Source organism: Terribacillus saccharophilus (genome assembly GCF_000725365.1).
GTDB classification, from domain to species: domain Bacteria; phylum Bacillota; class Bacilli; order Bacillales; family Amphibacillaceae; genus Terribacillus; species Terribacillus saccharophilus.
The window spans coordinates 474,594-530,806 of the sequence record NZ_CP008876.1 but is presented as its reverse complement, the minus strand read 5'-3'; the positions used below and the strand labels follow the sequence as shown (position 1 = coordinate 530,806).

Sequence of the window (56,213 nt, the reverse complement as noted above, 5' to 3'; positions counted from 1 at the left end):
AAATCAGCTGCCTGCGTTCCCCGGTCAATCGATCCAAGCTGAGAAGAAAGATTCTCTTGTACTGTCGAAGCGAGCTGGACACTTGTATCGCCATCCGGATAATAATAAACTTCCGTACCGCTGACGTATTCCTCTGAAGTAGCATTCAAGTGAATACTTACGAACATGGATGCATTCGCAGCATTTGACATGGCTGCCCTTGCTTCTAGTGCTACAAATGTATCATCATCCCTTGTCATGATTACATTAGCTCCTAAATTCTCAAGCTGTGCTTGTGTTTTTAAGGCTATGGACAGGACAACGGACTTCTCATAAAAGTAATCCCCGATTGCGCCGCTATCTTTTCCGCCATGACCTGCATCAATTACAATAGTTTTTCCTTTTAACGGAGACAAGCTGTAAGATGCTTCATTTTCACTTGTCGTGATGAAATCCATGCTCACATAACCTGTTGTCCCATTATGGTCAATTTTTGCCCAGTTATTATCAATTGAAAGAATAGAGACTGCATCTCCATTGTACAGACTATCTACCACAGAAGCTGACATATCCGGAGTTGATCGGACATTCAACGAAGTGGCAACTTGGACATAGCCTTCTGTTGCGTCAACAGACTGTGATGTCTGCTGCACAGCTGCTTGTGCAGATCCCGAGTCTTGGGCTCCGCTGACAAACACCATACTTATGTATCCTTCTTGCCCATAATAATCTATCTTGCCCCAGTCATGATTGACTTCCTTAATTTCAATTGCTTGTCCGCCTTGCAGTTTACCAATTACTTCTGCATCATTAGAAGGCTCTGCTCTTACATTCAGAGACGTCGACACGTCGATAGTTCCGCTATTCGCATAACTCGTTGCCGGCATAAAAGCAACAACTGCTATAAGAGCGATAATAAAGACCAGCAGCGAGCGGTGCGTCAGATGTTTTCCTAGCATACGATTCCCCTTCCGTTTTTGTAGAATTTTGTAGATTCGCATCCATTATAGATGAATATGTTGCCAATTAATAGTCTAATAGTCTTGCCAAATATTTTACAATTCCTTTCCTTTAGAGGAAATCCAAGCTTTTATGCGCTACTTGACCAAGTCATGGAAAGTAAAAGGCAGCAAATACTAGATTTGCTGCCTTACACTGGAATAAATAAATAGATTATTCTGTGTATTCTTTTACTCCTTGCACAAGTCCAGTAGCTGCTTTGTCCTGATATGCACTCGATGCCAGCTTCTTCGCTTCTGCAGCATTTGTAACGAATCCGATCTCTGCTAGTACAGCAGGCATGCTTGTGTTTCGAAGAACATTGAAATCAGCACTCTTTATGCCTCGATTACGTGATCCAAGCTGATTCACGAGACCGTTTTGCACACTGTTCGCTAGGGACTGACCGCTTGATGACCCAGGATAATAATAGACTTCCGTACCGCTTGCAGATGTTGCTGAGGAAGCATTTGCATGAATACTTACAAATGCATCTGCTCCTGCTGCATTTGCCTTAGCAGCTCGATCTTCCAGCTCAATGAATGTATCCCCTGATCTAGTCATGATCACATCAGCGCCTTGTGCTTTGAGCTTCGCTTCTGTTTTCTGTGCAATCGGCAGAACAACATTCTTTTCAAGCACACCGTTTGCGACAGCACCGCTGTCTTTGCCGCCATGCCCAGCATCAATAGCAATTGTCTTTCCTTCTAATGCGCCTGAATTCGTCTGTATGTAAGTCATGCTTACATAACCTGTCTTACCTTTGTATGTAATCTTGCCCCAGCTGTTTTTCACTTCTAACAAATCAACCGTATCTCCCGGTTTCAGGCTTCCAATAATGGCAGAAGAAGTGGCCGGTTTTGCCCTGACATTTAAAGTCGTATCAACATCAACCGTTCCGCTTTGGGCAAAACCCGTAGATGGATAGAGCAGAATAAATGCACCAAAAAGAACTAAAATCCCTATCAATAACTGTCGTTTCATATACATGCATGTCCTCCTTTGCTGATACTAATCAGATGTTGTCACAATTATAGAGGACATGTTGTATAGCAGATAGACCCAAACCGGTAAAGAGTGCAGACGTTCTAGATGACATACTTGTTTTTCCAGACATGGGCGTACCTTCATAACCTTTTTCCCATTACTAAACTGCCACGATTCGTTTAACGATTAGCATAAATCTGTTCTGTACTATGTGAATAAACTTCGATGATATTTCCGAATGGATCCTGACAGTAAACGAGATAATACGCTTTTTCTTCATCCAGCGGCCATATTTTGCTGATGATTTTTCCGCCTGTCTTCTCGATTTTTTTTGCCATGCCGTGCACATCTCCACCGTCAGCCACTACACAGAGATGGAATATTCCCGGTTCCCAAGGTTTTCTATCGGTCTCCCCTTTTGTTTCCGGAACCACAAACTCAAATAATTCGATGCCAACCTGATTTGATGCACTCATATGGACATTCCGGATATGCTTCACTTTGTCCCCTTGAAGATCACGGGTCATGTCCCCTTCTTCTGTTTTCATGTCGAATGGTCCAGCAATAATCCGGAAGCCTAATGCCTCCTTATACCAATTGATTGCAGCATCGAGATTGGAAACCGTCATGCCAATGTGAGTTATTGCCGTCATTTCGCATCTTCCTTTCCAATTTTTAGATGATTTTTACAAAAAAATTATATCTCTCTCCTTTTTCACTTCACAAACGTTTTCAAACACCGATTATATAGGTGAACGGATCTATGTTCAGAGGGGGATTACCATGAAAAAGAGACATGGCTTAGCAACAAGGTTAATGATTGTCGTTGCAGTAATCACAATTATCTGTGGTGCGGCTGTCGGTACTATCAGTTATATGACAGCAAAGAATGAACTGATTGATGCCGGAAAGCTGGACCTTCAGCACATGGCAAACAGTGCAACAAGCGTTATTGCACTACTGAATGAACGTGTTGAGAATGGTGAAATGACCTTAGAAGAAGCACAAGAAGAAGCCCGCATTATATTGAACGGTCCTATAGAGGATGGCGCTCATGATTTATCGCAATCAAACTTTAATTATAAAAATGGCGCTGGCTATATTATCGCTTACGATAATCAAGCAAATATGGTGCTTCATCCTAGGGAAGAAATCGGTTCACCGCCGGGAGATGACAGTACAAAGAAAAACCGAGAAGACATGATTGTATTAGCGCAATCGGTGGATGATAATGAGAGTTTCCTGAGCTACGATGATACTGACGAGAAAACAGGAGAAGTCAGAGAAAAGATGGCTTATGTTAACTATTTTCAGCCTTGGAACTGGACGGTTGGCATTACAGTCTATACAGACATGTTCTATAAAGATCTAGAGACAGTCAAATGGATCATCATCGGAGTTACGGCCGGTATCACAATACTCAGCCTAATTCTATTCTACTTCCTGATCCGTCCGAAACTGACACAATTAAAATCGGTGACAGACGCAGCTACACAGCTTGCTGCCGGTGATTTCAGAGAACAAGAGCTAAAAGAAACCAAGGATGAAATTGGGGTTCTGAGTAATGCTTTCACTAAAATGTCTGGCGAACTGCGTTCATTAGTACAAAGCATTATCCAATCCAGTGATAAAGTATCAGATGCAGCTTCCGAGCTCTCAGCAGTAAGTGAGGAAACATCCGCTAGCAGCGAACAAGTCGGCGTGGCAGTAGATGATATAGCCAATGGAGCTAGCTCTCAAGCATCTGATTTGGAAACGACAACATATCATCTAAGTGGATTCAACGACTCTATCTCCATGATGACCGCACAAAGTGATGCAATCGCCCAAGCTGCACTTCAAACAAGTGAAGCAACAACAAAAGGCAGCAATATGATGCACGATTTGACGTCGGCCAATAATGCTTCGATGCAGTCAGTAGAAGCAATCTCAGCTGGAATGCAGGAACTTGATAAGAACTTGCAGCAGATTGTTCGAATTACAGATGTAATCGAAAATATAACAGAAGAAACGAATCTCCTTGCTCTTAATGCAAGTATCGAAGCAGCACGGGCAGGAGAACATGGCAAAGGCTTTGCTGTGGTTGCTAGCGAAGTTCGAAAGCTTGCTGATCAATCTAATGCTGCCACAAAGGAAATCCAGCAAATGATTAGCTCCATAACAAAAGAAGCAGCAGAAAATGTAGCTAGAATTGAATCAAATAAACAGCAGGCAGAACAGCTGAATCACTCTGTCGTTGCTACAGCAGCTGAGTTCACTGCCATCGAGGCTGCAGCAGAAGCAACAAAGAATGCCGGCAACAAATTACTTGAAGAAATCAAGCAAGTCACGTCACAAACGAATGACATTACGGACAGCATCCAGAATGCATCCAGTGTATCTGAAGAAACGGCTGCCAGCGTAGAAGAAATCGCAGCCTCGATCGCTGATCAAATCCAGGCTGTCGCAAATATCGCGACATCTGCGGAAGAACTGACGCATATAAGCCGTCAGCTGAATGAATCAATTGCTGTATTCAAGCTATAAAAAAGCACCCTAAGAACTATTAGGCGTACAGCTAAAAGAAAGTCGATTAGCAAAAAGACCGAAAGATTTGTTATAGAGAATAAGCAAACCCCTCGATTATTAATCGAGGGGTTTTATCTATCTTTAAAAGGAGTTGCTATAAAGTTAGTCTCATTCTGTTCCACTTTTGTTACCGTTAGAAAATCACATATGAGCAATACCTAAACCTAAGGCGAATATTATAAAAATCAATATTATTAATCCGTACACAGTAAGTAAGACTATTCTCCATATCTTAGTGCTAAATATGGCTGTTATTATGGTACCTGATACACTAAGAAGGAAAAAAATCATTGGGAAATATGCTGGCGTGTCACCTGTGTCAATTAGAAATATAGCAGCAGATAATATAAACAAAGCTACGGAGATAACACCCAAATACTTTTGCAATTTAAATCCTCCTTGATTAAATCCTGAAACGCCTATTTAAGTCACTTTAATAATAGGAATGATAATGATAAATTGGAAGAATATGATAATGAAAGTTTATCATAAGTGACAATCCTAGGATAGATGCTATAAAGGCATATGTAAAATCGCCTGTACAGTATTCAAGCTATAAAAAAACGACCACGAGCATTAGCTCATGGTCGCTGTTTTAATCAGGTGCATCCTTCACATTCGTAATATTGTTTGCTTGCATCCAATGTACGCAGCAAGGTGCCGATTTCGACTTCTTCTGGTTCTACGAATTCCAAATCTGCCACACGTTCCTTAATGGACTGGCGCGCTTCTTCTTCAGAAGCTGCAACGTGACTGAATTCACTTGTTTCGCCAGTTGGCAGGATTTTGTACTCGAATAGGTATCTTTGCATATTCATGGCCTCCGTTACACTATATCTTGTGTACATTCACTATACACCATCCCATATATATAGGTCAATTGAAAAAATGCACTTCTAATATATTGCTAGTTTTCTTAATAATCTGTTTCCCAACCCTGCCCCCTGCTAAACGGTTTTTCAGCTCATAAAGGAAATTTAACTCCATCCTTAATAAGTTGGGACAGCCCCGCATACGTTATACAAAGGAGGTAGGGACGTTGGAATTTCCTATGATCATGACGAACTTCTGGGATGCCGTGCTTGGTGTGCCCATCGTTCTTATTTTTACGCAAATCGTAAAGCACCTGCTGCCACTTCCCGGTAAGTATACGCCTACGATTGCCTTACTGAGCGGTTTGATTTTATCTATCTTTTTCAGCCATCCCCACAATCTGATTGCAGCAATTTTCATGGGCTATTTTTATGGCTATGCTGCTATTGGAAGCTATGCAGCCTTACGATCGACTCTTCGCGCCTATCGGAAAGACAAGCATGATTATCGATAACGAGACGAACGCCGGATAGGCGTTCTTTTATATTCCGTAAACGTTCTGAAGAATTGTATCTTTGACTCGTCCAAATGCTTCAATATCATAAGCATGCGGGTAGCTCATAAGCTTTAACGGAAGAGGTGCTTCTCCCTGTCGCAAAGGCGGCTGTTCATAAGGCCAGTCATGCAGCTGAAACCCTAGCTTTTCATAAAATCGCACACGACGGGCCGCATTCTCTTCACCGTCTGGCGGCTCCACCTCTAGAATGATTGGTTTATCTGAGCTGGTTATAACTTCTTTCATAATCTTACTGCCCATCCCTTGACCTCTAAAATCCTCATTGACTGCAATATGTTCGATAAAAGCTAATTCCGGCAAGTTATAAATCGCACAAAATGCCGCAATTTTGCCCTGGTTTTCATATACGTGGATGTGGTAATCTTCCCTCTCAAGCAGCGCTTTTTGCTCCGTATAGCTGCGATATTCCTCAAGAGGAAAAGCATTTTCCATCAGTTCATAGATTGTATTAAAATCCTGCATGTTAAAACGTCCTTTTTTCTATTAGTATACATGAAAAAAAGCGTCAGCTGCAGCCGACGCTTTTTTTCAACCTTTAGGAGACCACTTCAGAAATACCTTTCACTACTGCAAAGAACGTAACCCAAAGCGGAATACTCAAGCCTGTACCATATAATAATCCTACGAAAAAATTATTCTCATTTTTCTTCATTACTGTCCACTCCTTCTTTTTTGAGGATGCAGAACTTGCTTATATACATTCTACAATGAAAGCGTTTACATAGTAAAGGATTTTCTTATGCCAAATTTCTGCACTAAACGCTTTCTTACTTCAAGCTTTCCCATAATACCCCCGTGATAAACGTTCCGGTAAATGAACAGGATAAAAGCAGGATATGGGACAGAATATTATTCATTCAAAATACCAAACATATTTCCCCTCTGATTCGGGAAACTAATGAATATATGGAAGGAGGAATACAAATTGGATAATTCAAAACAAGAAGCTGCTAATGAAGTGGCTGAAAAAATGTACAAACCTCAAGAAAATGATTCATCAAATTCAGTGGATAAGGGTATCTCAGATACTCATGAGCAAGTAAAGGATACGTATACAGAGGGAACTGTTGATGAAAAGATAGACAACGCAAAAGAAGATGAGGAAAAAGACAAATAAACACCTTGCAAAGTGTAATGATTGAAAAGGACAGCTCCCTCAGAGCTGTCCTTTTCTCTATTGCTTCCGGACATCATTTGTCCGTTGTCGGTACCAGACATAAAATCGATCTGCTTCACTTGCCGGGAGATCTTTGAGTTTATTGTGCAGAACCGGCTTGGCGCGATTGATCGACTCGATTGTTGCCAATTTAAGCCAACGCTGCAGCGGATTCTGATTTCTGGCTATCTCAATCATTTTGTTTCTTTTAGTCACAAACAGTGTTGTAGTTAATGCGCCGGTCTTTATCTGGAAGAATTTATCGCTAATCAGATAGCTCGTATGTTTAAAGTCCAGATAGCGATACCCTTCTATCAGGATAAGCAGAACAATAGAGACAATCCACCACATAATTTCATACCCTAACAATTCCGGTCGCCAGAAATATAAGGTTATGGTCACTCCGAGCCAAATAATACTCGGCTGCAGCAGGCGGTAAAGCAATACTTTTTGTTCCAGTCTTTCCATTGAATGCTGGATCTCATACTCCGGTAATATCTCAGCAATCATAGTTTGTGCCTGTTTCAGTGAAAAATAAGGATATAGTGAGTTGATTGTTTCCGTCTCCTCACTAATATCGAGTGAACCTGTACTAATGAGCTTCACCTTCGCTAACCCTAACAGACGATGCAAAATAGGCTGGGTGATTTCAATGCCTTGTACCCTATCTTTTCGAATGGAAAAGGCTGATTCGCTTAAAAGCCCTGTCTGGATATAAATATATGTATCATCTGACTTCAACTCATAGTTGCCATACTTCTGTACAACACGCCACATCCCGACAAGCAGAGACACCACAATAATCCCGATAAGCCCAATTGCCGTAATCCACCAGACTTTCAATAGCGGTAAATACTGACGCAATTCGCTCCAATCAAAGAATATATCGAATTTCAGCAAGAAGGATATCAACAGCGGCGGAACCAGTAAAAAGCTCAACGAAGTGAATGATGCTCTGATTAATTCCTTTTTTGTAGGCTTGAAATGGATAATTTTTGTCTCAGCGGGAGGAACTGTCTGTTCAGATACTGCATCTTCCTCTTCCAGTTCGTCTCCTTTTATCTCTGTATCCTGTACAGCAGCTTGCTCCTGTACATCTTCTTTCGTCAGCTGTTCTAATCGGGAAGCTTCTTCTTTGGTCAGAACTTGGAAGTCTACAGCTTTCTCCTTTGATCCTGTTTCGAATTTAATTGCTGTTAATCGAAGCAAGCGATGCAGGATGTTTGTGTGCTTCGTTACATTTTGGATTTTTTCGTATGGAACAGTTCGACTTGATTTTGAAAAGATACCGCTGTACAAGTGAAACGCTCGCTCATCGGCTGTATATTGATCTGTAAACCATTTTAAAATACTACCGATAATAGAAAGTAGTATTATTCCTAGAATGCCGTACTTTGCATATGATCCCCAACCATCTGTATTGTTGAAAAAGAAAACAATTATAAGCGGTATAATCCAGCCCCTGATTGTCTTCATAATAGCAAACAACATATTAGCCGGATGATAACGTCTCTTCTCCATCAGTCATCCTCTTCCTTTGCCTTGGCATACGCTGCGATCTGATCCCTTAGTGCATATGCTTCTTTTTCCGGCAACCCTGGAATGCTGTATTCGCCTGCCATTGTTTCAATCTCAACTTCCCGAAGCTTGTATCTTCTTAGAAGTGGTCCTTGCTTCGTTTCAACAGACTGGATTTTCGTGACCGGAATAAGCTGGTCCTTCTGGAACCAAGCTCCTTGTCTCAGTTGGACGTATTCCTCATCTATATCATAGCGCCAGTTACGATGATTGATGACAGTTCCTAAGTAGCCAATGATTAAAAGCGGTACAGAGATAATTAACAGAATGATAAGTACTGTACCAATCCAAGCCGGCCATTCAAAAATGAAATCTAGTCCAAACAGAACGGCAAAAATCAGCAGTACGACCACATCAAAAATGACATCTCCTATCAATCCGACGCGCAATGACTCTTTCGACAATTTATGTTGGGGTTCTTTTACTTCTGTATGCATCGGTTTCCTCCCTTTTTTCTCTCCAATAATTTTTACGTCTCAAAAATAGATTAAGTTCCAAAACTGTACTAAGGAAATAGTACACCACTACCAAAAGGCAAGCAATATATTTTTTGGTAAAAAATTCATATTAGAAAAAATAGGGGGAAATGAAATCTCATACATATCAGAGGAACATACCTCTAAAAAAAGAATGGATCCGGTTATACCGGATCCATTCTTTTTATTTTGCGGGCTCAGGGGTTACCTGACCGCCCCTATCTTGTTTTTCAATTTTTCGTACAGCATCACTGCTAGTGTCGACACGTTTTACAAACAATGCCAGCACCAATGCTACAATATTAATTGCTAGTGCTACATAGAAGGAAGCATGGATACCCGCTAACAGTGCTTTCTGCGTCATTAGCGCAGTAGTTGCTTCTGTTAAAGTCGCTGGGTCCACTCCAGCCATCAAGCTTTCGCCTTCACTTTTTGTTACAGAGTTCATAATTGTTACTAAGATAGCTGTACCGATTGAACCGGATACTTGTTGAGCCGTGTTGTTCACTGCTGTACCATGCGGGTTCAGAACCGTTGGCAACTGGTTTAGACCGTTTGTCATGATCGGCATCATAACCATCGACATACCAAACATCCGCAATGAGTAGATGAAGATGATATACGCATAGCTGGAATCCAGCTGTAAGTGTGCAAGCATATAAGTGGAAACGGCTGTTATAGCCAACCCGACCACTGCCAAGATGCGCGGCCCGAATTTATCGAATAGACGACCGGTAATCGGTGACATCACACCCATGATAATGGCTCCTGGAAGCATCATCAATCCGGAATCCAATGGTGAGATTCCGCGTACATTCTGAACATATGCTGGTGTCAAAATCATACCAGAGAACATTGCCACAGCATTTACGACGGAAATAACCGAAGAAAGTGCAAACATCGGATGCTTATAAACACGCAAATCCAATAATGGTTTCTCCATACGCAATTGTCGAGTAACAAAGACAACTAATGCAATCGCACCGACAATCAATGTCGCTAGAACGATTGGATCTGTCCAGCCGTCAGAGCTTGCGGAACTGAATCCATAAAGCAAACCACCGAAACCGATGGAAGATAGCACAATAGATAGATAATCAAGTGTTGCTTTCGTATTTTGCTGCATGACGTTCTTAAGCTTCCAGACAGCAAGTAACAAGCTAATTACCGCCAATGGAAGAATCATTTCAAACAATACACGCCAGTCATAGTACTCTACGATATATCCTGACAAAGTAGGTCCGATAGCTGGCGCTGTAATCATAACAAGCCCGAAGATACCCATAGCTGTACCACGTTTTTCACGTGGGAAACTAACGAGCATAATGTTCATCAGCAAAGGTCCCATTACAGAAGAACCCGCCGCTTGGATCATACGCCCAGTCAGCAATAGGCCGAAGTTCGGTGCGAATGCTGCCAAGGCAGTACCTAATGTAAAGATAATCATCGCTGTAATAAACAACATACGGTTAGAGAATCGAGTAACTAAAAATGCGGAGGCTGGAATCAGCACACCGCTGACCAGCATATAACCGGTCGCAAGCCATTGTACAGTTGAATAATCCTTAATATCTAAGTCAACCATGATAGATGGCAAGGCGACATTCAGTAAAGAGTTATTCAAGAAGGAGACAAATGCTCCTACAAATAAAATCGCCAGCATCAAATATGGTACTTTTCTAGGTTGTGTTGCATCGGTGTTCAAATTTCTATCTCCCTTTATTCAATTTTTAGTGCTGCAAAAATGGCCGTTTGCAGAGTGTTGCGTTGATTCCTTGCTTTTGCAGTGTCTCCACTAGCTTCTTCATCAAATCATCACTTTTTTTGATTACAGTGCTGTACATTAGTCGACCTCTTTCCTTTGCAGTCCTTTTTTTATCAAACTAATTTGTGCTTCATAATTGTAGATGGCATCTTCATCCGTAAGATCATGAACGAATACCTGCACAAGATTATGAAAAGTAATAGCTCCGACAATCCTAATGACATGCGATAGCTCCTGCTTATCTTCAATGTTCAGAAAAGAGGTATCCACCATCTCAAGTGTTTGAGAGCGCTCATTCTTCAAGCTTTCTTTATATATGTTATTTGCCATAGTATTTTCTTTCCTATGGTTCATATTCAGAAAAGCATACCGAAGAAAGTCATTATGGTCTTCATGATGACGTAAAGAAATCATATATCGGAACTGTTCCAACAAGGCTTCGAATAAGTTCCCTTTCTTTTCCTGAAGAATAGAATTCAGCTTTTTATTATTCTCCTGCGCTACCTGATTCAGCAGATAATAATACAGATCTTCTTTATCCTCGAAATACTGATAAAAGCTGCCTCTAGGTATTCCGGCATCTTTAATGATGTTCGCTATAGACGCTTCATGCAGGGGGACACGAGAGAATTCTTTTTTTGCTGATTGTATCAATGTATTTTGTTTATCTTCCGGTAAAGAAAGAAAGGTTTGCTTCGGCATTTCTTCCCTCCTGCCTAAACATATGACAACGTGTCACAATTGATGATAAATAGATTATATGTGACACCGTGTCACATGTCAAGACTATACTACTATTTATTACCATACAAAGAGAAACGGATTGCCCAATAGACAATCCGTTTCTCTTCATTCATATAATTAAGGTAGGTTATTACCTGCTGTTCGATACAATTTGTACCATTCTTCCCTAGTCAGCTGAACATCCTGTGCCTTACAAATAGACTGGATTCGTTCCGGATTCATAGAACCAATGACAGCTTGAATAGAAGCGGGATGGCGCAGTATCCAAGCAATTGCGATTGCTGATTTGCTTACAGCATACTTATCTGCCAGTTCCTGGAGTGCAGCATTTACTTCTGGGAAGTCTGGGTTGTCGACGAATACACCTTCAATCATACCGAATTGGAATGGTGACCACGCTTGTATAGTCATTTTGTTAAGCTGACTATACGGAAGTAAACCGCTGTCTCTCACGACTGACTCTCTGTTCTGCATGTTCACATTCAATCCAGCGTCAATTAGAGGCGTATGCATTAAACTGAGTTGAAGCTGATTGATAATCAGATCCTCTTTTACATATTGCTTCAGCAGCTCTATTTGATGAGGATGAAAATTGCTGACACCGAAGTATTTTACCTTTCCGCTTTCCTTCAGCTTCTGGAAAGCCTCCGCCACTTCCTCCGGCTCCATCAGCGCATCTGGGCGATGCAGCAATAAGATATCGAGATAATCTGTCTGCAGCCTATTGAGGATAGCATCCACACTGGACTGAATATGCTCCTTGGAAAAATCGAAATATCCCTGGCGAATACCGCATTTTGATTGCAGAATCAAATCGTCTCGCTTTATTGTGCTTTCTTTAAGTGCAGCAGTAAAGACTTTCTCTGACGCACCTGCTCCATAAATATCAGCGTGATCAAATAGGTTTATACCAGCTTCTACGCTTGCTTCAATAACGTTAACAGCTTCCTGCGTATTCAAGTCATTCATACGCATACAGCCTAGGGCGATTGGGGCGGTGTTCAATTCAGTTGTTCCAAGCTTCATCGTTATCTCTCCCTTTTATCTTTTACTGTAATACTTGCTTCAATCGTTCCAAAGCCCATTCCAGTTCATCTTCTGTGATAATTAACGGCGGAGCAATGCGAATTACTGTCTCATGTGTCTCTTTGCAAAGCACACCAAGCTCTTTCAATTTTTCACAGAAAGGTCTTGCCGGCTCTGTCAATTCGATACCGACAAACAATCCCCTGCCTCTGACTTCCTTGATCTTATCCGACGTTAGCTGCTGCAACTGTTCCTGAAGATAAGTTCCGAGTCGATGAGACCGAGCAGCAAGATTTTCTTCTTCAAGCACATCCAGTGCTGCAATTGAAACAGCACAAGCTAACGGATTTCCGCCGAATGTAGAACCGTGCGAGCCAGGATTGAAAACACCTAAAACATCTTTATTGCCTGCCACACAGGAAATCGGGAAAACTCCTCCGCCTAATGCCTTGCCAAGAATAAACAAATCAGGAGTTACATCTTCCCAGTCACAAGCAAATCGCTTACCTGTACGTCCCAATCCTACTTGGATCTCATCAGCAATGAATAAGACATTCTCTTGCTTACACAATTTCGAGGCTGCTTTCAGAAACCCTTCTGGCGGAATAATAATGCCGGCTTCACCTTGGATCGGTTCCAGTATGAGAGCAGCAGTATTTGGCGTGATGGCTGACTTCAAAGCATCCAAATCACCATACGCTATAACTTTAATTCCCGGAATCATCGGACCGAATCCGCGGCGATATTCCGCTTCTGAGGATAATGAGACTGCAGTCATCGTCCGTCCATGAAAGTTCCCGCTGCACACAATGACTTCTGCTTGATCATCTGCAATCCCCTTCACATCATATCCCCAGCGTCTTGCTGCTTTAAAGGCTGTCTCCACAGCTTCAGCACCCGTGTTCATGGGAAGGATCATGTCTTTTCCAGTTAAGGCAGCAACTCTTTCGTACCACACACCTAGCTGATCATTATGGAAAGCACGGGATGTGAGCGTAACCTTTTGCGCCTGTTCAATTAGTGCTTCAATGATTTTCGGATGTCGATGGCCCTGATTCACTGCCGAATATGCACTGAGCATATCCATATAACGCTTGCCATCGGTATCCTCCACCCATACTCCCTCCGCCTTCGAAATAACGATCGGAAGTGGATGGTAATTATTCGCTCCGTATTGCTCTGTTAATTGCATCAAATCCTGTGCATCTGTAGCCTTCATCCCAACTGCCCCTTTCCAGGTTCATTTGGCGCTCATGATACAGCGCAATCATTCTACTTTTATTCTAACAAAGTAATAACACTATGTAAGCGCTATATCAGAAATAAAAAAATGAATCGTCTTCCGTTAGGATTTAGACGATTCATAGGTTGCCATAATGCCGAGGCGCTGAAGAACAATAAATGCATATTGCAGCAAAAAGCCTCCTAATAAAACGGTCAGTACCGTACCCGGTCCAATTGGTCCTGCAAGCAAAAAGGCAGAAACAAGGCAGACAGCATACAGAAATGTTTTAGTAACAGCTACACTTGTATGTAATTTATCGATTAATACAAGCATAAGCCGATCAATCGGAATGGGTGCGAACTTTGTATGAAGATATAATGCTGTTCCTGCAGCAAGGAGCAGCTGAGCACAAAGGAATAAACCAGTCCGGCTTATTATCGACTCTAAATGCATTCCAGCCAGCAAAAATAGCCATCCATCGAGGAAAAGACCTGTTGCGAATGCAGTCAGCAAGCCTGCTATTTCAGGCGCTGTACGAGTTAGCAGGGAATTTATCATAATAAAAATGCCTGCAAGGATAATTTCCCATATCCCCACTGTCATTCCCGCACGTTCCGCTAATCCAACAAGTACCGCATCGAACGGCGAAGTTCCTAAATTAGCTTCAATAGTTAAAGCAATTCCAAGGGTCATGAAGAGAAGACCTAAGATAAAGAGTGTTCCTCTAGTCCACATTCTCTTGTTTTTCCATAATAAGATGAGGAATTCCATCCTCCTCAAATTCATCTGAAACGCCTTTATACCCGAGCTTCTCATAAAATCCTTTTGCTTGGACTTGAGCATGGAGTTTATATTTCTTTTTATCCTTTTGCTTCGCTATCTCTTCAAGACTTGAAATGATGACGCTACCTAATCCATATTTCCGATACTGCTTTAGCATACAAATACGTTCTAATTTAGCATAATCCTCAACATAACGAATACGACCAGTTCCCACCGCTTCTCCCTCATGAAAGACAAGTATATGCTGGCACCGCTCATCTAACACGTCATACTGATCAAATTCATCTTCTAACGCGACTCCTTGCTCTTCCACAAACACCGCTAACCGCATTGCCTTTGCTTTCTCTAGATCATTTTTATCTTGGATAATTTTATATGAAGCCATAATACACCCTGCTTTCACTATTAATATATCTATTTAAACAATATTATGTTGCAAATGCAACATAATAAAAAGTGAAAACAGGACTTAATAGTATTTTTCAGTTTCGCCTTCCCCTTTTCAGAGTGTAGAAAAAAGACCAAAAAAAGAAGCTGCAAGAAAATAATGCAGCTCTCTTTACCCTCGTAACTCTTTTCCTTCCAAAGGCTTATTTCGGAATAAAGCATAAATACCGATAATAACCCCACCAAGCAATCCAGCAATCAGATCTGTCATCGTATCCTTGTTTCCGCTCCGCTGCATCACACTCGTTACAGTCATATCTCCGATAAATTCAACGCTTTCCCAAATTGCACTGCCTAGAGCTGCAATAGAACAGACAAACAAGAAAATGATCCAGCGCGAAATATATATACCTGCCGGCCTCAGCACCTTATATCGGTAAACAGCTAGGGCAAGCCAAGCAACATACATGCTACCAACAACATGAAGCGTGACATCCCACCACTTGTACTTATCATAAAAATGAAAGATTGCACCCAAGATGAAAGTACAGACAAGCAAGCCATAATATCCAACAACATGCGGCACACGAAATGGTGTACGTCGGAAAAGTAATAACCCGAGCGGTAATGCACTCATAATCACCCTTCCTCCGCCTTTCATCCATGAATTTGTATCTCCGTTCTTCAGCTCTATTACAAAGGAGACTACCATGAAGCATATGAATAGAAAGCTTAAGACGATTATCGTTTTCTTCAAACCTCATCTCTCCTTAACTCTTTTTCCATAGTCTAACCAGTTGAAGAGGATTTTAGTGCAAAAACGTAAAAGACGATCCACCGCTTGGTGAATCGTCTTTTCTATTGAAGGAATTTCTCCATATCCTCATTTAAGTAGACCCAGCCTTTCCAGCCGATATGAATCGTGTCACGCATAAAATGCGGATCATATTCGTGGTCAGAATAGTCGGCATAGGTGAACCCATTATCATCAATTTGTTTTTTAATACGATTATAATAGTCTTCTCGTCCCTGTTTTGGGAACCCAGTATAATCGTAGTACTCTCCGTTGACCGGGATGATGACAAAGAGCGGTTTAGCATCTGCTTTTTTCAGAATATCGAGCATCAGCTGGAAATCTTCATATTCAGGTGATTCCGCATACGAATGCCCTTTGTTTTTGCCTTCCATCTTTTTGATGTGATTTTTCTTATGTTTGTAGACCTTATAGTCGATATTGAATTTTGAGTCCTTCGTGCGTTTTTCGCCGTAGGCATCCGCTTGAGCCTGCAGTTCCTCCCAAGTCTTGTTCTTCACTTTATCCGATAGATGCCGATTCGATGGATCATCCTTGATGAGTGTGTAATATAGATCCTTCTTCTTCAGCATCGATATGTAAGCTTTAGCTGGAGGAGCTAATAAATTGAACTTAACTTCCTCATCTTCCAAGTAAGCATCGTACAGCTGATAAAGCATTGTGTCATTCTTCACTGCATCATATGACATCAGCCTTTTCATCAAATCCTGCTTCACCTGCTCGTCTATTTCTTTATTGAATGGCAGCTGGTATGCCTGCAAAGAAGAATAGTTTGGTGCGAAATGCTGTTCATCGGTACCGTGTTTGACAAACCACTGCGGCGATACGATAATCACCATTTGCTTGTCTTTCAGCTCTTGGGCATGTGTTGCAAAGTTGAGATCGTTGATGATGGAGGTTGTACCGCCTTTTCCCACTAGGTAAGGAGTAAAATCAGCTCCAGTTGCTTCGAAGTAATTCGATGGGTGGAACGGGTCCCAGCGCGACAGCTCGGAGGATCCATAAATCGGAACATATCCTGGATCAGCAAGCATCTCACTTTGTAAATATGTCCCCTGAAACATATTCGGTTCCAGACTGGTAGCTGACTCTTCCAAACGATCTGACGGCACCAGTTTTGCCAGCCAGGAAGCCGGCACAAAGACGAGACCGGCGAACAGGACCAACGCTAAAATAATCGGTCCGAATAGATACTTCTTCTTCATTATTTCAGCTCATTCAGACGATCGATAATTGCATTTGGTGTATTCCAAGTATCACGGTCGAACTCTGTAATTGGTACATTGATGCCAAGCTGCTCTTCAAATTGAACGATCAGTTCCACTGTAGCAAAGGAATCCAGCAACCCTGCTTCGAAAATATCGAGATCCTGCTCCTCTTTTACAACATCATCTTCACAAACTTCTGCAATTACTTGTAATACTTTCTCTTTAAAATCCATTAGTATATTCCCCTTTTATTGAAATGGTCTTCCGGAAAATAGATAAAATCCGAAACAGACGACATGGAAAGTGATGACAATCGACACAATTGTCATAATCTTACCGGTCGGCCAGCGTTTATGTTTTTTGTTCCACGTCTCAAAATAATTGAAAGCTGTCATCATCAAGGCATGATAAGCACCATAGACGATGTACTGAATCGCTAATCCATGCCATACTCCCATCAATAAGAATAGGAGGATATAGCCTAGATTTGAAACTAGCATTTTGTTTTGTATCCATTTTTTCTTTTTCATCAGGAATACGAAACGCATGAACACATAATCTCGGAACCAGAACGATAGCGACATATGCCATCTATTCCAGAAATCTTTTATGTTCCGGCTGATGAACGGCATGTTAAAGTTCTCCGGCGAACGTATGCCCATAATATAGCTGACGCCGACAGCAAATAGTGTATACCCGGCAAAGTCGAAGAACAGATACAGACTGTAGCTGTACATATACAGCAGATGATAGCTGAACCTGCCATCTGCGATATGATCCAGGTCCATGATGAAATAGGTGTTGATTGCATACCCAATTATGAACTTGTACAAGAAGCCAAGAAAAATCTTATTGATCCCTTTATAAAGCAGCTCCTTGTATTCTTCTGGTGTCCATCGCTTCTCCTCGTCCTTTTGAAAACGTCGGAACCGATCAATTGGACCAGACGAAATCGTCGGGTAAAACAGCATGAAATTAACAAGCTGATAAATCGACAGCTGCTGTTTGATCAAACCATCTCTCGTTTCGATAATGATCTGCACAGCACGGAATGTCAGATACGAGATTCCGAGAAAGCTTGCCCAGTTATCCACTGCTAGGAACGGCAGTATTTTCGAAAGAATCAAAGGCAGGATGGATAAGAAACTCATCAAATAGAATACAAGACTGCTATTCTTTTTCTGTCGGTATGAGATATAGCCTTTGATCAGTACGAGCTGCAAGACAGTGAAGATGACGAGTGAATAAAATCCTTCATCTCCTCCTGAAAAAATCAAGGCAAGTACAGCAATTGAAACGAACACATTGTAGTAGCGCAATTGCTTGCCCATGATACCCAGAATCATCGTCGGCAGCAGCAGGATGCCTAGAATAATGAAGAAAAGGAACGAACTATACGGGGTCATGCGAATACCTCTTCCTTCATCCTCTTACGGTCAGCTTTCCCGTTCATTGTCATCGGGATAGTCAAATGATAGGTGAATTTACGCGGAATCATATAAGCAGGCAGACGCAATGCAAGATCCTTCCGAATAGCTGCTGTCAGTTGGTATTCCTTTTCAAAATCATGTTCCTCAGGAACGACTGCGGCAATCAAGTATTCGATTTCCTCTTCCGGCGCATAAGGAATGATGATGGCAGATTTAATATACTCTGATTGCTGCAAGTGGAATTCGATTTCCTCCAGCTCCATCCGGTAACCATGCAGCTTGATCTGATAATCCAGTCTGCCCTGGCAATATACTAAGCCATCTTTGATCAAACCAGCATCTCCAGTTTGATAAGCTTGCATATCATACACGATGCCGTAAGCATTTTCAGTTAGCAACGGCTCACCAAGATAGCCATTCGTCACGCTCGGCCCTACGAGAATAAGTTCTCCTTTTTCTCCATCCGGGAGCGGATTGCCTGTTTCATCTACGACAAGAATATGCATATCCGGTTTTGGGCGGCCGACCGGCAATGCTTCCTCTTTTGCCAGTAAATCCTCTGTAACTTCGATTGAAGTCACGGCAACTGTAGCTTCAGTTGGTCCATATGTATTAAAAATCCTTGCTTGAGGGAAACGTTCCTTCAATTCCTTTGCCACTGCCAACGGTAGTACTTCGCCACAGAAAAGGAAGGTATCAAGCTCTGGAAGCATCTCCGCATTGAAATCAGGATTAGGAAAGCACATTTGAACAAAGGATGGCGTGGAAGTCCAAATCTGCAAAGCAGAACTGCTAAGGTTCTCGAAAAGTAGTTTTGGCTTATTAATTACATCCTTAGTCAGCGCATGGATAGTACCACCGCTTTGTAATGCGGGATAAAAATCCATCACAGATAAATCGAATGAGAATGGTGCTTGATTCAAGAATACTTTTCCTTGTTCGAGCGGAAAATCGCTCGTCATCCAATCAGTAAAGGATTGCAGGTTCGCCGCTGTTACCTGTACGCCTTTTGGATTTCCGGTACTGCCGGATGTATAGATGATATAAAATACTTCATCTTCCTTCACCCACAAGTCCCGACCGATAATCTCTTTCTGTTCCAGCTGCAAAGCTGCTGTATATAAAACTGCTACATTATCGAGCTCGATATCAGAATCCGTTGTATTGATGACCAAGCCCGCACCGGATTTCTCCACGATAAGACGCACCCGCTCCATCGGAATGGATGTATCAATAGGTATGTATGGGTAGCCAGCCTTCACACAGGCCAGAAAGGATACCGGCATATCCGTTCCCATATGGCCGTACACAACAATTGGCGTCTGTCGTTCAAGCTGACAGCTATTACGGATAAGAGCAGCCAATCTGTCCGAACGATTCCAAAGCATACTGTAACTGATCGCATCCTCTCCATTACGGAATGCTGTCTGCTCTGGGCTAACTGCCACATGCTGTGCAATAGTTGTTAAAAGTTTCATTGTTATATCTTCTCCAATTAAAAATCGTTATATATGTAGTTACCTGTATTGGCTGTATGGAAGCCATACAGCATAAACAAGGTGACAAGGATTGCCAAGTAGAAACAAGTATGCACGACAAAGCGAACACCTGTATGTGCATACAGCTGCTTGATCTTATTCATTTTCTCCTCTGCCTTCTATTCAAATTTATACCCGGTACCGATAACGGTCCGAATATGATGGGATTCATCCCCAAGTTTGGCACGCAGCTTCTTAATATGCGTGTCCACTACACGGTTGTCTCCCTCAAAGTCTATTCCCCACACATGATTCAGAATTGTTTCACGTGAAAGGACGTTATTTTTATGCTGCAGCAGGAGCAGTAAAAGATCGTATTCCTTTGGTGTCAGCTCGACTTGCTGTTTATCCAATTCCAGCTGACGTGATTTTGTATTGACCACGGCATGGCCGAAGCTGAGCATATGTCCATTCGGCAAATAATGTTCTGTTGCCCGCTTCATTAAAGAGTTAGCCCGCGCAACAAGTACTTTCGGACTAAATGGCTTCGTTACATAATCATCGGCTCCTAGATCAAATCCATGAATTTTATCATCATCACTGGATTTAGCTGTCAGCAAGATGATTGGAACTCCTGATTTGGCCCGGACCTCTTTTGTAACAGCAAAGCCATCCATCTTCGGCATCATGATATCCAGAATAACCAGATCAGGATAAATGGCATCAAACCAATCAATAGCACTGCTGCCGTTATCTGTTTCATGTACTTCCCAGCCATCCATTTTGAAGTAGTCCGCCACTACTTCCCGGATACGTAATTCATCCTCGACAAGCAGCACTGTCTTTCTCATCGTGAATCCTTCCTTCCAACTGATATACATAAATTAACAAGCTCATATGTCCTTCATGTGTCCATATAAGTAATTTTTCCCATTACTTATAGAATTTCACTATAAAACGGACTCCTTCAGACGTATTCTCCACCCCATAGCTGAAATCGTGCAAGTCGAGTATTTGCTGCACGATAGCAAGTCCCAAACCTGTACCGCCTGTCATTCTGCTTCTCGAAGTTTCTGTACGGTAAAAACGATTCCAGATTTTATCCAGCTGCTCCTCCGGTATTTGATTTCCTTTGTTGTCAATCATGAATACGCTTCGAGCGGTGTCAAGATCTGTTTCGATTCGGATAGTAATGACAGAATCTGCTTCACTATGACGGACTGCATTAACAAGCAGATTTCGCATCACCCGCTCCATCCACTCATAATCCGCCGTAATCGGCATCTCATTCCTCGGCATTACTTCAATGGAAACTTGTTTTTCTTTTGCCATGCAATACATTTTATCGGAAAGATCCTCTATCATTTCACTCAGCATGAATGATGATTTTCTTAGTTTAATTGCTCCGTTCTCAAGCTTGGCCAAATCCAGCATATCTCCGATCAGTACTTGCATCTTGTCGGATTCTTCAATGATTACGTTAATATAGTGATCGTGTTTGTCCGGACTGATTCCATCTTGCAGCCCTTCTGCAAAGCTTTTGACAATACTGAGCGGTGTCTTCAGTTCATGAGAAGCATGCTCAAAAAATTCGCGCTGCGCTTTTTCCATCTGTTTGCGCTTCTCCATATCCTGCTTCAGCTTTTCATTGGCACGCTTCAAATCTTCCAGTGCTATATCTAAGTTCTGTGCCATAATCAGCATGTTATTGGAAAGGCTGCCAAGTTCATCTTTTTGCTTGATTGGCTTCACCGATGAAAAGTCCAGATGCACCATTTTTTTAGCCATTTCATTCAGCTTGATCAATGGACTGCTCACAAGTCGGGAGTAAAACAAAGAAAGCAACAGAATGAGGAAGATGCCAGCTATACCGATGTACAGATAAAATACCCGCAGTGCTTCATTCGTATCTTTGGTTTCTTGTAAGGAGGTGACGGAGAACATATATTGCATTTCTCCGTCTTTTTTAATCGGCTCTATCAGTACTAAATTATGCTTTCCAGTCCATGGTTCCACCCAGTTCAGCTGCAAACTTTCCCCATTGTTAAGCTGCTTCAGCAGATCTTCTTCAAGTGGGAACCATTCCAGCAAGGCATCATAAAGCAGGCCTAAGCCTCTATTGGACATACCAGCCTGAGGTAATGAAACACTTTTCACTTTTCCTTGAATTGTTATTTCATTTTCTTCTAAATGTTCACCGACACTTTCCTCATCCTTCGTGATAACAGATGGGTAAATGACAGAAGTGACCGACAAATCTGATTCCCCATTAATTTCTAGCGTATCTCCCTTTCGGATGTTCAACGCATTCAAGTAGTTGCCATAATCAGTGACGAACAAGGATAACGCCACTTCAAGAACGTCTCCATCTTCTGTTTCCAGCATAATATGGAACGGATCTTGTACAAGCTGATATCCCTCTGCATCGACAATTGTCAAAGGACTTTTCGTTTCCTGCATATATGACAATGTGTGCTTTGTCAGCTCCTCTGCATTCCAGGAATTCTCCTCATAACCTTGTGCCAATGAATTCAGATGCTCGGCCGCTTCTTTTGTTTTATATTGCTGGTAAAAGCTATCAAAAAATACAAGCTGGAAAATCATGATCATAGCGTAAAATGCCAAGAAGAATAAAGCTGTCACAGCGAACAGCTTGATAGTAATACCTCGTTTTCTCATGTGGTACTCCTTTATGTACTACGACAGTTAGTTATGTATACTTTAATTTACAGATATGTTTTCTGTGTGTCCGCACACAGCCTTCATCAGCGTACACGCATTTGCCCAAATACGGAACCCTTTTTTTGTAAAATCCAAAAGCCTGCCTCTTGCATAATCTAACTCCGAAGCATTTCAACAGAAAGAAGGGGAAGGCATGGGGAAAGAAAATGAGTACATGGACTACACAAAGGGCAATGTCCAGTATTTTAGCGATGTGAATAAAAACCGCCTATTTACCCGGAATAACCGGAACTATATCAATCGTCTCGGTCGCGATGTATTGAATACACTGGGAGATGTGTCACTTCTTGATATCTATTTGAGCAAAGGAAAAACAGTCGAACCTCATTACCATCAAAATGCTGCTGAGCTTGTCTACTGCATTAGCGGGTCAGCAGAAGTTTCCCTGATTAATCCGTTCACAAATAAAGTTGAAAATATCCGCATCACCCGCGGTCAAGTCGCGAATGTCCCTCAAGGCTGGTGGCACTGGGAAACAGCAGCAGAAGATCAGACACATCTGCTGGCCATTTTCGATGCACCATATCCAGAATATATTTTCGGCTCGGATATTCTAGCGAAAACACCGGCAGAAGTACTCGCTAAAACGTATTGTCTGGATAAAACGAAGCTTCAGGAAACTCTTCGCCCGCTCAACAACCAGACAATTATCATTGGTCCGCCAGACGAATGCAGCCAGCAGCGGTCTGAAGAACAAGCCTCTCATCAAGAATCAAATACTCCAAGTTCACCAGATGACTACACAGACGGATATCACTATTATCGTTTCAGATAAAAACAGCCTCTCCTTCAAAAGGAGAGGCTGTTTTTATCTAATAATGTATTAGTGCAATATTAATTTGTTCATCGAAGCAGCATTCGTAAATCTGCTTCATTCTCTAGTAGATCTTGTAGGGTATACGCATCCAGCACCTGCAAATATGCATGCAGTGCTTTACCTAATATTCCCCTCAGGCCGCATACTGAAGCAATCGGACATGTATTGTTTTCTCGATTGAAGCATTCCACCAGATGAAAATCATCTTCCATCCTGCGAACAACTGCTCCAATATTGATTTCTTTTGGATCACATGCCAGTCTAATACCGCCTGAACGCCCACGCACAGCTTCAATATAGCCAGCCTGGCGCATCTCATGTGCTACTTTCATCAAATGATTTTTAGATATATGATATGCTGTCGCGATCTCTTGAATTGTGGACAGCTTGTCTTTTTCTTTTGTTCCCAAATAAAGAAGGACCCTTAGGGAAAAGTCAGTATACATCGTCAATCGCATCTTGGTTACATCCTCCTCTTCTTGAGGATTATAGCATAACTGAATAACTGATTGGGCATAAAGAGAATGTGACACTTTTGTTAAAGTGGTATTTAAAATATATCTTTTAATGTCGATTCGTTCTATGATAAGGATATATCAAGGAAAGAAGGAATAAACAATGCTATCAAGAGAAACTATCGACATCATCAAAAGCACTGTACCTGTGTTAGAAGAACATGGTACTCAAATTACTACTGTCTTTTATGAAGAATTGTTTAAAGCTCATCCTGAACTATTGAATATCTTTAACCATGCGAACCAGGCAAGAGGCAAACAGCAAACTGCACTTGCAAATGCTGTCTATGCAGCTGCGGTACATATCGATAAGCTGGAGGCAATACTTCCGACGGTCGTACAGATTTCTCATAAGCATGTCAGCTTAGGCGTTAAAGCCGAACATTATCCAGTTGTAGGAGAATACTTGCTTAAAGCAATCAAAATGGTTCTAGGAGATGCTGCAACACCGCAGATCCTGAAAGCATGGGAAGAAGCCTACGGTGTCATCGCAGATGCTTTCATCGGTGTAGAAGCCAATATGTATGAAGAAAATGAAAAGAAAGAAGGCGGCTGGGCCTTCTTTAAAGACTTCGTTGTCGAGAAGAAAGTCCAAGAAAGTAATGTTATCACGTCCTTTTACTTGAAACCTGCTGACTCTGAACGCGTGCCTGATTTCGAACCTGGCCAGTATATTTCAGTTCGTGTATCAATCCCTGGAGAAAAATACACGATGATCCGTCAGTACAGTTTATCTAAGACACCTTCATCGGATACATTCCGTATTTCCGTGAAGAAAGAAGACGATAATAATCCAGATGGCAAGGTTTCCGTCTACTTACACGAACAAGTAAAAGAAGGAGACAAACTAGAAGTCAGTGCACCTGCTGGCGTCTTCACTCTTGAAAAAAATGCAGATAAACCGATAACCTTCATCGCAGGTGGTGTAGGTATCACGCCAATCATGAGTATGCTTGAGACTCTTGCAGCAGAAGATTTCAAGCGACAAGTCGTCTTCCTGCAAGCTGCCCGCACTCCAGAGTATGCTGCGTTTACTAAGCAGATTCAACGCATCCAAGAAAGAATGCCTAATCTAACGTATCAGACATATTATGAAGATAAGAGAATCGATGAAACTGTCCTTAAGGATATGGTGAAGACTGACAGCGATGTTTATGTTTGTGGTCCAGCTGGTTTCATGGAATTCGTCATTTCTACCTTATACCACTCAGGTGTAAGTAAAGAACAAGTACATTTTGAGTTCTTCGGTCCTGCCGCTGATCTTGAAAAAGCTCAATAAAACAAGTAAGCGCACTGCCTCGGCAGTGCGCTTTTTTATTCAATCTGCTTATCTTGTTCCTCGATGCTTTGTACAATATCCTCAATCGTCACATGTGCTAATGCTTTTTCCATGACCGCCTGTGCTCCAGCGAATATTGGTAGAACGGCTGCTTGGATATTCCTTCCGACCGTACATTGCGGATTAGGATTGCCATGAACACTGAAGAGTTCATTTTCTGGGACTGCTTCCACCGCTTTGTACACATCAAGCAGTGTGATTTCATCAAGCTTACGTGCTAGTTCCGCACCTGCTACCCCTGGTCGTACATAGACCAGCTCCGCTTTTTTAAGCATCCCCATAATCTTACGGATAACGACCGGGTTCGTATTGACACTGGCTGCAATGAACTCAGACGAATTAACCTCATCCTTATTCACTTCAAGAAGTGTCAGTATATGAATACCAACAGCAAAACGGCTGCTTATTGACATAATTTCCAGCTCACTTTCAAATGAATTCCTATCTCTATAGTATAACGCAAAATGAAACGGGTAAAAGGAATGTGTTGACAAGTTACAACCTGTAACTTATTATACTACATGTAACCAATTTTATTACAACTTAAACACGAGGAGGATTTCTCATGAAAATAGGGATTATCGGAGCCACAGGTAAAGCAGGCAGCTTAATTACAAACGAAGCATTGGATCGCGGTCATGATGTGACAGCCATTGTACGCAACGCTGCAAAAGTAAAACAGGACAACATCAGCGTACTAGAAAAAGGAATATTTGATATCAATACAGTAGATATTCAAGACTTTGACGTAATCGTTAACGCCTTCAACTCTGCTCCTGGACAAGAAAAACAACATATCGAAGCTGGCCGAATTCTTATTGAAGCATTGAAAGACGCTCCTTCCACTCGTCTTCTAGTTGTCGGTGGGGCTGGAAGCTTGTACGTAGATGAACAAAAAACAACTCGTGTATCTGAAACACCAAACTTCCCAGATGCTTATTTGCCAACAGCTACTAATATGGGTGAAAACCTAAAAGAGCTGGAAAGCAGTGAAGGGATCCAATGGACATACATCAGCCCTGGCGGATTCTTCGATGCAGAAGGCAAACGGACTGGCAGCTACCAAACTGGCGGCGATGTTATGATTTTGAATAAGAAAGGCGACAGTTATATCAGCTATGCTGACTATGCTATCGCTGTCTTGGATGAAACCGAAAAACCTGCACATCAGAATGAACGATTCTCTGTTGTTGGTGAAAAAGAATAAATAAAAGCGCTAGACCTAGTGGTCTAGCGCTTTTCTCTTATTTCAACAGATTCAATGATTCGCGGTTGAATGCTTCCAAATCATCAGGTGTTCTGCTTGTTACGATGTTATGGCTTACGACTACCTCTTCGTCCTTGTAGTTCGCACCAGCATTGATCAAGTCTTTACGAACACTGCGATAACCCGTAATATCCTTGCCTTTTAGCAAGTCTGTATCAATCAATACTTGCGGACCATGGCAGATAGCGAATACAGGTTTTTCATTTTCAACGAAAGCTTTCGCGAATTCACCAGGGCGATCATCTCCACGAAGCAAATCAGGAGAAAAGCCTCCAGGAATCAATAGTGCATCGAATTCACTTGCATCAACATCGGAAATCGCTTTGTCGATTTTCACTTTCTCACCGTGCTTACCGTTAACTTCTTTACCAGCTTCGAACTCAACGTTTACGACACTGTGCCCAGCTTCTTCGTATGCTTTTACCGGACTTGTATATTCGACGTCTTCAAATTCATCTGTAATTAAAACTGCGATTTTTTTGCTCATATATAGTCCCTCCTATTTTATCTTTAACTTAAGACTAACAGAGGGTTCTCACTCTATTCAACTATCGTGCTCATAGCTTATCACCCTATACTAATAACCCCGAATATCAACGCCGCAATCGTCATCACTATTGTCGAACCGAATGCCCAGAGCATAGCATAGCGCTGTAGCTCCCCAAATTGGATCCCTACCATACCGATTAAAAGATGAGCTGCAGCTACTAACGGACTCAATACGTGCACCGGCTGCCCAAGCAATGCTGCACGACCGATTTCGACTTTGCTGACTCCATACGCCTGGGCTGCTTCAGCCAGTATCGGCAATACGCCAAGATAGAATGCATTATTGGACATAAAGAAAGTAAATGGTGCACTGATAATGGCTATGATGACCGCGAGATAAGGAGACATGAACTCTGGGATGATGGATACAAGCGTATTCGCCATCGCGTCAATCATTTCCGTTCCGGACATGATGCCGGTGAAGATACCAGCAGCTATGACAATTGTTGTTACTGCCAATCCATTTTTCGCATGAGCTGCCATTCTTTCCTGCTGATCGCTCATGCGTGGATAGTTGATCATAAGAGCGACAGCGAAGGCAACCATGAATAGGATTGTCAAAGAGACGAAGTCCAGAATAAGACAAACGAGCAATATAATTGTAAGCAGCAAGTTCACCCAAACAAGCTTCGGACGACGATAAGCAGGTACCTCTTCTGCTGCGCTGATTTCCCGCTGCGTTTGATTATCCAGCTGCACAACACCTAGACGCTTTCTTTCTTTTCTTCCAAGGATGAAAGCCACTGTTATCGCATAAACAAGTCCTACTCCCATTACAGGAATAATCGGTATGAACAGCTCAGATGCTTCCAGATTCAAAGCAGCCATTGCCATTGCCGAAGCACCGCCCCAAGGTGTGATATTCATTACACCCATTGAAAGCATCGCTACTGTTGCGAGTATCAAACGATTCATTCCTAAGCGCTTATAAAGCGGTAATAATGCAGAAACAGTGATCATATACGTTGTTGTACCGTCTCCATCAAGTGCTACCATCATGGAAAGAATGGACGTACCAACAACAATTTTGAGTGGATCCCCTTTTACTACCTTCAGAATAAAATTGATTAAGGGATCGAACAGCCCTGCGTCAATCATGACTCCAAAGTACAGGATAGCAAACAAAATCATAATAGCTGTAGCGGCAATTCCTTCTACACCTTCCAGCATCATCGGTCCAAGCGAAGAAGTGAAGCCGCCTATAATACCAAATAGAATCGGAATAAGCGTCAACGCCACAAGTGGCGATAGCTTTTTGGACATAATCAAATACATAAATACAGCAACCATGGAGAAGCCCAATAAAGATAACAAAAGAAAGTCCTCCTTCAATCGCGCTATTTGTTAGCGCTTTCATTTGAAAGAAGTGTAACATTATGTTCACAAAATGCACAGTTTACTTACATTAAGTGCATTTTTTTCATTTTTCTCACGAATATTAGGATAAGTTCTCGGCTCTGTATTTATACTTGCGGACAGGCCTTCCGACTGTTCCATAGGTGACTTCCACCTCTGCTTCTTTTCTCGATACCATATATTCTAAGTAGCGGCGAACAGTGGAATGGCTTACTCCTACTTTCGCTGCTATTTCCTCAGCCTTTTCGCTGTTTTGCTGCTCCTTCATTGCCTTTCGTACGGATTCCAGGGTGTGACGGTCGACTCCTTTTGGGTAAATCTCCTGTTCCACTGCTTCTGCTGTATGTATATTGGGGTGAAAAAAAGCGTCAACTTGTTGCTGACCGATTTCATTTCTGGACTGAAGTTCCTTTTTATAGATGCTATATTCCTGGAGCACACGATGAAAGCGATCGCCATCTACTGGTTTAATCAGATAACTGTACACGCCTCCACGCATTGCCTCACCAACTGTCTCGGTATCATTTGCTGCTGTCAGCAGGATGACATCTGTTCTACGGTAATTCTGGCGGATGAACCAAAGGATTTCAGTACCATTCATGTCAGGCAGATAGACGTCGAGCAGCACTAAGTCTGGCTTCAATGCCTGAAGCAGACTTTTCGCCTGCTCTCCATTTTCAGCGACACCAATCAGTCGATAACCTTCCATCTCATTTAAGTAATTCTGAAATATCATTGATGCTTCCACATTATCTTCCACAATCAGCACGTTCATCCGATCCATTTTCCACGCTTCCTTTCGGGAGAACAACTGTTGCGAGTGTTCCTCCTGCTTCGCTGTCTCCATAATACAAAGCTCCATCCATTTTCTCCAGTGCTGCCTGTACAATAGTCAATCCAATTCCATGCCCGTCGCCAGCTTCTTTTTTGGTTGAATATCCATCCACCAATACTGCTTGTTTTTCCTTTTCGGAAAGCCGCTTGCCATTGTCCTCAATATCAAATATCAGTTCTTGTCCTAAATCTGTGAAAGATACATAAACCTTTCCTTCGGTACCCTGATGCTTCGAAGCAGACTCAAATGCATTTTCTAGTAAGTTTCCAATGATAGTCACAATTTTTTCCGTTGCTTCCGGTCGCATATCGACGTTCATACTACTACTTTCATCAATTGTTAATATCACTTTAAGTTCTTTGGCACGATTGAATTTGCCTAACAGGCAGGCTGCAATCATCGGTTCCTTTATGCTTGCCATCAGCACATTGACAACACTCTGCTGTTCCTCCACTTCCTCAGAGATAAGTCTGAGTGCTTTGTCGTATTGCTGCAAGCTGATTAAACCGTACAATGTATTCAACTTGTTCATGAATTCATGATTGGAAGCTCGCATCTGATCTGCTTGCTGTTTCATTTTTGCAATTGTCTCTGATACGTCGATCACTTCTGATTCGGGACGTAATGTAAATACGACTCCCCATGTTTCTTCCGCTTCTTTTATTGGAGAAGCATCTACTATATAAATATCGCCAGCAACAAAAGTATATTTGTTATACCTACCTTCGCCATCTGCCAAAACTGCTTGATACAGAGATTGCAGATTCTTCTGGTCGATTGCATCCTCCAACACGGATTTACGCTTGAATATCTCTTGGGCTCTGCGATTAATAGATGTAATATGGCCTTTACGATCAATGGCTATGGTAGCATCTTTAATTGATGCCAGCGTCGTCTCCTTCTCTTTGAATAAGAAGGAAATCTCCTCTGGCTCTAATCCATAAATCAGCTTCTTCACCCGTTTCGCCACCAGATAGGCACCAAGCAGTCCAATAGCGAAGATAAGCAAGAACCAAATCAATACCTCCTGTAAATAGGAAAGGATTTGATCATTTAGGTTATGTTTTAGAAAGCCGACCGACGCTACACCAATGATATCACCCGATTCATTTCTTATCGGTGTTTTTGCTTTCACTGCATATCCGGAAATGCCGTAACCTTCATATATAACTTCTTTTCCTTCTTCTAATACCTGGTCATTGCTCGTCTTGGTTGGTTTACCGATTCTCTCCGGTTCTGGATGCGAAATTCGGATTCCATTTGTGTCAGCAATGACAACATAGTCTGCTCCGCTATTTTGCTGAATATTTAGCGACTCCTGCTGTATGACATCGTCATTATCCCTATCCTCCAGATGCTGTAGAATTGTATCATCCTTGGCAGCAAGTTTAGCAACAGCCATCGCAGTATTACCTGCATCTTCCTCGACTATCTCATCAACCTTCCTTATGAATAGAGCGCTTACAAATAATAGACTAATCACAAGCAATATTGTAACCAATAAGACAATCTGACCTAGTAATCCAAGCCGAAGTCGCCTCCGCAGTTCCCCCATATAAGTCGTCCCCTTTGTTCTCCTCTACTATTATCATACTACTTCAAAGCAATAGGAAGAAATAAGGTTATGAATATAAAAAAAGCACCCACATAAATAGTGGATGCTTGTCTTGTTATCTGCTTGTATAACCTGCATCAGCATGAATTGTCGTACCTGTTACATAAGAAGATTGATCAGACGCTAACCATAGGCTCGCTTGAGCAATCTCTTCGGGCTGACCAAATCTGCCGAGAAGACTTAGCATTGGTGCGAATTCCTCTTCTGTCTGACCTGTTTCTTCCAAGGAGCCTCTCAGCATTGGTGTATCAATTGCTCCAGGAGCTACAGTGTTTACACGGATGTTCATTGGACCATTTTCAAGAGCTGCAACCTTTGTCATACCCACAACGCCATGCTTAGCTGCAACATATGCGATGTTATTAGGCTGCGGACGGAAGCCGCTGACAGAAGAAATATTAACGATACTGCCGCCTTCACCTTGCTTAATCATTTGCTGTAATTCATATTTCATACAAAGCGCTGTACCTGTTAGATCAACTGAAATCAAACGGTTCCAGTACGCTTCATCGAATTCTGCTGCTGGTGCATTATCCGGTGTAAGAGCTGCATTATTGATAGCAACATCCAGACGCCCGAACTTCGCTACTGTTTCTTCTACCATCTGTTTTACTTGTGCTGAATCAGATACATCTACTTTCACGAAGTAAGCTGTTCCGCCAGCTGCTTCAATTTCTTCAACTGCCGCTTTACCTTTTTCTTCATTGAAGTCTGCTACGACAACCTTCGCTTTTGCTTCAGCAAATAGTTTCGCAGTTGCCAGACCCATCCCCATAGCTGCGCCAGTTACGATTGCTACTTTACCTTCTAAAACTGGAAATGTCATGATTATTTCCCCCTTCATGTTCTACGCTTACATTTTTACTATAGAAGAATCCGCTTGCTGCGACAATATGAGATAATGGAGATAGAAATTTATTTTGAACAAGACAGACCAAACTGTTCAATAAAAGTGAGGAGAAACCTGTGAGCATCACCTATCCAGACAAGCGAGTAGAAAGAACACAGCACGCATTAAAAATAGCTTTAATGAAACTGTTGGCAAAGAAAGCACTTCATAAAATCCATATTTCTGAAATAACAGAAGAAGCTGGTGTCAGCAGAGGAACTTTCTATACACATTATGAAAAGAAAGAAGATCTACTGGATGAACTCTCTGAGGATATGCTTGAGGAAATGACCATCGCTTTCCGAAAACCATACGAACAATTAGGAATGGTAGATTTACGGAGTCTCCCGTCAGAATCTATTATTTTGTTCGATCATTTCCTGGAAAATAAAGCATTCTACCAGCTGATGCTTGGGGCCACTTCGGACAATTTCTTCAAAGAAAAAATGACAGATCAGCTTCATTATCTTTTTAGGACAGACTATGCTTTTTATTTCCGCCAAATTGATGCTGAAATAGATCTTGAGCTTTTCTGTACGTATCGCATCCATGGCATGATTGGAATGATCGTGGAGTGGATTCAAAAAGGTTTCGATAAACCAGCACCTTTCATGGCAGAACAGCTTTTGCATATTTTCAGATTTCATACCGAAAGTGTGATGATCAGGCATTGATTAATCGGTTTAAAAGCATAAATAAAAAAGCCCTCCAAAAGAGGGCTTTTTCTAATCAATTATTTGCTGCATTATTCTTCGCTTTTACCCGAACCTGATAAACAACCAACAAAATAATGAACCATACAGGTGTAACAAACAAGGCAATACGTGTATCTTCAGCTAATGCTAGAACAACGATGACAAATGCCAGGAATGCCAAAATCAGATAGTTCGATATCGGTGATAATGGCATTTTGAATTTACTTTTCTTTGCAAGCTCTGGTCGTGTCTTACGATATTTCAAGTGGGCTAGAACGGTAATGCCCCAGATGAAAATAAAGCAGACTGTCGAAATGCTAGTAATTAACGTAAATACACCTTCAGGTATTACATAGTTGAGAATAACCGCAATCAATATGACGATTATGGAGAAGAACAATGCGTTCTTCGGTACTTTACGGAAATTCAGCTTCTTGAACGGCTGCGGTGCGTGGTCTTCCTTAGCTAAACTATAAACCATACGGCTTGTACTAAAGACCGCACTATTACAAGCTGATGCTGCTGATGTCAAAACAACGAAATTGACGATACCTGCAGCTGCTACAATACCAACTGCTGTGAACACTTGGACGAATGGACTTTCGGAAGGATTGATTGCATCCCATGGATAGATACTCATGATAACAATGAGTGCACCGATGTAGAATACAAGGATCCGAATCGGAATATTATTGATCGCTCTCGGAATGACTTTTTCCGGGTCTTCTGTTTCCCCTGCTGTCAGACCTACAAGTTCAATTCCGACAAAGGCGAACACAACCATTTGGAACGATAGAATAAATCCATGAATGCCATTTGGGAAGAAACCGCCATGATCCCAAAGGTTCGCAAAGCTGGATGGTCCAGCATCTGTAGAGAAACCGCGCAGAATCATGAAGACACCAACAACAATCAATGCTAAGATTGCAACAATTTTTATTAAGGCAAACCAGAATTCCATCTCACCGAACAGCTTTACTGTGGCTAGGTTCATAATGAGTAAAATCACAAGTGCCACCAAACCTGGCATCCACTGCGGAACTCCTGGGAACCAGAACTGTGTGTAGATTCCAACTGCAGTCAAATCGGCCATTGCTATCGAAATCCAGCAGAACCAATAGGTCCAGCCTGTAACGAAGGCTGCCCGATCACCGAAGTAATCGCCGATAAAGTCCACAAAAGAACCATACCCAAGATTACTTAATAAGATCTCCCCTAGCGCCCGCATGATAAGAAAACAGAAAATACCGGTAATTAAATACGCAAATAGAATGGATGGTCCAGTCAGATGAATTGATTTTCCGGCACCAAGGAATAATCCTGTACCAATCGCTCCGCCAATCGCGATCAATTGGACGTGCCTGTTTTTCAATCCTCTGGCTAACTTTTCTTCAGCCATATATATGCTCCCCTCTTCCTTCATTTCGAGCATGGAATATGTGTTGTAAAGCCCTGACTCAAAATAAGTATACTAGTATATAGTATCCGAACAGAAAGAGGGGTGCAATAATCAAATTTTTCTAAAACTTAACTTTACAGGTAAGGATTATAGCCTATTTTTGCGCTTCTTAATAAAGAATGCCCCAATAATAACCAAATATATTGTTAAGGTCACTCCTGTAATAATAATAGATGTTGTCCAGATTACCCCTACAAGGATAAGCAGTAATGCAATGATTGCGAGCCATGTCGTCACAGGAAATGCTTTGACATGATATGTCGCTTTATCTGTTTGACCTTTTCGAGATTTTAAATGAGCAAAAGCAATGATCAGCCAAATGAACAGAACCGTGTAACCAAGCGAGCCCATCAAATAATCGAATGTCTTACTTCCTATGAATAGAGAAATAAGCACACCTACATATAAGAAGGAAGTACAAACAAGTATAGCAACTACCGGCACCTGCCGTTTTGACAGCCAGGCAAACCGTCTTGAAATTCTGCCGTCAAGTGCTTGTGTATAAAGCACACGAGAGGATCCATAAAGACCTGAATTCATGGAAGAGATAATTGCTAGTAAGATAACTGCGTTCATGACATGGTCTGCTCCCGGAATTCCGATAAGCTGGAAGACAAGTACAAATGGACTTACTGCTGAACCGTTCACTTCATTCCACGGAATCAGACTCACGATAATAAAGAACGGAAAAAGATAGAATGCGATGATACGTGTCAACGTACTGCGTACTGCCTTTGGTACGACCTTTTCCGGATTTTTCGTTTCAGCCAGCGTCACGCCAATAATTTCTGTTCCTCCATAGGAATAAATAACAACAAGCATTGCTGAAACTAGTCCGCCGGCACCATTCGGGAAGAATCCACCATGTGCTGTTAAATTGCTGAACCCAGGAGCTGTATGATCTCCGAATGAAACAAGCAACAGGACAACACCAGCAAGAATAAAAAGAATAATAACACTTATCTTGATTAATGCCAGCCAGTATTCTGTCTCAGCGAATGCTTTTACCGAGAAAAGATTCACAGCTGTCACAATCACTGCAACAATCAGCGTCAAAAGCCATACCGGATAATCAGGCAGCCAGTATTGCAGGAAGATTGCTGCTACAACAGCTTCAGCTGCTATGTTCAACACCCACATCTTCCAGTAAATCCAATCCAGGAAGAATGCCGGGAATTTGCCGATACTAGTTTGTACCAAATCACGGAAAGTTCTTGCTTCCTTATTTTGTACTGCCATTTCGGCAAGACCTTGCATGACGAATAAAAGAATAATGCCTCCAATTAAATATGCGATGATAACAGATGGACCAGCCATATCAACAGCTGAGCTTGAGCCTTTGAACAAGCCGGCACCGATTGCACCACCCAACGCCATCATCATAATATGGCGCGCTGTCATGGTTCGTTTTAATCCATGTTGATCTTTCTTCATAATCGTTACCCCCATCTTGATGTCCCAGCATTTTTCCAAAGAAAAAAGCCTTCCGTCTCGTCTCCATCTAGGATGGAAAAGAGACGGAAAGCTTCTTAATTTCCGCGGTACCACTCTTGTTGGTTTTTAAAAACCCACTCTTCACCTTGTAACGAAGGTCACTCGTCAAAACCTAAAGAATATAATCTTTCAGTTCTGCTGCTCCAGGGTGAGTTCGAAGGAAGACATAGTCTGCGTTTCACCAACCCGCAGCTCTCTAAAGCTATGCCTGTCCTTCTACTACTCCCATTCGTCGCTTTTGTTAAAATATTTCGATCAATTTCGAATTATTCATAACTATAATTGCAGCAGAATAGTTTGTCAACATTTCTTACAAATTAATTGACTTGAACCTTTACCTGGCCTAGTAAACTGAAGTCAGCTTCATACAGCCCCTTCCCTAATGGAATTGGTGATAAAAAGGTACCAGAGCTGATTACCATTCCTTTTTTCAGGAACAAGTTCTTTTGGGCCAATTTCTCTGTCAGCCAAGCTACCGAAGTGACCGGATTTCCCATTACTTCCGAGGCAAATCCCGTACCTACTTCTTTACCGTCATGTGTTAATGTAAGCTTGATACGGCCCACTTCTTCCAGTGACAAATCATCTCTGCCTTTATCAGAAACAACAACTTTTCCTGTCACGCCATTATCACAGATCAAGTCCATCAGCTGGAACTTCGGGAACCAATCAGCGAAACGGGAATCAGGTATCTCTATACCGGCTGAGAGAACACTTTTTGCCAAAATCTCATCTTCTTCTGCTCCAATACTTAAATCCTCTTTTAAAACAAAAACAATCTCCGGCTCAAGTAGTGGTGATAACATAGAATCCAGCCCTATTTCTGTATCACCAGTATGTATCGTATCTTTAAATAAGGTCCCATAAGCCGGCTCCTTCGCGCCGAATAATGCCTGCGTGGCGGGACTCGTCATACTTATTTTATGTCCATTACTCTGCTTGCCAGTTTTTTCGGCTCTTGCTTTGGCAAAAGTCTCCTGTACTTCATAAGCCTGTTCTACTGTAAGTTGATGTTGTTGGCTGATAAAGTTAATCGGCTGCTTTGATTCCTGGACTTCTAGCAGCTGAGCTGCTAATTCCTCTTTATTAACTTGTTTTGTTTGTTCTGGCATTTCCCTCTCCCTCTCTTTGTTTGAATTATCTGATTTATAAGATTATAGTACATACCTTTATTTTTTTCCAGAAAAATTCCGTTTTAAGCAATGTGCTTACCTTCTATCCAATTCACATTAAAGTACTGAAACCCAACAAAAAAACACCTATCCAATGATAGGTGCTCCTGTTATCCGCTTATTTTTCGATTACTTTTGCATTTGTCACATTCGCAAGATTAACAACTTCCCCTGCTACTCCGAACCAGCCATTTTCACTTGCCTTTATCTCGTTGACAACGTGAACATATGATCCAGATTGATAATCTGTGAATGTGTATTTTTCTCCACCAATGAACGTAAACTCTACATCAAACTTTTCTTGCACGAATAGTGCCTCCTTCAAATTTTATCTACATGTTCCTTTCCCTTCGCCAGCCCCTTTAAACACTTATTTGCTTATTATCAAACTATTTAGTAATCTTGACCCATAGCATCTTTGCTAGAGAGAGGGCGATCATGATGGGAAAATGCGTATTCTTGCACCTTGTTGGAATCTTCATCCTTATCGGCGGTATCTACTTATCTCTTACGGAAACAGGTATTGGAGTCAGTATGGCGATCTTTGGAGGACTTTTACTCGGTATCGGATCTTATTTAATACCTAATAAAAAAGCGAAGCGACCGAAGCATCAATAATCAAAACTTTTTTTGCGCTGTAAATAAGCGAGTATAAAAAGAATATTCGGAACCCATGAAAGCCAAGCAGTATAAGCATAATACACATCATAGTGCGTGGTCCCGAAGACAACCATAAATCCCCCTAACCAAACTCGTAGTGTCACAGCAGCAAATGTCACACTATAATTTACTATTGTCCAGCGCCGATGCTGGACAATTTTCTTTTGGATTGCTGCTTTAACAGCAAAGAAGACTGTTACGAGCCAGGTAATTGCCATTAAGTGGAACCCTGTTTGCGCAATTAATCCTCCAGTGGCATAGATCCTCTTGTCTACATATAAGATATTATTTTTGTTCGACACTTTCTTCCAAATAATCACAAAATAAGCCTCTATATACAAGATATCAAACCGCTTACAATATAGGTGAGACAGGTATATGACGGAAGGATGATGCAATATGGTGCTTAAAATGAAATGTATCTCCATCTTACATGCTTTTAAGAAAGGTGATCCAGGCGGTGCGTCTATTCTTTACTCACGTTATTTCCTTGTAATATCCTAGTAATTCACCCGAAACACTCTTAAACTTAACAATATTGGATGGTACTTCCATTTATGTTACAGTAAACTTAGACATTGTAAGTAATTAGGGGGTACTTTTTTGAAACGACAAAGCAATCTTATTATTACATCTCTTGTTTTTCTTTTGTTGCTCGCTGCGGGCTGCACTAATACAGAAAAGACAGTCCAAGCTACGACCCCAGAAGCAGAACTGCATACTAAGGAAAATCAAATGCAGCATAAAGAACAACCGGCGATAACAACTGAAGAAGAAGATGAGGAAGAAATAGCAGCTTCAAAAGATTTGGAAACTAACCAGGATAGTGAAGCTGAAACAAGTGCTGAAGGCACGAAAACTACCGAAGATGAAATGGCTCAGCAGATCCAGGATCTTAAAGCTGTTGGCAGTTCAGACGAAGCAGTGGAATTACTTTCAAATAATCTTGGTATTACAGAAAATGAAGATCTTGAGATAGATCTGACAGCCGGTGGAGAGGTTACAATGGATGGAACAGGCATCTACTATACTTTGGTGCTGAAGTCTAAATCCATGATAGAAAGTGGCGGCTCTGGAACTGCAGGCATTTATCGTGTGTATGAAGATGGTACAATTATCGATGAATACACAGAAGGCTCCCAATAAGGGAGCCTTTTTACTTAGAAATCGTATTCTGCTTCTCTTTTCATTCGTATGGAAGCCTGTGCTTCTGCCAAGTCGAATGCATCTTCAATAAGTCTCTGCAATCGGAAATGCACATCATCATTGATAATTTTTCCGTTCAGGAAATCCTTTTCTTCTGCAAATACAAAAGTCGACACAAGATGAGCTTTCATATACGAAAGAATTGGTTTGAGCTGCTGCTCGGCCACTAGGAAATGTTTTGCTGATCCAGCAGTGACAACGATAGCTGCGACTTTATCGCGTAATGCCTGTGTCGGCAGCAGATCGAATACATTTTTCAATGTACCTGGAATAGATGCTTGGAAGATTGGTGTTCCGATAAACAGGATATCTGCTTGCATAATCTGCTCGGTCACAAATGCCGTATCACCAGTGTAATCCAAGTAGTTTCTTCCATCGCTGAATTGCAGCTGATAGTCCGCCAAGTCTAATAGCACGTGTTCTGCATTAGGATAAGCTTTGACCATCTCTTCCCAAAGAAGTGACATTGCTGTCTTTGTTTTTGATCCGACAATCGAGCCGGATATACCAACCACTTTCATTATTCAGCGCCTCCCTGCTTCGTGTATTTCTTGATAGCTGGTAAAATTTCAGTACCGATGTACTCGATGTTCTGTGCCATTTTCTCAAAAGGTACACCACCGAAATCTAGCTGAGCTAAATAACGCTGATGACCAAATTGCTCATGCTGATAAAGGATTTTCTCAATGATTTGCTGCGGGCTGCCGACATTGATGATACTTCGGTGATCGGCACCTTGTGCAAATAGCTGTTTCGGGAACCCCTGACCATTCGTTTTTTTCATACCCTCGTTGATGTGTGGATAATAATCACGTAGCGCTTCCTGTGTTGTCTCTGCTGCATAGAAGAATCCTGTCGTTGCTACTGGCAGCTGAGTTGGATCGAATCCACGCGCTGCCAGCGCTTCCCGGTACGTATCAATTGTCTGTTTAAACACACTTGCCGGACCGCCAAGCATAGCCACTGTCATCGGTACACCAGCATAGCCTGCTTTAATGGCACTAGCAGGCGTACCTCCAACAGCTCTCCAAATCGGCAAGGACCCGGATAATGGTCGTGGCAGAACTTCTGCATTTCGCAAAGGTCTGCGGAATTCACCGCTCCAATTAACGACTTCTTCCTCGTTTAATTGAAGAAGTAAATCGAACTTCTCTTCGAAAAGCGCCTCATAGTTATGAAGATCGTATCCAAGCAATTCAAACAGTCCAACACGTGATGCACGGCCGGCGATGATTTCTGCGCGTCCATTGGATATCAAGTCGAGCGTCGCGAAATTCTCATATACTCGTACAGGATCTGATGTACTAAGAATTGTCGAGGAACTGCCGATTTTAATTTTTTCTGTAGCTTGCGCAATTGCTGCCAATATAACAGCATGAGCCTGCGATGCAAAGTAAGGTTGATGGCTTTCGCCAACACTGAAGAAATCGATGCCAGCCTGATCGGCAAGCTGAGCAAGCCGAACCATCTGCTGGATTCTTTCCTTGGCAGAGATACGTTCGCCTGTTCTCGGATCAGCCAAATGATCACCTAATGTATATATTCCAAATTCCATACCTTTACTTGGGTCAATGCGATATTTTTCCATAGTTCTGTCTCCCTAAGCTTTATTGTACAACCATTATCCTCCAAAGAACTCTTATTGGAAAGTACGCACTTCAAAGTGGTATAGTATAGAAAAGGATACTGTGAATGGGGGATATAAAATGAAAGACGTACCTGTAGAAATTCAGCCGGAAATGTGTAAAGTGACGGATGCGCTTGGTATTCTTGTAGGAAAGTGGAAACCGGTCATCCTTCTACATCTGCTTAATAGTGGTACACAGCGTTTTAATGAACTGAAACGCAGTTTACCCGGTATCACACAGAAAATGCTGACAAACCAGCTTCGTGAATTGGAAGAAGAAGATATTATCGAGCGTAAGGTATACGCACAAGTTCCTCCGAAAGTCGAATACAGTGTTACAGAATACGGTAGAAGCCTTGAACCAATTTTGCATGCGATGCATGAATGGGGCGCTAAGCATACGATTCACAAGCAATCGAAAAAACACAATCAAGCAGAAGCTAAATAAATATATAAAAAAAGATGAACTGTCGCCAGTTCATCTTTTCTTTGTATTATGCTTGGTTTTTCAAACGTGCTGCTGCTTCTTTCACTTGTGCAAGACCAGCATCAACGATAGAAGCTGCTTCGCTAGGAGAAGCATTATGTCCTTCGATGATTACTTCTTCAATGATTTCCATTCCGAAGATACCGCCGAATACATTACGCATGTAGTTAATAGACATATCCATTGTTGCAGCTTCTGGTGTAGAGTATACGCCACCGCGTGCATTTAGGAAGATTGCTTTTTTGTCAGTCATCAATTGGATCATGTTGCCTTCTGCATCATATTTGAATGCAAATCCTGCAGCATAGACGTAGTCGATGAATGTTTGCAATTTAGCAGGAATAGTCAAGTTCCATAGTGGGAACGCGAATACAACTACATCAGCTGCTGTAAGAAGATCCATCGCTTTTTGTTTTGCAGCCAATAGACGCTGCTCTGTATCGTTTAGTTCTGCTCCAGTTTGTACTTTACCGAAAGCATCGAACAACTCTTGGCCGAAATAAGGTGTATCCTCTGCGAATACATCATAAGTAGTAACAGAAAGATTTTCTGCACCTTCAATTTCCTGCATGAAAGACTCATACATTTTGCTAGAAATCGCCTCGGAAGCCGGGCGGTTATTTGCTTTGACAACTAATACGTTCATTCTGTAAAACCTCCATTATTCCTCATTCAGGATCGTATTCCCCTAAATCCCCTGTTACTATTATCATTTTTTTTAGACACTACAACAAGTACGCACTTAAAAGTGGCATAGTATCTTTTAGGATACTATTGGGAAGGTACAACAAAAAAGCAGCCTATCCAGGCTGCTTTTTCATCTTAATCTTCTTTATTCTGATGCAATGGCGGCGGAATCAGCCAGCCTTTTTCCTTCAATAGCTTCAGGAATTTCGCACCTAACATCGCTTTATTTGTATGGAACTGTCCGAACATCATACCAACATCTTCTCTGATAGACTGACTCATCATTGTACTGCAGCTCACAAGACCCGCAGCCACAGCTGCAGACGCCGTTGCTGCCACGTCCGGATCAATAAAGCGCGCTCCGACTGGGATAGATTCGAGATCCACTTTTGGTGGTTCCGGATCAGCAGGAGGCAATGCAATACCATTTGCCTTCAATATTTCCGATACTTGCTTAACTTCTGCCTGTGCCCCATCAATTGCTTCCCCGATCAATTTCTTCAAATCATCATCGCCAACATGATTCAACAGCATCTGGTGATTTGCGATCATTTTATTACCTGTTAATACGAACGTCCATAGACCATATACTTCGCCATAATGCAACGGCTCATCCTGCGGGTTTCCGCTCAAAATTCCCATCGTCATCCTCCTAAACAAGTTCATACTTGTGCCGCCTTTCCCTTGCACAGGTATTAGGATGAGCCAATTCAGGAAAAATTATGTACAAAAAAAGCCGGCACTGAGGCCAGCTTTTTTTACGCTTGTTGCTTTATCTGTTCAATTCCTTGTCGAAGTGGCGTCAATTGTCTGCCCAGTAATCTTTCGAAATCATCACTCGCTACTTCCAAAGCACCCTCTCGGATTCCTTTCTGAATATCAACGAGCATTGGAAGAATGAATTCTGGTACCCCTGCTTCTTTCATAATTCCTGCATAAGTTTGATCGTCTACTTGCTGAACTTGTACTTCTTTACCAAGGACTTCTCCTACTTCTTTAGCAAATTCTGCTTGAGAAAGGAGTGATCCAGACAGTTCATAAATTTTATTCTCATGCCCTTCTCCTGCCAGTACAGCTGCCGCTGCTTCTGCATAATCCTGCTGCAATGCCCAGCCTACTTTTCCATCTCCCGCAGATGTGACCCAAGGCGCACCTGCAAGCACTCCTTGAATACTTGAAGCTTCGTTTTCAAAGTACCAGTTATTGCGAAGGAATGCGTACGGAATTCCTGTATCCATGATTGCTTGCTCTGTAGCTTTGTGCGTAGGAGCCAGGAACAGCTCACTTTCCTGCGCATTTACAACGCTTGTATAAGCAATGAATTTCACATTAGCTTTCACAGCTGCTTTTACTGCTTGGGTATGTTGACGAATTCGAGTGTCATTGTCTCCATCAGCAGAAATAAGTAATAGACGATCTATTCCAGCAAATGCTTTATCCAATGATTCAGGCTGATCAAAATCACCCTGCCGCACCTCTACTCCTTGCACTCGCAAATCTTCAGCTTTTTCTGGATTACGAACACTTACCGCTATGTTATCAGCAGGAACTGTTTCCAGTAGTTTTTTTACAATTTTGCTTCCGAGATTTCCAGTAGCGCCTGTTACTAACATTTTCATATGTATAGCCCCCATCTTCATGTAATTGTTTATGTTACTTGTAATCAATATAGTTACTAGTTCGTGATTTGTCAAACAGAATTACTTTCTTACTATATGACTATGTATGAATACATATTTGCGATCAAGGCACCTACTCGTTTGTGTAAAATCCTTATTCGAGTTAAAAGTAAGTACTTCTTTCTAATAAAATCTATGTTAGAATAACCTACAAAAACGTAAAGGAGGATTTAGTTTGATATCACATATTCTTGCTTTTCTAGCAGTAGCCATAATCATTGCTGTTACACCAGGACCTGATTTTGTATTAATTACGAAGAATACGCTTAAATATAATAATCAAAGCGGAAGAGCAACTGCATATGGTGTAGCTACATCTCATGTTATTTTTGCAACTGCTTCTGTTTTAGGATTAACATCGATTATCGCTAAATCGATTGTGCTCTTTCAAGTTATCAAATATGCTGGTGCTGCTTATTTAATATACTTAGGTATTAAAGCTTTAATTGCTAAAAAGAAGCAACCACAAGACCAAGACACTGCTTCTATTTCGGCAAATATTCCAAAGAGTACTGGTAACCTGCAGAATAGTTACTTTCAAGGCATGGCTAGTACACTGCTAAACCCTAAAGCACTTATTTTTTACATTAGTCTTTTACCTCAATTTATTGATCTAAATGGGAATGTTGCACTACAATCCATTATTTTAGCTGGCTTGTTTACGTTGGTTGTATTATCTTGGTTTCTTATTTATGTGTTCTTCCTTACGTACATTGGTTCATGGTTTAAAAAACCATCTGTTGAATGGATATTTGATAAGATTACAGGCACTACACTCGTTTCACTTGGATTGGCAGTTGCTTTGGAAAAGAAATAATACAAAAGAAAAACCTCCTGCCGGGAGGTTTTTTATTTTGAAACTTCTAAGTCAAGACCTTTAATGGATAGCTCATCACAATAAGCATACCTTTCGAACCCGTAACCCGACGCCCAGTATCTTGATAACCATACTTCGCATAAAGCTCACGAGCAAACTCGTTCGCTACATTCACTGCAAGTACAATCTCATCTATGTGCGGAAATTGATGTTGAACAAATTCTGGAAGCTGCTGCAACGCAGCCTTTCCGTAACCTTTTCCGAGTTCATGATATTCCGTGGATAAAGTGCGTAACAGTATTGCTCTGGGATTTTCGGAATATGGCTGTACACCTTCTTGTTCATGCAAAGCGAAATATACTACAAGGCGATCATTGTCTATCCCTAGGACAGCATGACGATTCGGTTCCGCCTTGCATAAGGGGATACTTTTAGATGGTTGTGCAGTAAAACGAAGCTGTTCTTCTGATAACATATAAGCATCAATTAAGCTTACGTGTTGTTCTTGAAAGCGAATGAGTTCCATATCATTTCTCCATTCAGTGGATTGATGAACTAAATGTGATTCATTCTTATAAAACTACGTTGTCACCCGCACATAATACCCATCAGGATCCACAACACGAAAATCAATTTTCCCCCGTGGCTGAGCGGTAATTTCAGACTCAATACATTCAGGATAAATACGATGTATCTTGTTAAATACCATTTCCACGTCGTTTACAGGGAGAATAAGTTCTACGCCCTTGCCTTTCCTGGATTCAGCCATAGCATTAAAGTAGTGATTCTTACTCAGCACAGCTTCATCAGTCAGCAAAAGTGCTCCGCCACCTTCATCCTTAAAGACTGCTCTTTTCTCGTCATAATCGGCACAGCCTTTTCCAATTAGACAGCGATAGAAAATAATAGATGCAGCTAGCTTATGTACGAACAATTCTGTATGTAACATATCAGTCACCACCACATATTTTTTGTACTATCAGAACAATGGTCCATCGAAACCATTCAACCTGGCAATAACTCCAATATGACCAGCATGGTAGACTTCGTGAGAATAGACATGATGGAACAGCCAACGCATTGTCGGCTCAGACGGAGGCTTCCATCCGTCCGAGAAGTCCGGAACAACTACTAACCTATTTAAATCTTTTGCTTCTAAAGAATGTAATACCTCATCAGTTTTCTCTCTGATTCTAAGATACTGTTCTAAAGGATTCTGATTTTCTTCAATTATTCTGCTTTCTTCACCCAATCCGATTTGAAATACCCAATAATCCTCAGTCTGAGCCATATGTTCGATTACCCAGGAAATAGTATTATGGTAAGTATTAGCCTCCCATTGCTGCGGAGTGAGTTTCTTCAAATAAGGAATGAGGATTTTCCTGACATCATTTCGATATGTAAAAATGAAAACCACTTCTTCCATGAAAGAATATCAATTTATATAGAATATTCTATCAACACAAACAATATTTGGAAAGTGAAAGAAGCTGGTGAATTCTACTCATTTCGTTCTTAAATAAGGGCTATGGAAACAATTAATAGGCTATCGAAAAATATATCGACAGCCTATATATTCTTATAGGAAGACTTATCTACTATTCAAACATACCGAAAATACGGAACTGATTTCTAGCTTCAGGTCTGATTTTCTGACCAAATAGTTTAATGATGGTTAATGAAAGAAGCTTATAAGCAGCGAATACAATAAGCGTACGAATTCCGATATCAATCCCTAAGAAGACCCATTCCTTCAGACCAGCTGCCTGAATGGTTTCGGAGCCGAAGGTAATCATCAAGCTCGTGATACCTGCACAAAGATTGGACGTGACGAAAGCCAGAAGCAACTCTGCAGATGTCAATTCCCTCTTCATCTTCCCAGCCCTTTCCTTTTTTATTTACCATAACCGCTAAAGAGAAACCCAAAACCAATTTCTGTAAGTAAAATAAAAAAAGCTGGAGGATACCCTCCAGCTTATTTGCCAGCTAAAATTAGTCCTAATTCAGACAATAACGCACTGCCGACATATGTGCCAGTAAAGACAAACACTGCTACAATACCAACTTTCCAGGAAGTTTTGCGCAAATCTACTAATCGGTCGACTACCGAGATTCCTGCGAAGGTAAGGATAGGTGTTGTAATAGCAAGAAAATCTACATAGCCAATAGCTGTTACGAAAAAGTCAAATGACATACATAATATTAGAGATGTTACAGCTACCCAGCCGAGCATCGGAAATTCCTGCAGAATCTTTATAGGTGTTTTCTTCATTAAATCAGACAGCAGCACACCAATCATCGAGAAGAGCCATAAAGTCAATAATCCCATGATTGTCATCCATTCGACTGGAGTCGATGCCGGATCCTTCAACAGCTTGATTTGCTGCGTAAATAGAATCAGAGCTGTACTAAGCAGGATGACTAGTCCATATTTAAAATATTTATTCAGCTGCACGGACATCTGCTGGCACCTCCGGTTGTTTTTTCGTTTTTGTCAGTTTGTTGTACAAGAAACGCTGCAACGGAACGGCCAGGAACACCATTGTGAAAGTCCCGAGGAAGCTTGTGAGCAGCTGACTGGCTGCGGCATAGCCAAGGATGGTGCTTTCCATTTCAGGGACTCGCTCGATTAATGTAGCAGATGAAGCGGTCATCATACTTGCGGAGCCAACCCCTGATGCCATTGCCAATGCTTCTACACGGAAACCGACATCAAGCATGATTGGTGCAATCAAACTGAAGAAAATGGTACCGAAAAGTGTACCAATAATATAAAGGGACAGAACTCCCTGCCCTTCTTTTGATTCAAGTGTATACTTCTCAGATATGTATGCGAGCTCCCCTTCTCGGCCTAGACCGAGCGTAGCTCCTATCGCTTCTCGACGCAATCCGATAAGCAGTGCTACTGGCAAGCCCAATAACACAGTTCCGAGGTTTCCGAGTTCCTGGGCAATGAATACCCACCCGACATTAAGGATTTCCTTTAACTGCGGCGCAACATCTGCACCGTACCTTGCCATTAGTGGCAGCATGATAAAAATAAGATACTTACTGGAGAATTGCACATTCACCTTGCTATATATTTTTTTCATGAAACCCTTCCGAGCAATTGGCAAGCCAAGAATCATCGTAATTAAAATAGCAAAAGCGAGCGGCAGCAGCGAAACTGAGAATGCCCCGAAAGATAGAGATTGTGTCCCAATCATTTCTGCTGCGGTAATAACAATAAGTGCGAAGACAAGTAAAATTACATAATTACGCTTCAATTCCATGCTCCTCCTTTTGTTCTAAAATAGATTGAATTACCTGCATATATTCATCGTAAGACCTTTTATACAGCTTGCTTCTATCAATATTTCCATTCAGCTTGCCTAGCACTTGGAGCAGGAATTTCGGAAATATATCATAGATATATTCCGGATCAACATCGATGAAGTCATCACCATGGATTGTGCCTGTAAATCCACTGTAGCCAATTTGGATACACGGCATCATATACGACAAATCTCCAATGTCGCCTGCTGCACTGATGCTGTTATCCTCCAAAATATCTTCGATTTGCTCCTCTTCTTCATAAGCCGCTTTCACAAACGTCGATAAATAGCGATCCTGCTGAAACGGTAAATAACCCATTTGCGTATCAATCTCTACTTCACCCTGAAGCGCCATCGCACTGCCTTGTGCCGCAGCATCCAATCGTTTAGCGACAGTTTGCATATATGGCGTTGATAATGTTCGTAAATCAGTTCCTACTTTTATGTGATTTGGTATGACATTTGTGGACATATCTGATTCCATCACAATTGGGTTTAGTCGGACTTTTTCCTTTTCGTCCAGCTGCTGCCGACCAAGACTGATTGCCGTGTGAAACAACGTAGACATGTTGTAGGCATTAACCGAAGAAAATGGATCGAACCCCGCATGTGTCGACTTGCCTTTAAAGGTGTAGCGCTTGTATAGGAAGCCCGCCAAATCACAATCAATTTCGATGGTACGTTTCGCAAATTCCCCACCCATTGCATGGACACAAACACTTAAGTCGATATCATCGAAAACACCGAGCTTCATTGCTTCCGGCTTTCCGCCATAATGTGAGATTACTCCCTTATGCATCAGCTCATCACGAAAAGCAAGATCTAAATATTCCTCTGCAGGAACGAAAATAAAACTGATTGTATAATCGAATTGTTCATATGCTTTTGATTCGACCAACTGTCGATAAAGGGCCAGCGCAATGGCCACCTGCGTGTAATGTCCACAGTTATGAGCAGCTCCGGTTTCTGGATCTGACCGGAAATGCGATGGTGCATAGACGGCATCCAATTCAGCCAAAAAGGCAATATGTATAGGCTTTCCTTCTCCAAGAGTTGTTCGTAGACCAGTTGTGCTGAATTCTTGAATAGTACATTCTGAATTACAGTTTCTCAGATAATCAATGACTGCCTGTTTCGTGTGTTTCTCCTTGTAGCCTAATTCAGGATTTTCATAAATAGATTCTCCAAGTTTCTTAATTTCCTCGTAATATGCACTGAACAGAAAATCCGCCTCCACTCGCTAAATATTTTAATAATTAGGATTAATTTAACTATTTATATCGTATTAAGTCAATAGTGAAAAGGTAATTTTCTTAGTAAAAACCGAACTATATAGTTAATTAACTAAATAAAATTCGTTTATGTTCGGTTTTTCTATTTTTAGAGAAAGTAGAACTCGGAGCTACTTATAATTTTATTTGTTTAATTTTCCAGCCTCTTACGACTTTTGATTCCTTGATCCGTTCACAAAAAAATACACCGCAGAAGCTTTAGCTTCTGCGGTGTATTTCAAACAATATTTTAGAAATCCCCTTGTTTAACTCGCTTGATTAACTCTTCCAACCAATGAATGGTATGTTCCGTTCTTGTTGTTACATAGCCACTCATAAATTCAATGAATTTTTCTTTATCTTCATCTTTTTGGACAAGCTTATCGAATGTTTTAATTTGTTCCCAGCGATCTGTAATTCTTTCTAGTTTATCTTCTAGAATACTGACTACTTTATCACGATCGACATATTTGATATTAGCTAAGCAAACGACCATGTCGCTTATCTTATCTGCATTTTTCATGACTTTATAGATCTTTTTCGGCAGCTCTTCGCGACCCTTTGCTGTAATCTGAAATACTTGCTTATCGGGGCGATGTTCTTCTTTAATGATTTCCACTGCTTCAATTAATCCTTGCTTAGCTAAGGAATCGAAATGATAGTAAAGCTTGCTTTCTGTCAGCCCGCCAAGTTGATCTAATGGGATAGGCTCGGATAGTTGTTTTTTAAGTTTGTAAGGATAGTTATTATCCTCCATCAGTTTGCTGAGTATGAAAATTTGAATGGACATTCTCTTTGCTCCCTCAAGCAGAATGATCTTATTATATCAAATTTAAACTGTCACTTTAATAGCTTCTGTTTCTTCGCTGCTATTTCCGCCTTCTGCCGCCTTAGGCTTATGAACGAAAGCAACGATGATAATATTAATCAGCATTGCAGCCGCCCCTACCGCGACCATTGACCAAATAAATGGACTTGGGCTTGTGCTTCCGAACAGATTCGCAAAGTATGCTTGGACAGAGTAATACATTGGTGAGATATGACTCATCCATTCATATGGCGCATACATCATATCACGAGACATCGTAGCACCGTTTGCAAGTGTTTGCATCAACAGAATTGGTAAGTTTAGAATCATACCGCCTTGACCAAGCAAGAAGATAAAGATTGCTGCAAAGTTGAAGCAAACCATATAGTTCAAGATTTGCTGGCCTAACATACCAAAGTACAAGTCACCGCTTGGATCATTTACCAAGTAAACAATTCCTGTAGCAACTAAAGCAGCAAATACTGCTATTAACAATGCAGTCAATTGGACATATAGGAATAGGCGAGTTCTGCTTGCTTTTCCTTGGCTTTCTTTGAATGCACCTACTAATTGCATCGCACCAATCATGGCACCAACATAACCAGCCATTGTCAAGAACATAGGCAGCATGTTGTTGTTCATCCCATCTGGCATTTCGTTGATCGTTACAACGTTACCTTGATAAGCTGTTTCAATTTGATTACTTAGTGCTGCTGCTTGATCTTCTGGTACATTGAAGTTCATCAATACACCCTCAGCTGTCTGCTGTGAGAACTGAGCACTCAACTGATTGTTAATTTGCCCAACTACTGAGCTCATTGTAGAAGAAACAGTCGTTGCACCAGCTTCATTAATTGTAAAGTCGATACTAGAAGAAGCTTCTCCGCTTTGTACATTCTCAGAGAAATTCTCTGGGATATGAACAACTAATGCCAAGTCATTTTTATCTAAATCATCTAATGCTTGCTTATTCGTCAAATCAGTTTCGATATCCTTAAAAGGCAGCTTTTCTGTCAGCTGGTCTGCGATTGTAGCACCAACTTCTCCAGCATCGTCATTTACGATGGCAACTTTTAATTGATCGACGTTCCCTGGTATAGCTGAATAACCAGGCAGGAATATCCCAAGCATAAAGACAGCATATAGAATACCCATGAAAATAGCGCCGATAGCTCCTTTAGATTTTAAGAATTGTGTAAATTTCATATTTGCATCCTTCCTTAAGTAAGAGAGTATTTTAGTTTATTTAAAGTACTCGAATTAGAGTACTTTTGTTAGAGCAATTAATATCTTATTTCACTTTCTCAATGAAGTCAACAAAGATTTCCTTTCTTTTCTCGAGGCGATCTGGATAAATCCTTTTCTCTTCACTAAATGGACACAAAAAAAGTCCTTATACAACTGTATAAGGACTTTCGTTTACTCGATTATTATTGTTGCTTTTACCTTACTCAAGTCTTTAAGCCTATATCCTGGCTCACCGAAATACGGCATCCCATCCTTCCAGAAGAAACGCTGGATTCGAGCGTGACGGTTCGGGTCGTATAGTGGATTTCCTTCAATTTCTTTATAGGATCTAGCATGATAAACAAGCAAATCAATGCCTTCTTCTGTCACTGTAAAGCTATTATGACCAGGCCCATAAAGACCGGTATTCTCCGAGCTTGTCAGCACAGGCTCAGGCAGCTTTGTCCATGATGCAGGATCTAGCAGATCAGCATCTTCATCTGCATAGAGTAGACCCATAGCATAGCGGTCATCCGTTGCACTAGCAGAAAATGTAAGAAACACTCTTCCATGGCGATGCAGGAAAGCCGGGCCTTCGTTAACGTCGAAACCGTCTGTCTCCCATGCGTGTTCAGGTTTTGCCAGCAGTACTTGCTCACCTTTTATCTCCCAAGGATTCTTCATCTCGGCAATATAAAGATTGGATATTGTATCATTCTCTGTTTTCTGAGCCCAGACCAGATATCGTCTGTTTTGATGTTCAAACGTTGTCGCATCCAATGAGAAGCTTTGAAAATCTGTATTGATTGCTCCTTTTTCCGTCCATTCATCAGAAAACGGATCTCCTGTACACTCCAGCACATATGGACGTATTGCCCACACATCCTCTTTATCTCCAGCTGCAAAATGTATGTACCAATTCCCATCTATGTGATGCAGCTCCGGAGCCCAGATATGCTCTGACAATATACCAGATTCACGAGCCTCCCAAACCGTATGTTCCTCTGCCTCACGCAAACCTTCCAACGTCTTGGCGCGGCGCAGAACAATTCTGTCAAACTTCGGATAGGAGCCTGTGAAATAGTAGAATCCATCCGCTGCTTTCAGAATATACGGATCAGCACGCTGTTCAATAAATGGTTCTGGGAAATTCTCCGTTTCAATCTTTCCCTCTAATTCATATGTTCCAGCTTCACTCATTTCCGGCAGATCCGGCCAGCTTACTTGATATGCTGCTTGCACACCTTCTTCAATAAATACGTCGACTGTCTTCGGAAGCTCTACAGGCTCTCCTTGCTTCATACGAACTTCAACATGTTCGACATCAATCGTTTTCATCTTATCTCCTCCATATTCTTAAGTGAATGGAAGTTCCTTGATGGATGGCAGAATCAGATCCGGCTTGATACTAGAAATATCCGCCTGTTCTTTGGTTGTATTTCCTGTGAGCACTAATGCTGTCTTTAAGCCGAACATAGCTCCCATTGCGATGTCGGAAGTCAGACTGTCTCCGACAATCATCGTCTTTTCTGGTTCACTGCCAGCTTGCTGCATTACCTTTTGATACATGAAATGTGATGGCTTGCCGACGATAATATCGGTCTTCTTTCCTGTTGACGCTTCAATCGCTCCAATCAATCCACCAACATCCAGCTGTAAGCCATCTTTTCCTGGGAAAACAGGATCCTGATTGGTTGCGAGAATCCTGGCACCGTGGATGACAGCTCGGAAAGCCTGGTTTAAATCATGATAAGTAACACCTGTGTGCAGGGAAATCACGAGCCAATCAGCATCCTCCGGTTCATTAGCAAGTGTCAGACCAGCTTCAATGAGCTCTTCCCGTAAGCCTTCTTCCCCGAGCACCAACACAGGCAGCTTAGGATAATGGGTTTGCAGATAATCAGCTGCAAGATAGGAGGATAGAATAATATCTTCCTTTTCCCACTGAATACCTTGCTCCTTAAAATAGGCTGCAATCTGATTTCGGGAATGCGTGCCTCGATTGCTCAGCCCAATCACCCGTTTACCAGCTTCCTGCAGAGTCCGGATCGTTTCAGCAGCGCCGTCAATTAACGTGAAATCCTTCCATACTGTTCCGTCCAAATCGAATAGAATGCTATCTAACGCTTGATAGTAAGCCATAACTATCGCCTCCTTGCTTTGATTATACCTGCTGCCAGCGATTCCCGTCAGGATCTGGGCAGCGTTTATACGGAAGGGAGGCTCGGAACGCTACAAAACAACCGCAGCGAGCACAGGTATGGTCTGCTGTAAGCGACGGACAATTTGAACATATTTCTAATCGAGCAGACACGATGCTTTCTTCAGCCAAAACGGGTTCCATTGCTAGTTGATCTGCAACAAGTGCAGTCACTTCCTCCGCTGTATAGCTTTTCTTTTGCAGGCAAGTCCGGCAAGTCATTGACTGCTGATCCGATCCTGCAGTGGGTAGCTGATCTGCTTGTTCTTGAATTGATTGATAAGAAGCAGACCAGTACAGCGATCACGCAGATGGTACGCTTCATTCAAGCTGTTCTGTACAAGCCCTGAACCAATTCCAATTTCCTCAGCAGAAGCAGGTGCTCCGACCTGGTACAAATAGTATTGCAGTGCTTCCGGCGTCGGGAGTGCAGCAATCATCAAGCTGATTTCTTCCCAATGCTCCTGTAACCCTGGAGCATAAGCTCCTTTTGCTTCTGAAGGATCAAACTGCTCAATCCAATCTTTGTATAGTTCCGTAATAATGCTGCAAGCAACACCAACTTTAGCTCCATGTAGAAGCTGCCGTTTATCCGTTTCAAGCAAATGCATCTCCCAATAATGGGACAAATGATGCTCTGCTCCTGAAGCAGGTCGGGAGAAATCCAACACCTGCATGACAAGACCAGACTCGATTAATGCTTCCATCAAAATTCGTATGCCAGCTTCATCCGCCTTGGCTATTTCCTCGACATGATCGACACAAGTATCTAGCGAATGTCGTGTCATTTTGGCAGCCAGTGCATTATAGGGTTCTCCTCCGACTCTTGCAGAGATTTCCCAATCAAGCAGTGAGGTGAACTTTCCTAAAATATCTCCGAAACCAGCTGCAGTAAGTGGCCGGGGAGCTGCACATAACACATCCAAATCGGCAAACACCGCTATCGGTGCGGCTGTCTGGATCGTTTGCTTCACTCCCCGCAGGATTAGTGGCGCACCTTTGGAGGTGAAGCCATCGACTGATGCTGCTGTCGGAACTGCCACGAATGGAATGGAAAGCTTCTGACTGCAGAAACGGGTAATATCATGAATCGTTCCCGCCCCCACTGCTAAGAGGACATCTATATCCCCCGGCGTTTCAACAAGCACCTGTACAAGCGAAGCTTCATCAGCATTCACTTGACCGTGGTGATTCGCTAAAAGTTCAATCGTCTGAACATGGATGTTCTCTCTTTCAAGCAGCGCTGCCAGTTTGTCACCTGCGGCTGCTCTAGTCTGAGCATCCATAATAAGGACAGCTTTGCTCAAGCCCTTCTCATTCAAGTAAGCTCCGATTGATGTGAGTGCTCCACCTTCCACTTGCAGAAGCGGAAAAGTGGAAGGATTTATCCCATATTCATCTGCTAGTGCCAGCATATCTGCCGATAACTGCATCAGGCACCCTCCTCGATTGTCAAAACGGTCACGCTCATTGCTGGTAAAGTAACTTGTAATCCGCCATCCTGCTCGGCGAAATTCGTAAACGACACTACCTCAACGTCATTAGGCGAATCGAATGTATTACGGGCATCTCTCTTGTCTGATGCGAGAATTTTGCCGCTTACAGTTCCGAGTGTTGCACCGCGAAGCTCTGTATTTACTGTAACTTCATTTGTGTGGTCCAGATTACAGAAGCTAATATGAATTTTGCCGTCTTTTCCTCTCGATACAGAAGTACTGACAGTTGGATATGCCAATTCGCCATGCTTTATTTCATCTGATTCCAGATGGGAGGAAAGACGTTCCGCATCTTGATGTACTTGATACAAATCAAACACATGATACGTCGGTGTCTTGATCATTTCCTGACCTTCTGTCAAGATCATCGCTTGCAATACGTTGACTGTTTGCGCGATATTAGCCATCTGAACGCGTTCACTATGGTTATTGAAGATATTGAGTGAAGCACCAGCTACGAGCGCGTCACGGATTGTATTTTGCTGATACAGGAAGCCTGGGTTAGTACCAGGTTCCACGTCGAACCAAGTTCCCCACTCATCGATGATCAGCCCGACGCGTTTCTCAGGATCGTATTTATCCATGATAGTGCCATGCTTCTCAATCAACTCTTCAATATGAAGCGCACGCTTCAGCGTCAGATGCCATTCGTCTTCGGAAAAATCAGTAGCAGAGCCCTTACCAAGCCAGAAATCACCTGGAATCGTGTAATAATGAAGGCTTAATCCATCCATCATCGGTGCTGCTTCTTGCATGAGTGTCTCTGTCCACTTGTAATCATCAACATTGGCACCGCCGGCAATCTTATACAGCTTGTTGTCGCCGTAATTGCGTACATATGTCTGATAGCGACGATACAAATCAGCGTAATATTCCGGCCGCATATTTCCGCCGCAGCCCCAGTTTTCATTACCAACCCCGAAATACGTCAGCTTCCACGGCTCCTCGCGACCGTTCTCCTGACGCCAAGCTGTCATCGGCGATTCGCCATCAAATGTCATGTACTCGACCCACTCCGACATTTCCTGGACAGTACCGCTGCCAACGTTTCCGCAAATGTATGGCTCTGCTCCGAGCAGCTCGCAAAGCGTGAAGAATTCATGTGTCCCGAAATGGTTATTCTCCACAACTCCTCCCCAATGGGTATTCACCATACGCTTGCGCTCTTCACGAGGGCCAACTCCGTCTTTCCAGTGATATTCATCTGCAAAACAACCCCCAGGCCACCGTAATACCGGGATGTTCAGCTTTTGGAGTGCCTCAAGTACATCGTTGCGGATGCCTTTTGTATTTGGTATGGAAGAATCCTCTCCGACCCAGATTCCTTCATATATTCCTCTTCCGAGATGCTCCGCGAAATGTCCGTAAATGTTTTTATTTATTTTTCCTTCTGTGACATCAGCTTGAATGATCAATCTTGTCGACATGTTATCGCTCCAATCTATCAAAAATAAACTAACTGGCTAACTGTTCTTCGTGTTTCATCGTGGAGAATACCTTCATGCTCAGCCACATCCAGCCGAACGCACTGACACTGAAGCAGAAGAACAGCAGCAGCACCGGCAAGCCGATGCTATGATACAAAAGCGCGAACAGCAGTACACCGATCGATAGCGTCATATGGAACCTTGTCAGTCCAATGATGAACGCACTCCTAATGACCTGGAACGTACCGGACTTATAATTTGCCAGCAGCGGAAAACTCCAGAGCACAACCGTCATATAGCAGAAAATGAGCACATAGAAAAGGAAAGGCACCAGGAAGAATAACTGCCCATCTGCCTGTCTGATAAGCAGATAGTTTGTATACAGGACGAAACCCACCGCTCCAAGGAGCCACCCTAATTTATTTGCTGACCAGAACTCCTGTTTAAATGCTTTATGGAATGCTTGGTGCACCTTTACTTCTTCTCCATTAAGTATCCGGCGGGAAACCTGCAAGGCAGCTACCGTTGCCGGAGCTGCACCTGCAACGACCAGACCTAAGAGGCTGTATA

General features: G+C 42.0%; 64 protein-coding genes and 1 other annotated feature (2 of these 65 cut by a window edge). Of the genes, 11 read left to right on the top strand and 53 right to left on the bottom strand.

Annotated features, from left to right (window positions below; translation table 11 throughout):
- The 3 genes from GZ22_RS02835 to GZ22_RS02825 form a co-directional block, all read right to left on the bottom strand.
- Positions 1-938 carry the 5' portion of an N-acetylmuramoyl-L-alanine amidase family protein gene (locus GZ22_RS02835; protein WP_038558494.1) on the bottom strand. The gene continues 151 nt to the left of window position 1, outside the view, so 938 of the gene's 1,089 nt are visible here — the first part of the coding sequence; the start codon lies at positions 936-938; its stop codon lies beyond the left edge, outside the window.
- 214 nt (positions 939-1,152) lie between these two features.
- Complete coding sequence (locus GZ22_RS02830) at positions 1,153-1,968, bottom strand: N-acetylmuramoyl-L-alanine amidase (protein ID WP_084160627.1); 816 nt, start codon at positions 1,966-1,968, stop codon at positions 1,153-1,155.
- Positions 1,969-2,144: 176 nt separating this feature from the next.
- Positions 2,145-2,618, bottom strand: a complete 474-nt coding sequence (locus GZ22_RS02825; protein WP_038558492.1) for a VOC family protein — start codon at positions 2,616-2,618, stop codon at positions 2,145-2,147.
- A gap of 130 nt (positions 2,619-2,748) precedes the next feature.
- Between GZ22_RS02825 and GZ22_RS02820 the strand changes: the two genes are divergently transcribed.
- Complete coding sequence (locus GZ22_RS02820; protein ID WP_038558489.1) at positions 2,749-4,491, top strand: methyl-accepting chemotaxis protein; 1,743 nt, start codon at positions 2,749-2,751, stop codon at positions 4,489-4,491.
- 641 nt (positions 4,492-5,132) lie between these two features.
- Here GZ22_RS02820 and GZ22_RS02810 read toward each other — a convergent pair.
- Complete coding sequence (locus tag GZ22_RS02810; RefSeq protein ID WP_038558485.1) at positions 5,133-5,345, bottom strand: hypothetical protein; 213 nt, start codon at positions 5,343-5,345, stop codon at positions 5,133-5,135.
- A 227-nt stretch (positions 5,346-5,572) separates the two neighbouring features.
- On the opposite strand from GZ22_RS02810, the gene GZ22_RS02805 reads away from it, so the two are divergent.
- Positions 5,573-5,860, top strand: a complete 288-nt coding sequence (locus GZ22_RS02805) for a hypothetical protein (RefSeq protein ID WP_038558483.1) — start codon at positions 5,573-5,575, stop codon at positions 5,858-5,860.
- A 27-nt stretch (positions 5,861-5,887) separates the two neighbouring features.
- Here the strand turns inward: GZ22_RS02805 and GZ22_RS02800 are convergent, their stop codons facing one another.
- Positions 5,888-6,385 (bottom strand): GNAT family N-acetyltransferase, encoded by a 498-nt coding sequence (locus GZ22_RS02800; RefSeq protein WP_038558481.1) that lies wholly within the window; start codon positions 6,383-6,385, stop codon positions 5,888-5,890.
- 463 nt (positions 6,386-6,848) lie between these two features.
- On the opposite strand from GZ22_RS02800, the gene GZ22_RS02795 reads away from it, so the two are divergent.
- On the top strand, positions 6,849-7,040 hold the full coding sequence (locus GZ22_RS02795) for a YozQ family protein (protein WP_038558478.1): 192 nt from the start codon (positions 6,849-6,851) through the stop codon (positions 7,038-7,040).
- 57 nt (positions 7,041-7,097) lie between these two features.
- Here GZ22_RS02795 and GZ22_RS02790 read toward each other — a convergent pair whose 3' ends face one another.
- The 16 genes from GZ22_RS02790 to GZ22_RS02715 all read right to left on the bottom strand — a co-directional run bounded on the left by GZ22_RS02790 (position 7,098) and on the right by GZ22_RS02715 (position 22,672).
- Positions 7,098-8,600, bottom strand: coding sequence for a PH domain-containing protein (locus GZ22_RS02790; RefSeq protein WP_038558476.1), 1,503 nt, complete (start codon positions 8,598-8,600; stop codon positions 7,098-7,100).
- Positions 8,600-9,094 (bottom strand): PH domain-containing protein, encoded by a 495-nt coding sequence (locus tag GZ22_RS02785; RefSeq protein ID WP_038558474.1) that lies wholly within the window; start codon positions 9,092-9,094, stop codon positions 8,600-8,602. The genes GZ22_RS02790 and GZ22_RS02785 overlap by 1 nt, the downstream gene beginning before the upstream one ends.
- A 223-nt stretch (positions 9,095-9,317) precedes the next feature.
- Entirely contained in the window at positions 9,318-10,796 is a 1,479-nt protein-coding gene (locus tag GZ22_RS02780) for a DHA2 family efflux MFS transporter permease subunit (RefSeq protein WP_051748441.1), read from the bottom strand.
- 180 nt (positions 10,797-10,976) lie between these two features.
- Positions 10,977-11,600, bottom strand: a complete 624-nt coding sequence (locus tag GZ22_RS02775) for a TetR/AcrR family transcriptional regulator (RefSeq protein WP_038558472.1) — start codon at positions 11,598-11,600, stop codon at positions 10,977-10,979.
- 159 nt (positions 11,601-11,759) lie between these two features.
- Positions 11,760-12,668, bottom strand: coding sequence for an aldo/keto reductase (locus GZ22_RS02770; protein ID WP_038558470.1), 909 nt, complete (start codon positions 12,666-12,668; stop codon positions 11,760-11,762).
- Positions 12,669-12,690: 22 nt separating this feature from the next.
- A complete protein-coding gene (locus tag GZ22_RS02765) occupies positions 12,691-13,887 on the bottom strand; it encodes an ornithine--oxo-acid transaminase (RefSeq protein WP_038558469.1) in 1,197 nt (398 codons plus the stop codon).
- 126 nt (positions 13,888-14,013) lie between these two features.
- Positions 14,014-14,628, bottom strand: coding sequence for a YczE/YyaS/YitT family protein (locus tag GZ22_RS02760; protein ID WP_038558467.1), 615 nt, complete (start codon positions 14,626-14,628; stop codon positions 14,014-14,016).
- The gene (locus GZ22_RS02755; RefSeq protein WP_038558465.1) at positions 14,618-15,061 is read right to left on the bottom strand and encodes a GNAT family N-acetyltransferase; all 444 of its coding nucleotides are present in this window, start codon (positions 15,059-15,061) and stop codon (positions 14,618-14,620) included. The genes GZ22_RS02760 and GZ22_RS02755 overlap by 11 nt, the downstream gene beginning before the upstream one ends.
- 174 nt (positions 15,062-15,235) lie before the next feature.
- Entirely contained in the window at positions 15,236-15,820 is a 585-nt protein-coding gene (locus tag GZ22_RS02750) for a DUF2238 domain-containing protein (RefSeq protein ID WP_038558463.1), read from the bottom strand.
- A gap of 101 nt (positions 15,821-15,921) precedes the next feature.
- Positions 15,922-17,082, bottom strand: coding sequence for a D-alanyl-lipoteichoic acid biosynthesis protein DltD (dltD, locus tag GZ22_RS02745; protein ID WP_038558461.1), 1,161 nt, complete (start codon positions 17,080-17,082; stop codon positions 15,922-15,924).
- Positions 17,082-17,318 (bottom strand): D-alanine--poly(phosphoribitol) ligase subunit DltC, encoded by a 237-nt coding sequence (gene dltC / locus GZ22_RS02740; protein ID WP_038558459.1) that lies wholly within the window; start codon positions 17,316-17,318, stop codon positions 17,082-17,084. Before dltC ends, dltD begins: the two co-directional genes overlap by 1 nt.
- 15 nt (positions 17,319-17,333) lie before the next feature.
- Positions 17,334-18,491 (bottom strand): D-alanyl-lipoteichoic acid biosynthesis protein DltB, encoded by a 1,158-nt coding sequence (dltB, locus tag GZ22_RS02735; RefSeq protein WP_038558457.1) that lies wholly within the window; start codon positions 18,489-18,491, stop codon positions 17,334-17,336.
- On the bottom strand, positions 18,488-19,993 hold the full coding sequence (dltA, locus tag GZ22_RS02730) for a D-alanine--poly(phosphoribitol) ligase subunit DltA (protein ID WP_038558455.1): 1,506 nt from the start codon (positions 19,991-19,993) through the stop codon (positions 18,488-18,490). The genes dltB and dltA overlap by 4 nt, the downstream gene beginning before the upstream one ends.
- Positions 19,994-20,010: 17 nt before the next feature.
- Positions 20,011-20,157, bottom strand: coding sequence for a teichoic acid D-Ala incorporation-associated protein DltX (locus tag GZ22_RS02725; protein ID WP_038558452.1), 147 nt, complete (start codon positions 20,155-20,157; stop codon positions 20,011-20,013).
- Between the two features lie 15 nt (positions 20,158-20,172).
- Positions 20,173-20,844 (bottom strand): response regulator transcription factor, encoded by a 672-nt coding sequence (locus tag GZ22_RS02720; protein ID WP_038558450.1) that lies wholly within the window; start codon positions 20,842-20,844, stop codon positions 20,173-20,175.
- An 82-nt stretch (positions 20,845-20,926) separates the two neighbouring features.
- Positions 20,927-22,672: a sensor histidine kinase gene (locus GZ22_RS02715; RefSeq protein WP_038558447.1), complete on the bottom strand. Its 1,746-nt coding sequence runs from the start codon at positions 22,670-22,672 to the stop codon at positions 20,927-20,929.
- A gap of 196 nt (positions 22,673-22,868) precedes the next feature.
- Here GZ22_RS02715 and GZ22_RS02710 point away from each other — a divergent pair, with 196 nt between their 5' ends.
- Positions 22,869-23,510: a cupin domain-containing protein gene (locus GZ22_RS02710; protein ID WP_084160626.1), complete on the top strand. Its 642-nt coding sequence runs from the start codon at positions 22,869-22,871 to the stop codon at positions 23,508-23,510.
- A gap of 68 nt (positions 23,511-23,578) precedes the next feature.
- On the opposite strand, the gene GZ22_RS02705 is transcribed toward GZ22_RS02710, so the two are convergent.
- Positions 23,579-24,010 (bottom strand): RrF2 family transcriptional regulator, encoded by a 432-nt coding sequence (locus tag GZ22_RS02705; RefSeq protein WP_038558445.1) that lies wholly within the window; start codon positions 24,008-24,010, stop codon positions 23,579-23,581.
- 160 nt (positions 24,011-24,170) lie between these two features.
- Between GZ22_RS02705 and hmpA the strand changes: the two genes are divergently transcribed.
- On the top strand, positions 24,171-25,346 hold the full coding sequence (gene hmpA, locus GZ22_RS02700) for an NO-inducible flavohemoprotein (RefSeq protein WP_038558443.1): 1,176 nt from the start codon (positions 24,171-24,173) through the stop codon (positions 25,344-25,346).
- A 35-nt stretch (positions 25,347-25,381) separates the two neighbouring features.
- On the opposite strand, the gene GZ22_RS02695 is transcribed toward hmpA, so the two are convergent.
- The gene (locus GZ22_RS02695; RefSeq protein ID WP_038558441.1) at positions 25,382-25,819 is read right to left on the bottom strand and encodes an Rrf2 family transcriptional regulator; all 438 of its coding nucleotides are present in this window, start codon (positions 25,817-25,819) and stop codon (positions 25,382-25,384) included.
- 152 nt (positions 25,820-25,971) lie between these two features.
- Here GZ22_RS02695 and GZ22_RS02690 point away from each other — a divergent pair, with 152 nt between their 5' ends.
- Entirely contained in the window at positions 25,972-26,613 is a 642-nt protein-coding gene (locus tag GZ22_RS02690) for an NAD(P)-dependent oxidoreductase (RefSeq protein ID WP_038558439.1), read from the top strand.
- Between the two features lie 37 nt (positions 26,614-26,650).
- Here the strand turns inward: GZ22_RS02690 and GZ22_RS02685 are convergent, their stop codons facing one another.
- The 5 genes from GZ22_RS02685 to GZ22_RS02665 form a co-directional block, all read right to left on the bottom strand.
- A complete protein-coding gene (locus GZ22_RS02685; protein ID WP_038558436.1) occupies positions 26,651-27,160 on the bottom strand; it encodes a cysteine protease YraA in 510 nt (169 codons plus the stop codon).
- An 80-nt stretch (positions 27,161-27,240) separates the two neighbouring features.
- On the bottom strand, positions 27,241-28,536 hold the full coding sequence (locus GZ22_RS02680; protein WP_038558433.1) for a CitMHS family transporter: 1,296 nt from the start codon (positions 28,534-28,536) through the stop codon (positions 27,241-27,243).
- Between the two features lie 124 nt (positions 28,537-28,660).
- Positions 28,661-29,362, bottom strand: coding sequence for a response regulator (locus tag GZ22_RS02675; protein ID WP_038558430.1), 702 nt, complete (start codon positions 29,360-29,362; stop codon positions 28,661-28,663).
- Positions 29,328-30,968, bottom strand: a complete 1,641-nt coding sequence (locus GZ22_RS02670) for an ATP-binding protein (RefSeq protein ID WP_038558429.1) — start codon at positions 30,966-30,968, stop codon at positions 29,328-29,330. Before GZ22_RS02670 ends, GZ22_RS02675 begins: the two co-directional genes overlap by 35 nt.
- Positions 30,969-31,083: 115 nt before the next feature.
- Positions 31,084-31,854 carry an SDR family NAD(P)-dependent oxidoreductase gene (locus GZ22_RS02665; protein WP_038558428.1) on the bottom strand — a complete coding sequence of 257 codons (771 nt, stop codon included), beginning with the start codon at positions 31,852-31,854 and terminating at the stop codon, positions 31,084-31,086.
- A gap of 140 nt (positions 31,855-31,994) precedes the next feature.
- Here GZ22_RS02665 and GZ22_RS02660 point away from each other — a divergent pair, with 140 nt between their 5' ends.
- Positions 31,995-32,591, top strand: a complete 597-nt coding sequence (locus GZ22_RS02660) for a TetR/AcrR family transcriptional regulator (protein ID WP_038558427.1) — start codon at positions 31,995-31,997, stop codon at positions 32,589-32,591.
- A 55-nt stretch (positions 32,592-32,646) separates the two neighbouring features.
- Here GZ22_RS02660 and GZ22_RS02655 read toward each other — a convergent pair whose 3' ends face one another.
- The 4 genes from GZ22_RS02655 to GZ22_RS02640 all read right to left on the bottom strand — a co-directional run bounded on the left by GZ22_RS02655 (position 32,647) and on the right by GZ22_RS02640 (position 37,044).
- Positions 32,647-34,011 (bottom strand): amino acid permease, encoded by a 1,365-nt coding sequence (locus tag GZ22_RS02655; RefSeq protein WP_038558425.1) that lies wholly within the window; start codon positions 34,009-34,011, stop codon positions 32,647-32,649.
- A 147-nt stretch (positions 34,012-34,158) separates the two neighbouring features.
- Positions 34,159-35,505, bottom strand: coding sequence for an amino acid permease (locus tag GZ22_RS02650; protein ID WP_038558424.1), 1,347 nt, complete (start codon positions 35,503-35,505; stop codon positions 34,159-34,161).
- Between the two features lie 76 nt (positions 35,506-35,581).
- Positions 35,582-35,807 (bottom strand) — a binding site (T-box leader).
- Positions 35,808-35,882: 75 nt separating this feature from the next.
- A complete protein-coding gene (locus GZ22_RS02645) occupies positions 35,883-36,677 on the bottom strand; it encodes a 2-keto-4-pentenoate hydratase (protein WP_038558423.1) in 795 nt (264 codons plus the stop codon).
- A gap of 178 nt (positions 36,678-36,855) precedes the next feature.
- Positions 36,856-37,044 carry a hypothetical protein gene (locus GZ22_RS02640; protein WP_038558421.1) on the bottom strand — a complete coding sequence of 63 codons (189 nt, stop codon included), beginning with the start codon at positions 37,042-37,044 and terminating at the stop codon, positions 36,856-36,858.
- 131 nt (positions 37,045-37,175) lie between these two features.
- Between GZ22_RS02640 and GZ22_RS18410 the strand changes: the two genes are divergently transcribed.
- The gene (locus tag GZ22_RS18410) at positions 37,176-37,355 is read left to right on the top strand and encodes a hypothetical protein (RefSeq protein ID WP_123921882.1); all 180 of its coding nucleotides are present in this window, start codon (positions 37,176-37,178) and stop codon (positions 37,353-37,355) included.
- On the opposite strand, the gene GZ22_RS02635 is transcribed toward GZ22_RS18410, so the two are convergent.
- Positions 37,349-37,717, bottom strand: a complete 369-nt coding sequence (locus GZ22_RS02635) for a DUF2306 domain-containing protein (RefSeq protein ID WP_051747979.1) — start codon at positions 37,715-37,717, stop codon at positions 37,349-37,351. The two genes, GZ22_RS18410 and GZ22_RS02635, sit on opposite strands and share 7 nt — an antisense overlap.
- Positions 37,718-38,000: 283 nt before the next feature.
- Between GZ22_RS02635 and GZ22_RS02630 the strand changes: the two genes are divergently transcribed.
- A complete protein-coding gene (locus GZ22_RS02630) occupies positions 38,001-38,543 on the top strand; it encodes a hypothetical protein (RefSeq protein WP_038558419.1) in 543 nt (180 codons plus the stop codon).
- 14 nt (positions 38,544-38,557) lie between these two features.
- Here the strand turns inward: GZ22_RS02630 and GZ22_RS02625 are convergent, their stop codons facing one another.
- Positions 38,558-39,124: an NADPH-dependent FMN reductase gene (locus tag GZ22_RS02625; RefSeq protein ID WP_038558417.1), complete on the bottom strand. Its 567-nt coding sequence runs from the start codon at positions 39,122-39,124 to the stop codon at positions 38,558-38,560.
- Positions 39,124-40,191, bottom strand: coding sequence for an LLM class flavin-dependent oxidoreductase (locus GZ22_RS02620; protein WP_038558415.1), 1,068 nt, complete (start codon positions 40,189-40,191; stop codon positions 39,124-39,126). The genes GZ22_RS02625 and GZ22_RS02620 overlap by 1 nt, the downstream gene beginning before the upstream one ends.
- Before the next feature lie 118 nt (positions 40,192-40,309).
- On the opposite strand from GZ22_RS02620, the gene GZ22_RS02615 reads away from it, so the two are divergent.
- Positions 40,310-40,678: a winged helix-turn-helix transcriptional regulator gene (locus GZ22_RS02615; protein ID WP_038558413.1), complete on the top strand. Its 369-nt coding sequence runs from the start codon at positions 40,310-40,312 to the stop codon at positions 40,676-40,678.
- Between the two features lie 46 nt (positions 40,679-40,724).
- Here GZ22_RS02615 and GZ22_RS02610 read toward each other — a convergent pair whose 3' ends face one another.
- From GZ22_RS02610 to GZ22_RS02600, 3 genes are all read right to left on the bottom strand, one after another.
- Positions 40,725-41,363, bottom strand: coding sequence for an FMN-dependent NADH-azoreductase (locus GZ22_RS02610; protein ID WP_038558411.1), 639 nt, complete (start codon positions 41,361-41,363; stop codon positions 40,725-40,727).
- A gap of 176 nt (positions 41,364-41,539) precedes the next feature.
- Positions 41,540-42,046 (bottom strand): DUF3231 family protein, encoded by a 507-nt coding sequence (locus GZ22_RS02605; RefSeq protein ID WP_038558409.1) that lies wholly within the window; start codon positions 42,044-42,046, stop codon positions 41,540-41,542.
- Positions 42,047-42,162: 116 nt separating this feature from the next.
- Positions 42,163-43,023, bottom strand: coding sequence for an SDR family oxidoreductase (locus tag GZ22_RS02600; RefSeq protein WP_038558407.1), 861 nt, complete (start codon positions 43,021-43,023; stop codon positions 42,163-42,165).
- A 235-nt stretch (positions 43,024-43,258) separates the two neighbouring features.
- On the opposite strand from GZ22_RS02600, the gene GZ22_RS02595 reads away from it, so the two are divergent.
- Positions 43,259-43,900 (top strand): LysE family translocator, encoded by a 642-nt coding sequence (locus GZ22_RS02595; RefSeq protein ID WP_051747977.1) that lies wholly within the window; start codon positions 43,259-43,261, stop codon positions 43,898-43,900.
- A 46-nt stretch (positions 43,901-43,946) separates the two neighbouring features.
- Here GZ22_RS02595 and GZ22_RS02590 read toward each other — a convergent pair whose 3' ends face one another.
- The 15 genes from GZ22_RS02590 to GZ22_RS02525 form a co-directional block, all read right to left on the bottom strand.
- The gene (locus GZ22_RS02590; protein WP_038558404.1) at positions 43,947-44,426 is read right to left on the bottom strand and encodes a GNAT family N-acetyltransferase; all 480 of its coding nucleotides are present in this window, start codon (positions 44,424-44,426) and stop codon (positions 43,947-43,949) included.
- A gap of 54 nt (positions 44,427-44,480) precedes the next feature.
- Positions 44,481-44,849, bottom strand: a complete 369-nt coding sequence (locus tag GZ22_RS02585; protein WP_084160623.1) for a VOC family protein — start codon at positions 44,847-44,849, stop codon at positions 44,481-44,483.
- A gap of 30 nt (positions 44,850-44,879) precedes the next feature.
- Positions 44,880-45,326, bottom strand: coding sequence for a DinB family protein (locus GZ22_RS02580; protein ID WP_038558400.1), 447 nt, complete (start codon positions 45,324-45,326; stop codon positions 44,880-44,882).
- Between the two features lie 172 nt (positions 45,327-45,498).
- Positions 45,499-45,774: a hypothetical protein gene (locus tag GZ22_RS02575; RefSeq protein ID WP_038558398.1), complete on the bottom strand. Its 276-nt coding sequence runs from the start codon at positions 45,772-45,774 to the stop codon at positions 45,499-45,501.
- A 101-nt stretch (positions 45,775-45,875) separates the two neighbouring features.
- The gene (locus GZ22_RS02570) at positions 45,876-46,361 is read right to left on the bottom strand and encodes a hypothetical protein (RefSeq protein ID WP_038558396.1); all 486 of its coding nucleotides are present in this window, start codon (positions 46,359-46,361) and stop codon (positions 45,876-45,878) included.
- Positions 46,342-47,172: a DUF3100 domain-containing protein gene (locus GZ22_RS02565; RefSeq protein WP_051747976.1), complete on the bottom strand. Its 831-nt coding sequence runs from the start codon at positions 47,170-47,172 to the stop codon at positions 46,342-46,344. The genes GZ22_RS02570 and GZ22_RS02565 overlap by 20 nt, the downstream gene beginning before the upstream one ends.
- Entirely contained in the window at positions 47,156-48,451 is a 1,296-nt protein-coding gene (locus GZ22_RS02560) for a M20/M25/M40 family metallo-hydrolase (RefSeq protein ID WP_245609697.1), read from the bottom strand. The genes GZ22_RS02565 and GZ22_RS02560 overlap by 17 nt, the downstream gene beginning before the upstream one ends.
- 284 nt (positions 48,452-48,735) lie before the next feature.
- Complete coding sequence (locus tag GZ22_RS02555) at positions 48,736-49,275, bottom strand: PadR family transcriptional regulator (RefSeq protein ID WP_038558394.1); 540 nt, start codon at positions 49,273-49,275, stop codon at positions 48,736-48,738.
- A gap of 42 nt (positions 49,276-49,317) precedes the next feature.
- A complete protein-coding gene (locus GZ22_RS02550; RefSeq protein WP_051747974.1) occupies positions 49,318-50,499 on the bottom strand; it encodes a YhgE/Pip domain-containing protein in 1,182 nt (393 codons plus the stop codon).
- 213 nt (positions 50,500-50,712) lie between these two features.
- Positions 50,713-51,858 carry a family 43 glycosylhydrolase gene (locus GZ22_RS02545; protein WP_038558392.1) on the bottom strand — a complete coding sequence of 382 codons (1,146 nt, stop codon included), beginning with the start codon at positions 51,856-51,858 and terminating at the stop codon, positions 50,713-50,715.
- Between the two features lie 18 nt (positions 51,859-51,876).
- Positions 51,877-52,662 (bottom strand): HAD-IIA family hydrolase, encoded by a 786-nt coding sequence (locus GZ22_RS02540; protein WP_038558390.1) that lies wholly within the window; start codon positions 52,660-52,662, stop codon positions 51,877-51,879.
- A gap of 22 nt (positions 52,663-52,684) precedes the next feature.
- A complete protein-coding gene (locus tag GZ22_RS19080) occupies positions 52,685-52,942 on the bottom strand; it encodes a DUF6171 family protein (RefSeq protein WP_139193233.1) in 258 nt (85 codons plus the stop codon).
- A complete protein-coding gene (locus GZ22_RS02535) occupies positions 52,939-54,153 on the bottom strand; it encodes a sn-glycerol-1-phosphate dehydrogenase (RefSeq protein ID WP_051747972.1) in 1,215 nt (404 codons plus the stop codon). The genes GZ22_RS19080 and GZ22_RS02535 overlap by 4 nt, the downstream gene beginning before the upstream one ends.
- Complete coding sequence (locus tag GZ22_RS02530) at positions 54,153-55,643, bottom strand: alpha-N-arabinofuranosidase (RefSeq protein ID WP_038558384.1); 1,491 nt, start codon at positions 55,641-55,643, stop codon at positions 54,153-54,155. The genes GZ22_RS02535 and GZ22_RS02530 overlap by 1 nt, the downstream gene beginning before the upstream one ends.
- Before the next feature lie 28 nt (positions 55,644-55,671).
- On the bottom strand, positions 55,672-56,213 hold the 3' portion of the coding sequence (locus GZ22_RS02525) for a YesL family protein (RefSeq protein ID WP_051747970.1). The gene runs 82 nt beyond the window's last position; 542 of the gene's 624 nt are visible here — the last part of the coding sequence; its start codon lies beyond the right edge, outside the window — the gene reads right to left on this strand; it ends in the stop codon at positions 55,672-55,674.

Excerpts from the sequence above, each read along its gene's own strand:
- GZ22_RS02825 (WP_038558492.1), bottom strand. The coding sequence starts at position 2,618 with ATGACGGCAATAACTCACATTGGCATGACGGTTTCCAATCTCGATGCT.
- GZ22_RS02530 (WP_038558384.1), bottom strand. The coding sequence starts at position 55,643 with ATGTCGACAAGATTGATCATTCAAGCTGATGTCACAGAAGGAAAAATA.
- dltB (WP_038558457.1), bottom strand. The coding sequence starts at position 18,491 with ATGACCCCGTATAGTTCGTTCCTTTTCTTCATTATTCTAGGCATCCTG.
- GZ22_RS02620 (WP_038558415.1), bottom strand. The coding sequence starts at position 40,191 with ATGGAAAAATATCGCATTGACCCAAGTAAAGGTATGGAATTTGGAATA.
- GZ22_RS02570 (WP_038558396.1), bottom strand. The coding sequence starts at position 46,361 with ATGTCCGTGCAGCTGAATAAATATTTTAAATATGGACTAGTCATCCTG.
- GZ22_RS02600 (WP_038558407.1), bottom strand. The coding sequence starts at position 43,023 with ATGAAAATGTTAGTAACAGGCGCTACTGGAAATCTCGGAAGCAAAATT.
- GZ22_RS02655 (WP_038558425.1), bottom strand. The coding sequence starts at position 34,011 with ATGGCTGAAGAAAAGTTAGCCAGAGGATTGAAAAACAGGCACGTCCAA.
- GZ22_RS02755 (WP_038558465.1), bottom strand. The coding sequence starts at position 15,061 with ATGGCTTCATATAAAATTATCCAAGATAAAAATGATCTAGAGAAAGCA.
- GZ22_RS02810 (WP_038558485.1), bottom strand. The coding sequence starts at position 5,345 with ATGCAAAGATACCTATTCGAGTACAAAATCCTGCCAACTGGCGAAACA.
- GZ22_RS02580 (WP_038558400.1), bottom strand. The coding sequence starts at position 45,326 with ATGGAAGAAGTGGTTTTCATTTTTACATATCGAAATGATGTCAGGAAA.
- GZ22_RS02610 (WP_038558411.1), bottom strand. The coding sequence starts at position 41,363 with ATGAACGTATTAGTTGTCAAAGCAAATAACCGCCCGGCTTCCGAGGCG.
- GZ22_RS02705 (WP_038558445.1), bottom strand. The coding sequence starts at position 24,010 with ATGCGATTGACGATGTATACTGACTTTTCCCTAAGGGTCCTTCTTTAT.
- GZ22_RS02550 (WP_051747974.1), bottom strand. The coding sequence starts at position 50,499 with ATGAAATTTACACAATTCTTAAAATCTAAAGGAGCTATCGGCGCTATT.
- GZ22_RS02775 (WP_038558472.1), bottom strand. The coding sequence starts at position 11,600 with ATGCCGAAGCAAACCTTTCTTTCTTTACCGGAAGATAAACAAAATACA.
- GZ22_RS02780 (WP_051748441.1), bottom strand. The coding sequence starts at position 10,796 with ATGCTGGCGATTTTATTTGTAGGAGCATTTGTCTCCTTCTTGAATAAC.
- GZ22_RS02715 (WP_038558447.1), bottom strand. The coding sequence starts at position 22,672 with ATGAGAAAACGAGGTATTACTATCAAGCTGTTCGCTGTGACAGCTTTA.
- GZ22_RS02615 (WP_038558413.1), top strand. The coding sequence starts at position 40,310 with ATGAAAGACGTACCTGTAGAAATTCAGCCGGAAATGTGTAAAGTGACG.
- GZ22_RS02565 (WP_051747976.1), bottom strand. The coding sequence starts at position 47,172 with ATGGAATTGAAGCGTAATTATGTAATTTTACTTGTCTTCGCACTTATT.
- GZ22_RS02540 (WP_038558390.1), bottom strand. The coding sequence starts at position 52,662 with ATGGCTTACTATCAAGCGTTAGATAGCATTCTATTCGATTTGGACGGA.
- GZ22_RS02725 (WP_038558452.1), bottom strand. The coding sequence starts at position 20,157 with ATGAATAAGATCAAGCAGCTGTATGCACATACAGGTGTTCGCTTTGTC.
- GZ22_RS02575 (WP_038558398.1), bottom strand. The coding sequence starts at position 45,774 with ATGAAGAGGGAATTGACATCTGCAGAGTTGCTTCTGGCTTTCGTCACG.
- GZ22_RS02625 (WP_038558417.1), bottom strand. The coding sequence starts at position 39,124 with ATGAAAGTGGTTGGTATATCCGGCTCGATTGTCGGATCAAAAACAAAG.
- GZ22_RS02720 (WP_038558450.1), bottom strand. The coding sequence starts at position 20,844 with ATGAGAAAGACAGTGCTGCTTGTCGAGGATGAATTACGTATCCGGGAA.
- GZ22_RS02685 (WP_038558436.1), bottom strand. The coding sequence starts at position 27,160 with ATGAGCAAAAAAATCGCAGTTTTAATTACAGATGAATTTGAAGACGTC.
- GZ22_RS02590 (WP_038558404.1), bottom strand. The coding sequence starts at position 44,426 with ATGGAACTCATTCGCTTTCAAGAACAACACGTAAGCTTAATTGATGCT.
- GZ22_RS02545 (WP_038558392.1), bottom strand. The coding sequence starts at position 51,858 with ATGAAAACGATTGATGTCGAACATGTTGAAGTTCGTATGAAGCAAGGA.
- dltD (WP_038558461.1), bottom strand. The coding sequence starts at position 17,082 with ATGAAGAAGAAGTATCTATTCGGACCGATTATTTTAGCGTTGGTCCTG.
- dltC (WP_038558459.1), bottom strand. The coding sequence starts at position 17,318 with ATGGATTTTAAAGAGAAAGTATTACAAGTAATTGCAGAAGTTTGTGAA.
- GZ22_RS02790 (WP_038558476.1), bottom strand. The coding sequence starts at position 8,600 with ATGGAGAAGAGACGTTATCATCCGGCTAATATGTTGTTTGCTATTATG.
- GZ22_RS02535 (WP_051747972.1), bottom strand. The coding sequence starts at position 54,153 with ATGCAGTTATCGGCAGATATGCTGGCACTAGCAGATGAATATGGGATA.
- GZ22_RS02710 (WP_084160626.1), top strand. The coding sequence starts at position 22,869 with ATGGGGAAAGAAAATGAGTACATGGACTACACAAAGGGCAATGTCCAG.
- GZ22_RS02820 (WP_038558489.1), top strand. The coding sequence starts at position 2,749 with ATGAAAAAGAGACATGGCTTAGCAACAAGGTTAATGATTGTCGTTGCA.
- GZ22_RS02770 (WP_038558470.1), bottom strand. The coding sequence starts at position 12,668 with ATGAAGCTTGGAACAACTGAATTGAACACCGCCCCAATCGCCCTAGGC.
- GZ22_RS02665 (WP_038558428.1), bottom strand. The coding sequence starts at position 31,854 with ATGACATTTCCAGTTTTAGAAGGTAAAGTAGCAATCGTAACTGGCGCA.
- GZ22_RS02695 (WP_038558441.1), bottom strand. The coding sequence starts at position 25,819 with ATGTCAATAAGCAGCCGTTTTGCTGTTGGTATTCATATACTGACACTT.
- GZ22_RS18410 (WP_123921882.1), top strand. The coding sequence starts at position 37,176 with ATGATGGGAAAATGCGTATTCTTGCACCTTGTTGGAATCTTCATCCTT.
- GZ22_RS02675 (WP_038558430.1), bottom strand. The coding sequence starts at position 29,362 with ATGGATCGGATGAACGTGCTGATTGTGGAAGATAATGTGGAAGCATCA.
- GZ22_RS02765 (WP_038558469.1), bottom strand. The coding sequence starts at position 13,887 with ATGAAGGCTACAGATGCACAGGATTTGATGCAATTAACAGAGCAATAC.
- GZ22_RS02830 (WP_084160627.1), bottom strand. The coding sequence starts at position 1,968 with ATGTATATGAAACGACAGTTATTGATAGGGATTTTAGTTCTTTTTGGT.
- GZ22_RS02645 (WP_038558423.1), bottom strand. The coding sequence starts at position 36,677 with ATGCCAGAACAAACAAAACAAGTTAATAAAGAGGAATTAGCAGCTCAG.
- GZ22_RS02670 (WP_038558429.1), bottom strand. The coding sequence starts at position 30,968 with ATGGGGGAACTGCGGAGGCGACTTCGGCTTGGATTACTAGGTCAGATT.
- hmpA (WP_038558443.1), top strand. The coding sequence starts at position 24,171 with ATGCTATCAAGAGAAACTATCGACATCATCAAAAGCACTGTACCTGTG.
- GZ22_RS02555 (WP_038558394.1), bottom strand. The coding sequence starts at position 49,275 with ATGTCCATTCAAATTTTCATACTCAGCAAACTGATGGAGGATAATAAC.
- GZ22_RS02690 (WP_038558439.1), top strand. The coding sequence starts at position 25,972 with ATGAAAATAGGGATTATCGGAGCCACAGGTAAAGCAGGCAGCTTAATT.
- GZ22_RS02605 (WP_038558409.1), bottom strand. The coding sequence starts at position 42,046 with ATGGGAATTTTGAGCGGAAACCCGCAGGATGAGCCGTTGCATTATGGC.
- GZ22_RS02585 (WP_084160623.1), bottom strand. The coding sequence starts at position 44,849 with ATGTTACATACAGAATTGTTCGTACATAAGCTAGCTGCATCTATTATT.
- dltA (WP_038558455.1), bottom strand. The coding sequence starts at position 19,993 with ATGAAACTTTTAACAACTATTGCACAGCATGTGGCAGTTAGCCCAGAG.
- GZ22_RS02760 (WP_038558467.1), bottom strand. The coding sequence starts at position 14,628 with ATGTGGACTAGAGGAACACTCTTTATCTTAGGTCTTCTCTTCATGACC.
- GZ22_RS02785 (WP_038558474.1), bottom strand. The coding sequence starts at position 9,094 with ATGCATACAGAAGTAAAAGAACCCCAACATAAATTGTCGAAAGAGTCA.
- GZ22_RS19080 (WP_139193233.1), bottom strand. The coding sequence starts at position 52,942 with ATGACTTGCCGGACTTGCCTGCAAAAGAAAAGCTATACAGCGGAGGAA.
- GZ22_RS02800 (WP_038558481.1), bottom strand. The coding sequence starts at position 6,385 with ATGCAGGATTTTAATACAATCTATGAACTGATGGAAAATGCTTTTCCT.
- GZ22_RS02650 (WP_038558424.1), bottom strand. The coding sequence starts at position 35,505 with ATGAAGAAAGATCAACATGGATTAAAACGAACCATGACAGCGCGCCAT.